Annotated in this window: 48 protein-coding genes and 2 pseudogenes (2 of these 50 cut by a window edge); 26 read left to right on the plus strand and 24 right to left on the minus strand. The window is 66.8% G+C overall.

The genetic code is table 11. The features are described 5' to 3' along the window. Positions 1-277: the 5' end (the start) of an FAD-dependent monooxygenase gene (locus J7024_RS07995; RefSeq protein ID WP_124830190.1), read on the minus strand. It extends 950 nt beyond the left edge of the window; the window shows 277 of its 1,227 coding nt (coding positions 1-277); it begins with the start codon at positions 275-277; its stop codon lies beyond the left edge, outside the window. A 139-nt stretch (positions 278-416) separates the two neighbouring features. Between J7024_RS07995 and J7024_RS08000 the strand changes: the two genes are divergently transcribed. After that, complete coding sequence (locus J7024_RS08000; protein WP_124830191.1) at positions 417-1,358, plus strand: LysR family transcriptional regulator; 942 nt, start codon at positions 417-419, stop codon at positions 1,356-1,358. 219 nt (positions 1,359-1,577) lie between these two features. On the opposite strand, the gene opcM is transcribed toward J7024_RS08000, so the two are convergent. Genes opcM through J7024_RS08020 form a run of 4 tightly spaced genes read right to left on the minus strand, consistent with a single transcriptional unit; the run spans position 1,578 to position 8,480 of the window. Beyond that, on the minus strand, positions 1,578-3,113 hold the full coding sequence (opcM, locus tag J7024_RS08005) for a multidrug efflux transporter outer membrane subunit OpcM (RefSeq protein ID WP_124830192.1): 1,536 nt from the start codon (positions 3,111-3,113) through the stop codon (positions 1,578-1,580). A 10-nt stretch (positions 3,114-3,123) separates the two neighbouring features. Beyond that, positions 3,124-6,324 (minus strand): multidrug efflux RND transporter permease subunit CeoB, encoded by a 3,201-nt coding sequence (gene ceoB / locus J7024_RS08010; protein ID WP_124830193.1) that lies wholly within the window; start codon positions 6,322-6,324, stop codon positions 3,124-3,126. Between the two features lie 46 nt (positions 6,325-6,370). After that, positions 6,371-7,588, minus strand: coding sequence for a multidrug efflux RND transporter periplasmic adaptor subunit CeoA (ceoA, locus tag J7024_RS08015; protein WP_124830194.1), 1,218 nt, complete (start codon positions 7,586-7,588; stop codon positions 6,371-6,373). Positions 7,589-7,619: 31 nt separating this feature from the next. Continuing rightward, entirely contained in the window at positions 7,620-8,480 is an 861-nt protein-coding gene (locus J7024_RS08020; RefSeq protein ID WP_234744966.1) for an alpha/beta hydrolase, read from the minus strand. 172 nt (positions 8,481-8,652) lie between these two features. Here J7024_RS08020 and ceoR point away from each other — a divergent pair, with 172 nt between their 5' ends. After that, positions 8,653-9,657 (plus strand): putative multidrug efflux transcriptional regulator CeoR, encoded by a 1,005-nt coding sequence (gene ceoR, locus J7024_RS08025; RefSeq protein WP_096506600.1) that lies wholly within the window; start codon positions 8,653-8,655, stop codon positions 9,655-9,657. 435 nt (positions 9,658-10,092) lie between these two features. Next, positions 10,093-10,389 (plus strand): DUF4148 domain-containing protein, encoded by a 297-nt coding sequence (locus J7024_RS08030; protein ID WP_124830196.1) that lies wholly within the window; start codon positions 10,093-10,095, stop codon positions 10,387-10,389. 222 nt (positions 10,390-10,611) lie between these two features. Here J7024_RS08030 and J7024_RS08035 read toward each other — a convergent pair whose 3' ends face one another. The 3 genes from J7024_RS08035 to selD form a co-directional block, all read right to left on the minus strand. Beyond that, positions 10,612-11,700 (minus strand): purine-nucleoside phosphorylase, encoded by a 1,089-nt coding sequence (locus tag J7024_RS08035; RefSeq protein WP_234744967.1) that lies wholly within the window; start codon positions 11,698-11,700, stop codon positions 10,612-10,614. A gap of 237 nt (positions 11,701-11,937) precedes the next feature. Beyond that, on the minus strand, positions 11,938-12,528 hold the full coding sequence (locus J7024_RS08040) for a LysE family translocator (protein WP_175750649.1): 591 nt from the start codon (positions 12,526-12,528) through the stop codon (positions 11,938-11,940). A gap of 73 nt (positions 12,529-12,601) precedes the next feature. Beyond that, on the minus strand, positions 12,602-13,666 hold the full coding sequence (gene selD, locus J7024_RS08045; RefSeq protein ID WP_124830198.1) for a selenide, water dikinase SelD: 1,065 nt from the start codon (positions 13,664-13,666) through the stop codon (positions 12,602-12,604). Between the two features lie 114 nt (positions 13,667-13,780). Between selD and J7024_RS08050 the strand changes: the two are divergent. After that, a pseudogene (locus J7024_RS08050) lies at positions 13,781-14,527 on the plus strand (EamA family transporter); the annotation flags it as partial. On the opposite strand, the gene pdxR reads toward J7024_RS08050, so the two are convergent. Continuing rightward, entirely contained in the window at positions 14,437-15,960 is a 1,524-nt protein-coding gene (pdxR, locus tag J7024_RS08055) for a MocR-like pyridoxine biosynthesis transcription factor PdxR (protein WP_234744968.1), read from the minus strand. The pseudogene J7024_RS08050 and the gene pdxR sit on opposite strands and share 91 nt — an antisense overlap. A 126-nt stretch (positions 15,961-16,086) precedes the next feature. On the opposite strand from pdxR, the gene J7024_RS08060 reads away from it, so the two are divergent. Further along, the gene (locus J7024_RS08060) at positions 16,087-17,370 is read left to right on the plus strand and encodes a 4-aminobutyrate--2-oxoglutarate transaminase (protein ID WP_175770471.1); all 1,284 of its coding nucleotides are present in this window, start codon (positions 16,087-16,089) and stop codon (positions 17,368-17,370) included. A gap of 78 nt (positions 17,371-17,448) precedes the next feature. Further along, a complete protein-coding gene (gene gabD, locus J7024_RS08065; RefSeq protein ID WP_124830202.1) occupies positions 17,449-18,918 on the plus strand; it encodes an NADP-dependent succinate-semialdehyde dehydrogenase in 1,470 nt (489 codons plus the stop codon). Between the two features lie 114 nt (positions 18,919-19,032). Here the strand turns inward: gabD and J7024_RS08070 are convergent, their stop codons facing one another. Together J7024_RS08070 and J7024_RS08075 are read right to left on the minus strand one after the other, a co-directional pair. Continuing rightward, a complete protein-coding gene (locus J7024_RS08070) occupies positions 19,033-20,577 on the minus strand; it encodes a methyl-accepting chemotaxis protein (protein WP_175750636.1) in 1,545 nt (514 codons plus the stop codon). Positions 20,578-20,944: 367 nt separating this feature from the next. Further along, a complete protein-coding gene (locus J7024_RS08075) occupies positions 20,945-22,489 on the minus strand; it encodes a methyl-accepting chemotaxis protein (RefSeq protein ID WP_124826605.1) in 1,545 nt (514 codons plus the stop codon). A 417-nt stretch (positions 22,490-22,906) separates the two neighbouring features. Here J7024_RS08075 and J7024_RS08080 point away from each other — a divergent pair, with 417 nt between their 5' ends. Next, entirely contained in the window at positions 22,907-23,467 is a 561-nt protein-coding gene (locus J7024_RS08080) for a GNAT family N-acetyltransferase (RefSeq protein WP_124826809.1), read from the plus strand. A 76-nt stretch (positions 23,468-23,543) separates the two neighbouring features. After that, the gene (locus tag J7024_RS08085) at positions 23,544-24,068 is read left to right on the plus strand and encodes a DUF523 domain-containing protein (protein ID WP_175760755.1); all 525 of its coding nucleotides are present in this window, start codon (positions 23,544-23,546) and stop codon (positions 24,066-24,068) included. Positions 24,069-24,176: 108 nt separating this feature from the next. Here the strand turns inward: J7024_RS08085 and pcaF are convergent, their stop codons facing one another. Continuing rightward, positions 24,177-25,379 carry a 3-oxoadipyl-CoA thiolase gene (gene pcaF, locus J7024_RS08090; protein WP_124826607.1) on the minus strand — a complete coding sequence of 401 codons (1,203 nt, stop codon included), beginning with the start codon at positions 25,377-25,379 and terminating at the stop codon, positions 24,177-24,179. A gap of 227 nt (positions 25,380-25,606) precedes the next feature. Here pcaF and J7024_RS08095 point away from each other — a divergent pair, with 227 nt between their 5' ends. Then, on the plus strand, positions 25,607-26,392 hold the full coding sequence (locus tag J7024_RS08095) for an IclR family transcriptional regulator (RefSeq protein WP_175750635.1): 786 nt from the start codon (positions 25,607-25,609) through the stop codon (positions 26,390-26,392). Between the two features lie 228 nt (positions 26,393-26,620). Here J7024_RS08095 and J7024_RS08100 read toward each other — a convergent pair whose 3' ends face one another. Both J7024_RS08100 and J7024_RS08105 read right to left on the minus strand, forming a co-directional pair. Then, on the minus strand, positions 26,621-27,736 hold the full coding sequence (locus J7024_RS08100) for a succinylglutamate desuccinylase/aspartoacylase family protein (protein ID WP_124826609.1): 1,116 nt from the start codon (positions 27,734-27,736) through the stop codon (positions 26,621-26,623). 48 nt (positions 27,737-27,784) lie between these two features. Continuing rightward, the gene (locus J7024_RS08105) at positions 27,785-28,567 is read right to left on the minus strand and encodes a transporter substrate-binding domain-containing protein (RefSeq protein WP_175760757.1); all 783 of its coding nucleotides are present in this window, start codon (positions 28,565-28,567) and stop codon (positions 27,785-27,787) included. Positions 28,568-28,712: 145 nt separating this feature from the next. Between J7024_RS08105 and J7024_RS08110 the strand changes: the two genes are divergently transcribed. After that, positions 28,713-29,633, plus strand: coding sequence for a LysR family transcriptional regulator (locus tag J7024_RS08110; protein ID WP_124826611.1), 921 nt, complete (start codon positions 28,713-28,715; stop codon positions 29,631-29,633). 39 nt (positions 29,634-29,672) lie between these two features. On the opposite strand, the gene J7024_RS08115 is transcribed toward J7024_RS08110, so the two are convergent. Further along, positions 29,673-31,004 carry an MFS transporter gene (locus tag J7024_RS08115; RefSeq protein ID WP_175750634.1) on the minus strand — a complete coding sequence of 444 codons (1,332 nt, stop codon included), beginning with the start codon at positions 31,002-31,004 and terminating at the stop codon, positions 29,673-29,675. A gap of 60 nt (positions 31,005-31,064) precedes the next feature. Then, positions 31,065-32,255, minus strand: coding sequence for a M20 aminoacylase family protein (locus J7024_RS08120; RefSeq protein ID WP_175750633.1), 1,191 nt, complete (start codon positions 32,253-32,255; stop codon positions 31,065-31,067). A 240-nt stretch (positions 32,256-32,495) separates the two neighbouring features. Here J7024_RS08120 and acuR point away from each other — a divergent pair, with 240 nt between their 5' ends. From acuR to J7024_RS08135, 3 genes are all read left to right on the plus strand, one after another. Continuing rightward, complete coding sequence (acuR, locus tag J7024_RS08125) at positions 32,496-33,134, plus strand: acrylate utilization transcriptional regulator AcuR (RefSeq protein WP_124826614.1); 639 nt, start codon at positions 32,496-32,498, stop codon at positions 33,132-33,134. Positions 33,135-33,179: 45 nt separating this feature from the next. Then, positions 33,180-34,163, plus strand: coding sequence for an acrylyl-CoA reductase (NADPH) (gene acuI / locus J7024_RS08130; RefSeq protein ID WP_175750632.1), 984 nt, complete (start codon positions 33,180-33,182; stop codon positions 34,161-34,163). An 85-nt stretch (positions 34,164-34,248) separates the two neighbouring features. Next, positions 34,249-34,827 (plus strand): peroxidase-related enzyme, encoded by a 579-nt coding sequence (locus tag J7024_RS08135; RefSeq protein WP_124826616.1) that lies wholly within the window; start codon positions 34,249-34,251, stop codon positions 34,825-34,827. A 58-nt stretch (positions 34,828-34,885) separates the two neighbouring features. Here the strand turns inward: J7024_RS08135 and J7024_RS08140 are convergent, their stop codons facing one another. Both J7024_RS08140 and J7024_RS08145 read right to left on the minus strand, forming a co-directional pair. Then, positions 34,886-35,224 carry a BON domain-containing protein gene (locus tag J7024_RS08140; protein WP_175750631.1) on the minus strand — a complete coding sequence of 113 codons (339 nt, stop codon included), beginning with the start codon at positions 35,222-35,224 and terminating at the stop codon, positions 34,886-34,888. Between the two features lie 120 nt (positions 35,225-35,344). Beyond that, positions 35,345-36,373 carry a porin gene (locus J7024_RS08145; RefSeq protein ID WP_234744969.1) on the minus strand — a complete coding sequence of 343 codons (1,029 nt, stop codon included), beginning with the start codon at positions 36,371-36,373 and terminating at the stop codon, positions 35,345-35,347. 403 nt (positions 36,374-36,776) lie between these two features. Between J7024_RS08145 and J7024_RS08150 the strand changes: the two genes are divergently transcribed. Next, positions 36,777-37,397: a TetR/AcrR family transcriptional regulator gene (locus tag J7024_RS08150; protein ID WP_175795804.1), complete on the plus strand. Its 621-nt coding sequence runs from the start codon at positions 36,777-36,779 to the stop codon at positions 37,395-37,397. Positions 37,398-37,461: 64 nt separating this feature from the next. Here J7024_RS08150 and J7024_RS08155 read toward each other — a convergent pair whose 3' ends face one another. The 3 genes from J7024_RS08155 to J7024_RS08165 all read right to left on the minus strand — a co-directional run bounded on the left by J7024_RS08155 (position 37,462) and on the right by J7024_RS08165 (position 42,787). Next, positions 37,462-38,982: a sulfatase gene (locus J7024_RS08155; RefSeq protein WP_175750629.1), complete on the minus strand. Its 1,521-nt coding sequence runs from the start codon at positions 38,980-38,982 to the stop codon at positions 37,462-37,464. Between the two features lie 123 nt (positions 38,983-39,105). Further along, a complete protein-coding gene (locus J7024_RS08160) occupies positions 39,106-41,253 on the minus strand; it encodes a beta-glucosidase family protein (RefSeq protein ID WP_175750628.1) in 2,148 nt (715 codons plus the stop codon). A 109-nt stretch (positions 41,254-41,362) separates the two neighbouring features. After that, entirely contained in the window at positions 41,363-42,787 is a 1,425-nt protein-coding gene (locus J7024_RS08165) for an MFS transporter (RefSeq protein ID WP_175750627.1), read from the minus strand. Between the two features lie 145 nt (positions 42,788-42,932). On the opposite strand from J7024_RS08165, the gene zwf reads away from it, so the two are divergent. Next, on the plus strand, positions 42,933-44,408 hold the full coding sequence (zwf, locus tag J7024_RS08170; protein WP_124826621.1) for a glucose-6-phosphate dehydrogenase: 1,476 nt from the start codon (positions 42,933-42,935) through the stop codon (positions 44,406-44,408). Positions 44,409-44,505: 97 nt separating this feature from the next. Here the strand turns inward: zwf and J7024_RS08175 are convergent, their stop codons facing one another. Beyond that, positions 44,506-45,450, minus strand: a complete 945-nt coding sequence (locus J7024_RS08175; protein ID WP_124826622.1) for a LysR family transcriptional regulator — start codon at positions 45,448-45,450, stop codon at positions 44,506-44,508. 157 nt (positions 45,451-45,607) lie between these two features. Between J7024_RS08175 and dkgB the strand changes: the two genes are divergently transcribed. The 4 genes and pseudogenes from dkgB (at position 45,608) to J7024_RS08195 (ending at position 48,462) form a co-directional block, all read left to right on the plus strand. Continuing rightward, the gene (dkgB, locus tag J7024_RS08180) at positions 45,608-46,414 is read left to right on the plus strand and encodes a 2,5-didehydrogluconate reductase DkgB (RefSeq protein WP_124826623.1); all 807 of its coding nucleotides are present in this window, start codon (positions 45,608-45,610) and stop codon (positions 46,412-46,414) included. A 61-nt stretch (positions 46,415-46,475) separates the two neighbouring features. Then, positions 46,476-47,591: an alkene reductase gene (locus J7024_RS08185; protein ID WP_124826624.1), complete on the plus strand. Its 1,116-nt coding sequence runs from the start codon at positions 46,476-46,478 to the stop codon at positions 47,589-47,591. Continuing rightward, positions 47,579-47,707, plus strand: a pseudogene (locus J7024_RS37455) (aldo/keto reductase); the annotation flags it as partial. The gene J7024_RS08185 and the pseudogene J7024_RS37455, both read left to right, overlap by 13 nt. A gap of 218 nt (positions 47,708-47,925) precedes the next feature. Beyond that, on the plus strand, positions 47,926-48,462 hold the full coding sequence (locus J7024_RS08195; protein WP_124826625.1) for a DUF3455 domain-containing protein: 537 nt from the start codon (positions 47,926-47,928) through the stop codon (positions 48,460-48,462). Positions 48,463-48,568: 106 nt separating this feature from the next. Here J7024_RS08195 and J7024_RS08200 read toward each other — a convergent pair whose 3' ends face one another. Then, the gene (locus J7024_RS08200) at positions 48,569-49,234 is read right to left on the minus strand and encodes an O-methyltransferase (RefSeq protein ID WP_234744970.1); all 666 of its coding nucleotides are present in this window, start codon (positions 49,232-49,234) and stop codon (positions 48,569-48,571) included. A 48-nt stretch (positions 49,235-49,282) separates the two neighbouring features. Here J7024_RS08200 and J7024_RS08205 point away from each other — a divergent pair, with 48 nt between their 5' ends. From J7024_RS08205 to J7024_RS08230, 6 genes are all read left to right on the plus strand, one after another. Then, positions 49,283-49,969 carry a TetR family transcriptional regulator gene (locus tag J7024_RS08205; protein WP_234744971.1) on the plus strand — a complete coding sequence of 229 codons (687 nt, stop codon included), beginning with the start codon at positions 49,283-49,285 and terminating at the stop codon, positions 49,967-49,969. A 538-nt stretch (positions 49,970-50,507) separates the two neighbouring features. Next, positions 50,508-51,896: an NCS2 family permease gene (locus tag J7024_RS08210; protein ID WP_096506545.1), complete on the plus strand. Its 1,389-nt coding sequence runs from the start codon at positions 50,508-50,510 to the stop codon at positions 51,894-51,896. Positions 51,897-52,109: 213 nt separating this feature from the next. Further along, positions 52,110-52,706 carry a hypothetical protein gene (locus J7024_RS08215; RefSeq protein WP_124826628.1) on the plus strand — a complete coding sequence of 199 codons (597 nt, stop codon included), beginning with the start codon at positions 52,110-52,112 and terminating at the stop codon, positions 52,704-52,706. 217 nt (positions 52,707-52,923) lie between these two features. After that, positions 52,924-53,844, plus strand: coding sequence for a LysR substrate-binding domain-containing protein (locus J7024_RS08220; protein WP_174928709.1), 921 nt, complete (start codon positions 52,924-52,926; stop codon positions 53,842-53,844). Between the two features lie 225 nt (positions 53,845-54,069). Then, complete coding sequence (locus J7024_RS08225; RefSeq protein ID WP_124826629.1) at positions 54,070-54,852, plus strand: ABC transporter substrate-binding protein; 783 nt, start codon at positions 54,070-54,072, stop codon at positions 54,850-54,852. A 259-nt stretch (positions 54,853-55,111) separates the two neighbouring features. Further along, a complete protein-coding gene (locus J7024_RS08230) occupies positions 55,112-56,227 on the plus strand; it encodes a succinylglutamate desuccinylase/aspartoacylase family protein (protein WP_124826630.1) in 1,116 nt (371 codons plus the stop codon). A 131-nt stretch (positions 56,228-56,358) separates the two neighbouring features. Here J7024_RS08230 and J7024_RS08235 read toward each other — a convergent pair whose 3' ends face one another. Next, the gene (locus J7024_RS08235; RefSeq protein ID WP_124826631.1) at positions 56,359-57,165 is read right to left on the minus strand and encodes a MetQ/NlpA family ABC transporter substrate-binding protein; all 807 of its coding nucleotides are present in this window, start codon (positions 57,163-57,165) and stop codon (positions 56,359-56,361) included. Positions 57,166-57,472: 307 nt separating this feature from the next. Between J7024_RS08235 and J7024_RS08240 the strand changes: the two genes are divergently transcribed. Further along, positions 57,473-57,671, plus strand: partial view of a porin gene (locus J7024_RS08240; protein ID WP_124826632.1) — the beginning only. It continues 962 nt past the right edge of the window; 199 of the gene's 1,161 nt are visible here — the first part of the coding sequence; the start codon lies at positions 57,473-57,475; the stop codon falls past the right edge of the window.

Here is a 57,671-nt window from a genome sequence, read left to right on the forward strand (position 1 = left end):
TCGTCCGGTCCAGCAAACCAATATCGAGGCCCCCCAGTGCATTTCCCGCATCATCCTGGCGACGCATTGTCAGCGGGCGGCCGCCAATGGCCTCAATGTCTTGCAGCAGTCCCAGTGCCTCCAGCACAAAGCTGGCATTGGGCCAAAGCGTCACGCCGGCCCCCATGGTTGCCGGCACGGCACGGCGCTCATAAACCCGAGGGTTATAACCCTGCTTGCGCAAGGCCAGTGCCACGCTCAGGCCCGCAATGCCGCCGCCAAGTATTCCAATTTCCACGCTGAATCTCTCCTGTTCATACGGTGCCCGATGCACGGTCCGCCGTGTCGCAGCGGGCAAATGGGCATCTTAGATTTCGCCATCAAAGAGAACTAGCATGTGAAAATTGGAAGCTTTCATACCTTAAACGGGATAATAAATGCGCGATGCTCTCGATCTGAATACTGTCCGTGTCTATACGGCAGTTGTTGATGAGCAGAGCTTCGCAGGCGCGTCGCGTCTATTGGCCATGCCTTCCTCCAACGTCAGCCGCCACGTCGCCGCGCTGGAGCGCAGACTCGGCGTGCGCCTGCTGGAGCGAAGCACCCGCCACCTGCGTATGACGGAAGCCGGCCGGCTGCTCTACGAACGCGCAAAGCCCTTGCTCGACACCCTGCTTTCCACGGAGGAGGAACTTGGCGCGGGGCAGCGTGAACTGCGCGGTCCTCTGAAGATGTGCATGCCTGGCGAGGCACCAAAGCTGCTGGCTCCCATCCTGGCCGAATTCTGTAGCCTCCATCCAGGCATCGAGCTCGAATGCGATACCCGGATGACCGGGCTGGAGGTACTTCGAGAGGACGTCGACCTTTCCATCGTCTTCCACCGGGGTCATCAAGAGGACAGTGCTTTCATCACCCGCGAACTCGCCACACTGCCCAGCATCGTGGTTGCCGCCCCCTCGTTGCTGGCCAGGACCGGCATACCACGCCATGTGCGCGAGCTGAAATCGCTACCCTGCATCACCACCCTCAGTGCGCTGAAGGGGCAGCCTTGGCAGTTTCAGGACGCTGCGGGTGAAATCGTCAAGGTGCCGGTCCGCAGCCGCTACCGCGTCAACAGCGGAGAACTGGCCGTGGCAGGCGCACGGCAAGGCATCGGCTTCGCGATTGTGGCGGCCTATCCCTGTCAGGAGGACCTTGCGGCGGGGCGGTTGCAGGAAGTGCCGCTGGACCTTTGTCCTGCCCCTCTGCAATTGCTCGGGGCATACAGCCACCGACATTCCGTGACTGCGCGTGTTCGGGCGATGCTGGAATTGATACAGGCACGGTTGGCTGGATTGGGGAGCCCTGCCATGAAACCGAAACCTCGTCGGACTGCCTAGGATCGACGTGGCGCACCGGGTGCAAAGTGGCGTCTTCCGGAGCGAAAACAGTCGCTCGGCATGACTTTTTCAATGTCGGCTTCTCGCCGCGTCGCCGACGTTCCTCCCCCCGCAAATTCGCGATAACCCATAAAAAACCCCGGCATGCAGACCTGAGCCTGCATGCCGGGGTTCTTCGCTTCACGGCCGGCGAACGGCGCATCGCCCGCCGTTCGCGCCTCACCGCGCAGCCACTTCCGCCTTGACTGACGCCGCATCGCCGACCACCGACGGCGCCGCGCCCCACCCGCCGCCCAGCGCGCGGATCAGATTGACGGTCGACACCGCCTGCGCACCGGTCAGCTGATTCGCCTGCAATTGCGACTGCAGCACCGACCGCTCGCTGTCGATCACGTCGAGATACGCGACCTCGCCTTCCTGATACTGCGTCCGCGACAGCGTCGCCGCACGGCGCGACGCATTGACGGCCGCATCCTGCGCGCGGATCTGGTCGTCGAGCAGACGCAGATCGGCGAGATTGTCCTCGACCTCGCGGAACGCGACGAGCACCTGCTGCCGGTAGTTCGCGACCTGCTCGTCGTACTGCGCACGCGCCTGCTGCACGCCCGCCGCCCGCCGCCCGCCGTCGAACAGCGGCAGCGTCAGCGCGGTGCCGGCGAACGGCCCGAGCAGGAACGTGCGGCTCGACCACAGGAACAGGTTGCCCAGCGTCGACGCCTCATAGCCGAACGCCCCCGTGATATCGAGCTTCGGGAAGTACGCCGACTTCGCGAGACCGATCCGCGCGTTCGCCGCCGCCATCGCGCGTTCGGCCGCCGACACGTCCGGCCGGCGTTCGAGCAGCGCCGACGGCAGGCCCGGCGGAATCTTCACCGCGACCGGCACGATCGGCGTTTCCTTGAACGCGAAGTCCGCCGGCGCCTTGCCGAGCAGGATCGCGAGCGCATGCTCGGACGCCGCGCGCCGGCGCGCGACGCCGACCGCATCGGCCTGCGCGCTCGCCAATTCGTTCTTCGCGCGCGACACGTCGAGCTCGCTGATGTCGCCTTCGTTGAAGCGCCGCTGCACGAGCTTCAGCGCCTGATCGCGCAGTTCGACGGTACGGCGGTACAGGTCCTGGTCCGAGTCGAGCTGGCGCAGTTCGAAGTAGTTCTGCGCGACGTCCGCCTGCAGCGCGAGCTGCACCGACCGGAACAGCGCTTCGCTCTGCGCCTGGTCGGCACGCGATGCCTCGACGTTGCGGCCCACGCGACCGAACAGGTCGGCCTCGTAGGACACCGTGCCCTGCGCACGCCACAGCGTCGCATTGGTCGGGCCGGTGCCCTGCGGCTGGAACTGCGACGCCGACGACAACCCTTCGCGCGTCGGCCCGAAACCGGCGCCGATCTGCGGGAACCATTGCGAACGCGCGGTGCGGGTCGCCGCGCGCGCTTCCTCGACGCGCGCCGCCGCGGCCTTCAGGTTCTGGTTCGCGGCGAGCGCCTGCGACTCGAGCGAGTCGAGCACCGGATCGCCGAACACCTTCCACCATTCGCCGCGATGCTCGCCGTCCGCCGGTTCGGCGGTCTTCCACGTGCCGGCCTGTTCGCCGGCCGTGAGCGTCGGCGCTTCCTTGAACGCCGCGGGCGTCGACACATCCGGGCGCTTGTAGTCGGGCCCTACCGCGCATGCGGCGAGCAGTGTCGCGAGCAGGGTGCTCGCGGCCGCCACCTTCGCGAAACGCATCAGGCCATTCGAGTTGTGCATGTTGTCCATCTTCCTATCCTCAAGCATCCGAAGCCGACGCGCCCGACGGCGGCACGCCGTAGCCTGCCGAGTCCTTGCCCGCGACGTGAATCTTGCCGCCCGCGAGCGTGCGCAGCACGACATAGAACACCGGCGTCAGCATCAGCCCGAACAGCGTCACGCCAAGCATCCCGAAGAACACCGCGACCCCCATCGCGTGCCGCATCTCCGAGCCCGCGCCCGTCGACGTGACGAGCGGCACGACGCCCATGATGAAAGCGATTGACGTCATCAGGATCGGACGCAGCCGCAGCCGGCTCGCCTCGATCGCGGCCTCGAGCGGCGTCCTGCCGTCGTGCTCGAGTTCGCGCGCGAATTCGACGATCAGGATCGCGTTCTTCGCCGACAGCCCCACCAGCACCATCAACCCGATCTGCGTGAAGATGTTGTTGTCGCCCTGCGTGAGCCACACGCCCGTCAGCGCCGACAGAATGCTCATCGGCACGATCAGGATCACCGCGAGCGGCAGCGTCAGGCTTTCGTACAGCGCCGCGAGCACGAGAAACACGAGCAGCACGCTGATCGGGAACACATACATCGCGGAATCGCCTGCAAGAATCTGCTGGTACGTGAGGTCGGTCCATTCGAACCGCACGCCGCGCGGCAGCGTTTCATGCGCGATGCGCTCGATCGCGGCCTGCGCCTGCCCCGACGAGAAGCCCGGCGCGGGGCCGCCGTTGATGTCGGCCGCCGTGTAGCCGTTGTAGCGCACGACCATTTCCGGGCCGAACGTCGGCGTCACCGTGACGAGCGACGACAGCGGCACCATCTCGCCCTTGTCGTTGCGGGTCTTCAACTGCAGGATGTCGTCCGGACGTTGACGGAACTGCGCATCGGCCTGCACGCGCACCTGGTACACGCGCCCGAAGCGGTTGAAGTCGTTCACGTACAGCGAGCCGAGATACACCTGCATCGTGTTGAACACGTCGGTGACCGGCACGCCGAGCTGCTTCGCCTTCACGCGGTCGAGATCGACATTGAGCTGCGGCACGTTGATCTGGTAGCTCGTGAACAACGGGCCGAGTTCAGGCGCCTGCTGCGCACGCTTGATGAAATCGTTGGTCGCATCCGCGAGCCGCGCATAACCGACCGCGCCGCGATCCTCGATCTGCATCTTGAACCCGCCGAGCGTACCGAGGCCCAGCACCGGAGGCGGCGGGAACACCGCGACGAACGAGTCCTTGATCGCACCGTACTGCTGGTTCAGCGCACCCGCGATCGCACCGGCCGACATCGCCTTGCCGTGCCGTTCCGAGAACGGCTTCAGCGTGACGAACACGATGCCCGCGCTCGAGCTGTTCGTGAAGCCGTTCACCGACAGCCCCGGGAACGCCACCGCGCTCTCGACGCCCGGCTGCTTCAGCGCGATCGAGCCCATGTCGCGAATCACCTTCTCGGTGCGGTCGAGCGATGCGCCGTTCGGCAGTTGCGCGAACGCGATCAGGTATTCCTTGTCCTGCGCGGGCACGAAGCCGCCCGGCACGACCTTCGACACGAGCACGGTCGCGCCCACCAGCACGAGGTACACGCCGAGCATCAGCGTCTTGCGCGACAGCACGCCGCGCACGCCGCGGCCGTAGTTCTCCGCGCCGCGATGGAACACCTTGTTGAACCCGCGAAAGAAGCCGCCGAGCACGCGGTTCATCACGCGCGTGAGCCAGTCTTCCTTGTCGCCATGGCCCTTCAGCAGGATCGCGGACAGCGCCGGCGACAGCGTCAGCGAATTGAACGCCGAAATCACCGTCGAGATCGCGATGGTCATCGCGAACTGCTTGTAGAACTGGCCGGTCAGGCCCGACATGAACGCGAGCGGCACGAACACGGCGACGAGCGTCAGCGCGATCGCGATGATCGGCCCGCTCACTTCCTGCATCGCCTTGTAGGTCGCCTGCCGCGCGTTCATCCCGCTTTCGATGTTGCGCTCGACGTTCTCGACCACCACGATCGCATCGTCGACCACGATCCCGATCGCGAGCACCATCCCGAACAACGACAACGCGTTGATCGAATACCCGAACGCCAGCAGCAGCGAGAACGTGCCGATGATCGACACCGGCACCGCGATCAGTGGAATCAGCGACGCGCGCCAGGTCTGCAGGAACACGATCACGACGATCACGACCAGCGCGATCGCTTCGAGCAGCGTGTGCACGACGGCCTTGATCGACGAACGCACGAACTGCGTCGGGTCATAGACGATCTTGTAGTCGACGCCGGCCGGCATGTCCTGCTTCAGCTCGGCCATCGTCTTGCGCACTTCGTCCGAAATCTGCAGCGAGTTCGCGCCCGGAGACTGGTTGATCGCCATTGCGACGGCCGGCTTGTTGTCGAGCAGCGAGCGCAGGCCATACTCGGACGCGTCGAGCTGGATCCGCGCGATGTCGCGCAGGCGCGTAACGCCGCCGTCCGGCGTCGTCTTCACGACGATGTCGCCGAATTCGTCCTCCGTCTGCAGACGGCCGCGCGCGTTGACCGACAACTGCAGCGGCGTGCCGGGCAGCGACGGCGACGCGCCGATCACACCGGCCGCGACCTGCACGTTCTGCTCGCGGATCGCCTGCACGACGTCCTCGGCGGACAGCCCGCGCTGCGCGACCTTCTGCGGATCGAGCCACACGCGCATCGCGTAGTCGCCCGAACCCCACAGCTGCACCTGGCCGACGCCCTGGATCCGCGACAGGCGATCCTTCACGTTGATCAGCGCGTAGTTGCGCAGGTAGGTCATGTCGTAGCGGTTGTCCGGCGAGATCAGGTGGACCACCATCGTCAGCGTCGGCGAGCTCTTCACCGTCGTGATGCCGAGCCGCTGCACGTCTTCCGGCAAGCGCGGCAGCGCCTGGTTCACGCGGTTCTGCACGAGCTGCGTGGCCTTGTCCGGATCGGTGCCGAGCTTGAACGTGACGGTGATCGTCATGTTGCCGTCGCTGTTCGCCTGCGACTGCATGTACAGCATGTCCTCGACGCCGTTGATCTGCTCTTCGAGCGGCGACGCGACCGTCTCGGCAATCACTTTCGGGTTCGCGCCCGGGTACTGCGCCTTCACGATCACGGAAGGCGGCACGACTTCCGGATATTCCGAAATCGGCAGCAGGAACATCGCGATCACCCCGCCGAGCAGGATGATGACCGATAGGACTCCTGCAAAGATCGGCCGGTCGATAAAGAATTTTGAGATGTTCATGGGTTGCTCTGTCTGGTTGAACGCGGAGAACGTAGCGGCGTGCCGCTTACGACTCCGCCTTCGCCGGTGCGGCCGGCTTCGCGTTGTTCGCGAGCGGCGCGGACGGTGCGTCGCCGTCCGTCATCGGGACCATGTGCGGCTTCACCTGCTCGCCCGGCCGTACGCGCTGCGTGCCGTTCACGATCACGCGATCGCCGGCCGACAACCCGCTCACGATCACGCGCCGGTTGCCGTGCTGGTTGCCCTGCTGCACTTCGCGGTACGACACGCGGCCCTGCTGATCGACGACGAACACGAACTTCTTGTCCTGGTCGGTGTTGATCGCCGCATCGTCGACAAGCAGCGCCTGGTGCGGCGCGCTGCCGCCGACCTTCACGCGCGCGTAGAGGCCCGGGACGAGTTCGCCGTCCGCGTTGTCGAAGCGCGCGCGCACGCGGATCGTGCCCGACGACGTGTCGAGCCGGTTGTCGACCGAATCGATCACGCCGCTGCGCGAGTAGCCCGTCTCGTTCGCCAGGCCGAGCTCGACCGGCACCTTGCGGCCGTCGCGTGCGCCGTTGATGTATTGCAGGTAGGTCTGCTCGTCCGCATCGAACGACGCGTAGATCGGCGACACCGACACCAGCGTCGTCAGCGGCGCGGCCGATGCACCGGCCGACACGACGTTGCCGACCGTGATCTCCGCGCGCGACACGCGACCCGATACCGGCGCCGTGATCCGCGTATAGCCGAGATTGATGCGCGCCGTTTCCAGCGAGGCTTCGGCGGCCTTCAGGTTCGCGTGCGCTTCGCGCGCGGCGTTCTGCTTCTCGTCGTAGTCGCGCTTGGCGATCGCGTTGTCGCCGATCAGCCGCTGCGCGCGCTGCCAGTCGCTCTGCGCGTAGCCGTCACGCGCCTGCGCGGCCGCGAGCTGAGCGGCCGCACGGTCGGTTTCCGCCTGGTACGGGCGCGGATCGATCACGAACAGCACATCGCCTTTCTTCACGAGCGCGCCGTCCTTGAAGTTCACCGCGACGATCGTGCCCGACACCTGCGGGCGCACGTCGACTTTCTCGACGGCTTCGAGGCGGCCCGAATAGCTTTGCCAGTCGGTGACGGTCTGCGGCACGACGGTCGCGACGTCGACTTCGGGCAGCGGCGCCGCCGCTTTCTCGGGCGCGTTCGCGTTCACGCGCATCGCGCCGAACGTTCCGAGGCCGACGACGGCGAGCGTCACGATCGCCGCGGTCGCGATTCGGGAACGAGAGGTACGTAGGATGGCCATGTGGATCTCCAGTAAGCGTGGATTGGTCTGGTTATTCGGAACGGTTCGGCTGGCGCGCCTGGAAGCGGCACTGGAAGAAGCGCACGGCTTCCTCCAGCGCGGCTTCGTGCGTCGCGAGCGCCGCGTGCGTGACGTCCGGGTAGCGGATCACCTGCGTGAGCACGCCCGACGAAATCAGGCAGCCCGCATATTTCTCCGCTTCGACGTGCAGCACGTCGTTCTGCGCGGTGACGACGAGCGTCGGCGGCAGGCCCGCGAGTCGCACCGATTCGAGCGGCGCCGCGTACGGGTGCATGCGCTGCGCCGCCTGCGGCAGATACGCGCGATAACAGGCCGCGCATTCGCGCGCGGTAATGTCCGACGACAGGCGCTCGGCGTCGCCGATGCGCGTCATGCTCGGATCGAGCATCGGCCCGAACAGCGCCTGCGCGGCGATCGACACTTCACCGCGATCGCGCGCGATGAACGCGAGGCAGTTCGCGAGCTGGCCGCCCGCGTCGTGGCCCGCGACGCCGATCTTCTTCGGGTTGCCGCCGAACGCGCGGGCGCGCGTCGCGGCCCACACGGCGGCGCGATACGCATCCTCCGGCGCGGCCGGAAAAGGAAAGGCCGGCGCGAGCGAATAATCGACCGACACTACGAGAGCTGGTAAGCGTTCTGCTAAAAAACGCGCGGCGAAATCCGCGTCCTCGAGCGTGCCGCGCACGAAGCCGCCGCCGTGGAAATAAAGCACTACCGGCAATCCGGTCTTGTCCGCACGCCGATAGAGGCGCAGCGCGATGTCCTGCGCGTAGCCGGGGATTTCCACCTCCGCGACCGTCAATGCCACGCCGGCCGTGGCTGCGGCGGGCAATGCGGCTTTCAGGAATTTGCTGAATTCAGAAGCGTCCATGACGATGCGGCATCCATTTCGAGATGGAACGCATTCTGGGTCCGGCAGACATCCGGATAAATGCCTATAATCCGGCAACACAATTCAACGCCTCCGAACAATCCCGGGCTGCGTCGCCTACAAAGCGACGCAGCCTCTTTGTTCCTGGGCTCATTAGATTGCGGAGGTTGTGATGGACCGGCTTCAGGCCATGCAGGTGTTTACTCGCGTCGTCGATACAAGCAGCTTCACCAAGGCAGCAGAAACGCTCAGCCTGCCGCGAGCGTCCGTCACGACGATCATCCAGAATCTCGAAGCCTTCCTCGGCGTGCGCCTGATGCACCGGACCACGCGCCGGCTGTCGCTCACGCCCGACGGCGCCGCGTACTACGAACGATGCGTGCGGATCCTCGCCGATGTCGAGGAAACCGAAGCAAGCTTCCAGAACAACAACCGGAAGCCGCACGGAAAGTTGCGTATCGACATGCCGGGCTCGATCGGGCGGCTGCTCGTGATTCCGTCGCTGTGCGAATTTCATACGCGCTATCCGGACATCGACCTGCAACTCGGGCTGTCGGATCGCCCGGTCGATCTGCTGCAGGAAGGCGTCGATTGCGTGATCCGCGTCGGTGCGCTGCAGGACTCGTCGCTCGTCGCGCGCCGCGTCGGTCTGTTCGAAGGCGTGACAGTGGCCTCGCCCGACTATCTCGAGCGCCACGGCGAGCCGCAGACGATCGAGGACCTGAACGACCACAAGGCCGTCAACTATTTCTCGAGCCGCACCGGCCGCACGATCGACTGGTCGTTCCTGATCGACGGCAAGGAAACCGAGATCAAGATGAACGGCATCGTGTCGGTCAACGATGCGGATGCGTACGTGACCTGCGGCATCGAGGGTTTCGGGCTGATCCAGCCGCCGCTGTTCATGGTGCTGCCGCACCTGCGCGAAGGCCGGCTCAAGGAAGTGCTGCCCGGCATCAAGCCGCTGCCGATGCCGATCTCGGTCGTGTATCCGCACAGCCGGCACCTGTCGCCGAAGGTGCGCGTGTTCGTCGACTGGATCGCCGAAGTGTTCGACCGCTGCCCGCTGCTGAGCGGCAAGGGCAGCCTCGATGCGACGTGCAGCAAGCGCACGTTCGAGGAAGCCGAGCGCGCACCGGCACTCGACACGCCGGTCATCAACGAGTGGGTCGCGTAAGCGTCTGAATCGCGGCGCACGGATGCGGCCCGTGCGCCGCGCCGCATCCGTGCGGCTTTGGCACCGCCTGGGTGCCGCTACGGCGTCGCGTTCGTGCCGCCCTCCCCACCGCATCCGTCATCTTTCCCGAATCCGCATCACACCTTTGCGCCGTGCGCCGCAATCGCCCGCGCGGGTCGCCGCGCGGGCGGCGTCGCATCGCTGCGAGGCCCGTTGCACGCGGCTGTGCGCGATTTTCGAATGACCCTGCCGACATTGCGTATTGCGATTGTTCCTCCATCACGACAATTCAATTCGCGTCAGCCGCATTTATCGCGCCGGAACAGATACCTAGAGTAAACCCTGTCGCGCACCCGTTGCGCATCGAACAGCCCCGCTGGACGGGACCGGAGCAAGCGCTCGAGCGCCAACTCCGACCAACACAGGAGTTACGTCATGAACCGCCGCCATCTTCTCTCCGCCGTCGCCCTCGCACTCGCCGTGTCCGCACCGGCCTTCGCCGATACGAACACCCCGCATGCCGGCGACTACGGCAACACGTCGTGGTACTCGCAGCACAGCAATGGCCCGCGCACCCGCGCCGAAGTCAGCGCGGAAGTCGCGCAGGCCCGCCGCGACGGCACGCTCGCCTGGCTGCGCAAGGCGAATTCGTATCCGCAAGGCCTCGAAGTCGCGCAAGGCCCGTATCGCCCGGTGCCGGAAGGCAACCAGCTCGCCGGCGGGGGCCGCTAAACGCCGGTAAACATGCAACGCCGCGCAGCGGATGATCCGGTGCGCGGCGTCGCGATACCGCCTACTCGATTAGTCAGTTAGTTGCAGGAGTCTGTGATGAACGATCAACTTCCTTCGCCGCTCGATCATTGGGACGACACCACGCCCGTCTGGACGCCGTTCCGTTCCGCACCGCGATCGCACTGACCGGTGCGTTGCCCCGTCGACGGGATCGTCCGGCCATCAACGGCGCGGCACCCCGTCGCGCCACTCGCTCCAGTGCGTGACGATGTCCTGCACCAGCGGGTTGCCCGCGCGGTACAGGTTTTCGGTTGCCGGGGCGAAGCCGCCCTGGTCCGCGTAGTTCAGCAGGTTGTCGGCACTCGTCTGCCCCGCATACGGCCGGTCGAAATCGGAACCCGTGCGCAACACCGCCACGCGCGACAGGTCGACGCGCTTCACGCTTGCCGCGCGCTTGAGCGCTTCGAACGTCGCGTTGTCTTCCTGCGCGGTCATGCAGTAGGTGCCCTTGCCGTCGGTCAGGATCTTGGTCCACTGACGCGCACGCTCGCCGATCAGCGTGCCCGAGAACCACGTGTTGCCCGACGACGTGTCGCACTGGATCACCGTCGGCGGCCGGTTCGCCGGTGCATACGTGAACTTCGCGCGTGCCGCCTGTGCCTGCGCGCTGTCGGCGAGCACGACGTTGCGCGACAGCGCATACGCGGCATCGGTCAGCTTCGGGTTGAGCTGGAACACTTCGGTGCGGTAATCGAGCGGCGGCTTGTCGCTCGGACTCTTCGTATTGATGCCGAGATAGCCCGTGTTCCAGCCGGCCGGAATCTCGCGTGCATCGAGTTCCCACTGCAAGCTGAAATCGACCAGGTATTTCGACCACGCGGCCGAACCGACCGTGCCTTGCGCGGGGTCGACGCCCGCGATGCCGGAAACCAGGAAGTACGTGTAACGCAGATCGAAGCGCTGCGAGAACGTGAGCGCCATGATCGACGCGGTGGCGTTCGCGTAGCCCATGCCGGTCGTCACGACGCACACGTCCTGCTTGTTGCAGTGAACGGCCGGGTAGTCGGGCGACAGTCCGGGTACGGCGATGTCGCGCCACGGCCCGATCCGGTCGAGCCATGCCTGGCCCTCCGGACCGAACATCGTGATGATCATCACCTTGACCGGGCGGCCCTGTGCACCGCTCTCTGCGAATGCGGCGTTGCCCGCATCGTTGCCTTGGTTGCCCTGGTTGTCCTGCGCGATCGACGGCGCGGTCGCACAGGCCGCAAGCGAGAATGCAGCGGCGGAAAGAATGGAGCGAGTCAGCATCGGCGTTCCTTGTTTCAATGATGTTGGGTGAGAACGGCTCTCGGAGACTGCGCGAGGGAGTATAGAACGCGCTTGCGCGACGCGGAACCCGACTACGAAACGGCCCGTGGCAATTGCCGACGTGATGTGCATGGATTGTGTCGCATATCGGTCAGTGCGACAAAAAATCAGGAATGCTATCCGGTTGGCATGCACATCGATGAGACGTCACTCCCCGAAGTTCACTGCCGCAAACCGCTATATGCGCACGATTCCCGCCACGCCATACCCGAGCACGACGAGCGCAGCAACCACATGGCTCGCCGCAAGCCATCGCGGCGACTTTACGATACGCCCGGTCATGCTGCCGCCGGAGGCGAACACGAGTTGCCCGACGAGGCTGCCGGCAAACAGGCATGCGGCACCGGCGAGCCAGTGCCGATGCGCACCGGCGGCAGCGGTGGCGTAGCCGTAGAACAGCAGGATGGTCAGCGGATTCGCGAGCGTGACGAAGAACATCGACGTGAACGGGCGCGTGCCCGGCGGCGGCGCAGCGCCGTCCAGCGTGCGGCGCCGATCCCTCAGCGCCTGCCACATCATGCGTGCGCCCATTGCGAGCAGCACGCATGCGCCGACGAAGCGAAACAGCGACAGGTGCGACGCGAGCGTGCCCGCGAGCATCGCGCCGATCGTGAATGCGAGAACGGCATAGCAGCCGTCCGCCGACGCAACGCCCACCGCCGCGCGCACGCCGCTCGCGGTGCCGGCGCGCATGCCGTAATGCGCGATCATCAGCGCGACGGGCCCGACCGACAGCGCGATCATCAGCCCGAACAGGAAATCGCTCATCGGTTCGTCGATGCCGTCGAGAGAAGGCATCGATTCTACCGGCCGTCGGCGAACCGCCCTGACTAAAGACGCGTCAGGCGACGTCGACGCGCGACGGCCCGTCCACCATCTCGCCGATCACGGCCGCGCGGTCAAAACCGTCGGCGCGGAAGCAGGCGAGCACGTCGTCGACCGCTTCCGGCGCGCACGCGACCAGCAGGCCGCCGGACGTCTGCGGATCGGTCAGCAGTGCCTGCGCGACCGGCGGCAGCCCGTCGGCAAGCCGCACGTCGCTGCCGTACGCCGCCCAGTTACGGCCCGATGCGCCGGTCAACACGCCGTCGGCGACGAAGGCCTCGACGCCCGCCAGCCACGGCAGCGACGCGTAGTGCACGCGCGCGGTGAGGTTCGCGCCACGTGCGAGCTCGAGCGTGTGGCCGAGCAGCCCGAAGCCCGTGACGTCGGTCAGCGCATGCACGCCCGGCAGCGCGGCGAGCTCCGCGCCGGGACGGTTCAGCTTGGTGGTCGTCGCGACCATCTGCGCATAGCCGGCAGCGTCGAGCTGGTTCTTCTTCAGCGCGGCCGACAGCACGCCGACGCCGAGCGGCTTGCCGAGCACGAGCACGTCGCCCGCACGCGCGGCCGCGTTGCGCTTCACGCGCGACGGATGCACGACGCCGATCGCCGCAAGCCCGTAGATCGGTTCGACCGAATCGATCGAGTGGCCGCCCGCGACCGGAATGCCGGCCTCCGCGCACACCGATTCGCCGCCGCGCAGCACGGCGGCGATCGTCTCATGCGGCAGCACGTTGATCGGCATGCCGACCAGCGCGAGCGCGAGAATCGGCTTGCCGCCCATCGCGTAGACGTCCGACAGTGCGTTGGTCGCCGCGATGCGGCCGAAATCGAACGGATCGTCGACGATCGGCATGAAGAAGTCGGTCGTCGCGACGATGGCCTGCTCGTCGTTCAGCCGGTAGACGGCCGCGTCGTCGGACGTCTCCGTGCCGACCAGCAGATCGGGGAACAGCGCCGGCGGAGTCGCCCGCTTCAGCAGTTCGGACAGCACGCCCGGCGCGATCTTGCAGCCGCAGCCGCCCCCGTGCGACAGGCTTGTGAGGCGCGGAACGGCGGGCGGAGTGAGGGTGGCTTCGGTCATCGTCGGCATCCGGTGAATAACAACGTTCCATTATCGGCAATTCCGCGCGAATGTGCCCGATACCCACATAATCGACCGTTCGCCCCGCTACGTTGCGCGTCCGCGCCCTCTTTCATGGATCACTTGTTCATCGGCCTCGTGCTGTGCTCCGCCCTGCTGCACGCGATCTGGAACGCGTTCCTGCATGTCAGCGAGGACCGGCTCGTCCAGCTCGGCACGATGTCGCTGCCGTATCTCGCGTTCGGCATCGCCGGCGTCGTGCTGCTGCCCGCGCCGGCGCGCGCCGCGTGGCCGTATGTCGCGGCGTCCGCGGCGCTCGAGGTCGCGTACTGCTTCACGCTCGTGCGCGCCTACCGCAGCGGCGAATTCGGCCAGATCTACCCGATCGCGCGCGGGATGTCGCCGCTGCTCGTGTCGGTGCTCGCGTTCGCGGTGCTGCACGAACGGCCGACGCCGTTCGGCTTCGCCGGCATCGCGCTCGTGTCGTTCGGGATCATGTCGCTGGCGCTGCGGCGCGGCTTCCGGTTCTCAGGGGAAGGCGTGCCGTATGCGCTGCTCACCGGCGTGTTCATCGCGTCGTATTCGATTTGCGACGGGATCGGCTCGCGCGTATCGGGCAGCGCGCTCGGCTACATCGCGTGGGTGTATTTGCTGTGGAGCGTGCCGCAGCTCGTGCTCGTCTGCGCGGTGCGCGGCGGCCCGCGCGCGGTGCTCGGCTCGCGCACCGCGCTCACGCAGGGCGCGATTGCCGGCACGATCTCGCTCGCCGCCTACGGGATCGTGATCCTCGCGTATCGGCATCTGCCGGTCGCGACCGTGTCGGCGCTGCGCGAAACGAGCTCGATCTTCGCGGTCGCGATCTCGTCCTCCGGCACGCACGCATAACCGAGCAGCAGACCCGACGCCGCACGCTCGCGCTCCGCGTAATAGCCGGACAGCGGCCGCACGACGATGTTGCGCTCGAGCGCGGCCTGCGCGACCGCGCGATCGTCAACGCCGTCCGGCAACCGCGTGACGAGATGCAGCCCCGCATCGCTGCCGAGCGCGTGCAGCGTGTTGCCGTAGCGGCGCGCGACCGCATCGAGCAGCACCTCGCGTCGCTGCCCGTACAGCGTGCGCATCTTGCGGATATGGGACACGAAGTGCCCTTCCGCGATGAACTCGGCCAGCACGGCCTGCTGCAGCAACTGCCCCTCTCGGTACAACTCGGCGCTCGCGGTCGCGAAGCTCTCCGCGAGCGGCTCCGGCGCGACGAGATAGCCGACCCGCAGCCCCGGAAACAGCGTCTTGCCGAAACTGCCGACGTAGATCACCTGCCCGGCCGTGTCGAGCCCCTGCAGCGACGCGAGCGGCCGGCTGCCATAGCGGAACTCGCTGTCGTAATCGTCCTCGATGATCCAGCAGCCGTGCTGGCGCGCGTATTCGAGCAGCATCCTGCGCCGCGCGAGGCTCATCACCATCCCGAGCGGATACTGGTGCGACGGCGTGACGAGCATCAGCTTCGGCGGCTCGGCGAGATCGGCTGCGGACGGCGCGATCCCTTCCTCGTCGACCGGAATCGGCCGCGTGGTGAGCCCCGACACGTTCAGCACGCTGCGCACGCCCCAGTAGCACGGATCCTCGGTCCAGATCGCGTCGCCCGGATCGGTCAGCAGCCGCACCGCGAGGTCGATCGACTGGTGGATGCCGGTGGTGATCACGATCTGCTCGGGCGTGCAGCGCACCGAACGCGACGTGCGCAGGTAATCGGCCAGCGCCTCGCGCAGCAGCGCGAGCCCGCCGCCCGGCGCGTAGGTCAGCAGGTCCGGACGCAGGCGCCGCCAGTACTTGTTGTGCAGCCGCGTCCACACGCGCGCCGGAAATCGCGACACATCGGGCACGCCCGGCATGAACGCGCCGCCCTGGCGCTTCGACACACCCGCGCCATCGACGAGCCGCGTGCCGCGCGCGGACAGCCGCCGCGCGGACGGCACCACCACCGCCGGGCCGGCGGCCGGATCGGGCGCCGCACCGACGATCTCGTCTGGCGCGCTGTCGGCGACGAACGTGCCGCGGCCGGTCGCCGAGTTCACATAGCCTTCGAGCGAAAGCTGTTCGTAAACCTGCGTGACCGTGTTGCGGGCGATCCCGAGCTCGGCCGCGAGCAGCCGCGACGACGGCACGCGTGTGCCGGCCGGCAGTTCGCGCGACAGGATCGCCTGCTGCAGCAGCCGGTGCAACTGCCGGTAGATCGGCTGTTCGCCGCCGCGCACGAGACGCTGCGCCAGCCAGTCCGACAACACGCTTGCGCGCATGATTGGCTCCTGAATATTTATTGAAATGGCTCTGATTGTCAGAGCCAAATGTGATTATAGTCGCCTCCATGGGCTGCCAACGCGGCCGATTTTTATCCCACCGGACAGAACATCAAGGAGATGACCGTGAAGAATGCCGACCTGCAGGCCCGCAAGAACGCCGCCACCCCGCGCGGCGTCGGCGTGATGTGCGATTTCTACGCAGCCCGCGCCGAGAACGCGGAGCTGTGGGATGTCGAAGGCCGCCGCTTCATCGATTTCGCCGCCGGCATCGCGGTGCTGAACACGGGCCACCGCCATCCGAAGATCGTCAAGGCGATCGCGGACCAGCTGAACAGCTTCACGCACACCGCTTACCAGATCGTCCCGTACGCGTCGTACGTCGAGCTGGCGGAAAAGATCAACGAACGTGCGCCGGGCGACTTCCCGAAGAAGACGGCGCTCTTCACGACCGGCGCCGAAGCCGTCGAAAACGCGATCAAGATCGCGCGCGCGGCAACCGGCCGTCCGGGCGTCATCGCGTTCTCGGGCGGCTTCCACGGCCGCACGATGATGGGCATGGCGCTGACCGGCAAGGTCGCCCCGTACAAGCTGAACTTCGGCCCGTTCCCGGGCGACGTGTTCCACGCGCCGTACCCGAACGCCGTGCACGGCGTGACGACGGCCGACTCGATCAAGGCGATCGAGATGCTGTTCAAGGCCGACATCGATCCGAAGCGCGTCGCCGCGATCATCTTCGAGCCGGTCCAGGGCGAAGGCGGCTTCAACCCGGCGCCGGCGGAATTCGTGCGCGCGCTGCGCAAGATCTGTAACGAGCACGGCATCCTGCTGATCGCCGACGAAGTGCAGACGGGCTTCGCACGTACCGGCAAGCTGTTCGCGATGCAGCACTACGACGTGCTGGCCGACCTGATCACGATGGCGAAGAGCCTCGCGGGCGGCATGCCGCTGTCGGGCGTCGTCGGCCGTGCGGACGTGATGGATGCGGCAGCGCCCGGCGGCCTCGGCGGCACGTACGCGGGCAACCCGCTGGCCGTCGCATCGGCGCACGCGGTGCTCGAGATCATCGACGAAGAGAAGCTGTGCGAACGCGCGACGCAACTGGGCGACGTGCTGAAGGCGAAGCTGAACGCGCTGCAGGCCGACGTGCCGCAGATCGCCGACGTCCGCGGTCCGGGCGCGATGATCGCCGTCGAATTCATGAAGCCGGGCACGGGCGAGCCGGACGCCGACTTCACGAAGCGCGTGCAGGCGCGTGCGCTCGAGCGCGGGCTGCTGCTGCTCGTGTGCGGCGTGTACTCGAACGTCGTGCGCTTCCTGTTCCCGCTGACGATTCCCGAGGCCGTGTTCGACGAAGCGCTCGTGATCCTCGAGGAAGTGCTGAAGGAAACGGTCGGCGTCCCGGCCTGAGGTCCCGTCAACTGAAAGCGCCGCTGCCGTCGTGACGACGGCAGCGGCCGTTTCACATCTTCATAGCAGGCGATTCATATGAGCACTGTTCAGGAAACCCTGGCACTGAAAGATCCGACGCTGTTCCGCCAGCAGGCATACGTCAACGGCGAATGGCAAGGCGCGGCGAACGGCGAGTCGTTCGAAGTCCGCAACCCGGCCACCGGCGGCCTGCTCGGCACGGTGCCGGCAATGGGCGCAGCCGAGACGCGTCACGCGATCGAAGCCGCGAACGCCGCATGGCCTGCGTGGCGCAAGAAGACCGCGAAGGAGCGCGCGGTCATCCTGCGCAAGTGGCACGACCTGATGATGGAGAACGCCGACGACCTCGCGCTGATCCTGACAACCGAGCAAGGCAAGTCGCTGGCCGAAGCAAAGGGCGAGATCGGCTACGCGGCCTCGTTCCTCGAGTGGTTCGCGGAAGAAGGCAAGCGCGTGTACGGCGACACGATCCCGACGCCGGCGAGCGACAAGCGCATCGTCGTCACGAAGGAAGCGATCGGCGTGTGCGCGGCGATCACGCCGTGGAACTTCCCGGCGGCGATGATCACCCGCAAGGTCGGCCCGGCGCTCGCGGCAGGCTGCCCGATCGTCGTGAAGCCGGCGGAAGCGACGCCGTTCTCCGCGCTCGCGATGGCCGTGCTGGCCGAGCGCGCGGGCGTGCCGGCCGGCGTGTTCAGCGTCGTCACGGGCGACCCGAAGGCGATCGGCGGCGAACTGACGTCGAACCCGATCGTGCGCAAGCTGTCGTTCACCGGCTCGACGCCGATCGGCCGCCTGCTGATGTCGCAATGCGCGGCGACGGTCAAGAAGGTGTCGCTGGAACTCGGCGGCAACGCGCCGTTCATCGTGTTCGACGACGCCGATCTCGATGCGGCCGTGCAGGGCGCGATCGCGTCGAAGTACCGCAACAGCGGGCAGACGTGCGTGTGCACGAACCGCTTCTACGTGCACGAAGCCGTGTACGACCAGTTCGCGCAGAAGCTCGCGGCGGCGGTCGGCCAGCTGAAGGTTGGCCGCGGCACGGAGCCGGGCGTCACGCAAGGCCCGCTGATCAACGAAGCGGCCGTGCTGAAGGTGGAAGCGCATATCGAGGACGCGCTCGCGAAGGGCGCGACCGTCGTGACGGGCGGCAAGCGCCACGCGCTCGGCCACGGCTTCTTCGAGCCGACCGTGCTGACGGGCGTGACGCCGGCGATGAAGGTCGCGAAGGAAGAGACGTTCGGGCCGCTCGCGCCGCTGTTCAAGTTCGGCAGCGACGACGAAGTGATCCGCCTCGCGAACGACACCGAGTTCGGTCTGGCTGCGTATTTCTACAGCCGCGACATCGGTCGCGTGTGGAAGGTTGCCGAAGCGCTCGAATACGGGATGGTCGGCGTGAACACCGGCCTGATCTCGAACGAAGTCGCGCCGTTCGGTGGCGTCAAGCAATCGGGCCTCGGCCGCGAAGGCTCGCACTACGGCATCGACGACTACGTCGTGATCAAGTACCTCTGCCTGGCCGTCTGACGGTTCGGGGCCTGTCGCATCCGTGGCAGGCCCTGACCGCCCGGCCGGAACCGGGCGGTCACGACGCGGGCCGGTGTCCCTCTCCGCCGTGCCCGCGTCATCTTCCTGCTCCGATCAACGAAACACGTTCACCGCATCCACCAACCGCGTCGCCTGCTGCTTCAGGCTCTCCGACGCCGCCGCACTCTGCTCGACCAGCGCCGCGTTCTGCTGCGTGATGTTGTCCAGATGCACGACCGCCTGATCGACCTGCGCAACCCCCGTGCTCTGCTCGGCGGTCGACGAGCTGATCTCCGCGATCAGGTCCGACACGCGCTTCACCTGCGTGACGATGTCCTCCATCGTCTTGCCCGCTCCATCGACGATCCGTGCACCCGACTCGACCCGTTCGACGCTCGCGCCGATCAGCGTCTTGATCTCCTTCGCCGCATTCGCGCTGCGCTGCGCGAGCGCCCGCACTTCGCCCGCGACCACCGCGAAGCCGCGTCCCTGATCGCCCGCGCGCGCCGCTTCGACCGCCGCGTTCAGCGCGAGGATGTTGGTCTGGAATGCGATCCCGTCGATCACGCCGATGATGTCGGCGATCTTGCGCGAGCTGCCGGTGATGTCGTTCATCGTCGTGACGACTTCGCTCACCGCCTGCCCGCCCCGCTCGGCCGCTTCGCTCGCGGACACCGACAACTGGTTCGCCTGCTGCGCCGTCTCCGCATTGCTCGACACCGTGGCCGTCATCTCGGCCATCGACGCGGCGGTTTGCTGCACGCTGGTCGATGCCTGTTCGGTGCGTGCGCTCAGGTCGTTGTTGCCCTGCGCGATCTCGTTGCTCGCACGCTGCACGTTGAGCACTTGTTCGCTGACGTCGTCGACGAGCCAGCGGAACATCAGCCCGAGCTGGTTGATCGTGCGCAGCGTCATGCCGATTTCGTCGACGCGATTCATCGCGACGCCGCTACGGCTTTCACCGGTCGCGACACGCAATGCCTGATCGCGCAACTGCATCAGCGGACGCGCGATCTGCGCGTCGAGCCATAGCCCGGCGGCAATCGACGCCCCGGCCGTCGCGGCGGCAAATGCCGCGAACCCGGCACCGGCCAGCCCGCATGCCCACCCCGCGCCGACGACGGCCGGCGCCAGCACGCACAGCGTCGAATGCAGCCGCGCACGCACCGACATCGTCTGGAACAGCGACGCGACGCGCATCAGCCCGCCTCGAACAATCAGACCCTTGTGGAAACGGCGGTTGCCGGCCTTGCCTTCGCGGAACGCGCGGTACAGCTCGTCGGCCGCCGCGATCTCGTCGCGCGATGCCTTCGTGCGCACTGACATGTAGCCGGTCGGCTGCCCGTTGCGCATCACCGGCACCGTATTCGAACGCACCCAGTAGTGGTCGCCGTTCTTGCGGCGGTTCTTCACGAGCGCGGTCCACGGCTCGCCGTTCCTCAGCGTCGCCCACATGTCGGCGAACGCCTCCTTCGGCATGTCCGGGTGACGCACGACGTTGTGCGGCTGACCTTCGATCTCCTCGGGGGAAAATCCGCTGACCTGAATGAATGCGGCGTTCGCGTACTTGATGTAACTGTCAGCATCGGTAGTCGACATCAGCGTCGCATCATCCGGAAAATCGAATTCGCGTTGCGTGACAGGCTGGTTATTGCGCATGGTGTGGAGTCCCGGGTTGCGGATTTTGCGTCCGCCTGTGGATGAATTCGAGACCGTACGCATCGCGGACAGCCCGCATGCGTTCGATCAGACTCCTGCGCTTTCGGCAAATCTGGCGAAAACATTATGCCAACCACGGGTAAATATGCATTAATCGTTCATCGCCTTGATTTAGCCGAATACTTTGTTTATACGTAAATCAAAAACTCCGCTTTATCAAATAGTTGCGCGCCAATCGTCTGATCATTCAGGACAATTCCTTCGACCGGATTGGCGCATAAATCCGGTTTGATGCATTCGAATCCGATCAAACCGGAAAGAGATTTCGCCGCCTCGTCGCGACGGGATACGCAAGCACGCGCGGCGATTACCGAAACACGTTCACCGCATCCACGAGCCGCGTCGCCTGCTGCTTCAGGCTCTCCGACGCCGCCGCACTCTGCTCGACCAGCGCCGCGTTCTGCTGCGTGATGTTGTCCAGGTGCACGACCGCCTGATCGACCTGCGCAACCCCCGTGCTCTGCTCGGCGGTCGACGAGCTGATCTCCGCGATCAGGTCCGACACGCGCTTCACCTGCGTGACGATGTCCTCCATCGTCCTGCCCGCGTCGTCGACCCGCCGCGCGCCTGATTCGACCCGCTCGACGCTCGCGCCGATCAGCGTCTTGATCTCCTTCGCCGCATTCGCGCTACGCTGCGCGAGCGCCCGCACCTCGCCCGCGACCACCGCGAAACCGCGCCCCTGCTCACCCGCACGCGCGGCTTCGACCGCCGCGTTCAACGCGAGGATGTTGGTCTGGAACGCGATCCCGTCGATCACGCCGATGATGTCGGCGATCTTGCGCGAGCTGTCGGTGATGTCGCTCATCGTCGCGACGACTTCGCTCACCGCCTGCCCGCCCCGCTCGGCCGCTTCGCTCGCGGACACCGACAACTGGTTCGCCTGCAACGCCGTCTCCGCATTGCTCGACACCGTGGCCGTCATCTCGGCCATCGACGCGGCCGTCTGCTGCACGCTGGACGCGGCCTGCTCGGTACGCGCGCTCAAATCGTTGTTGCCCTGCGCGATCTCGTTGCTCGCGCGCTGCACGTTGTGCACCTGTTCGCTGACGTCGTCGACGAGCCAGCGGAACATCAGCCCGAGCTGGTTGATCGTACGCAGCGTCATGCCGATTTCGTCGACGCGGTTCATCCGCACGCCGCGGCGGCTTTCGCCGGTCGCGACGTTCAGCGCCTGGTCGTGCAGCAGCTTCAGCGGACGCACGATCTGCGCGTCGAGCCACAGCCCGGCCGCAACCGACACCCCGCCCGTCGCGGCGGCAAACGCCGCGAGCCCTGCACCGGCCAGCCCGCATGCCCACCCCGCGCCGACGATGGCCGGCGCCAGCATGCACAGAGCCGAATGCACGCGCGCGCGCACCGACATCGTCTGCGGCAGCGACGCGATGCGCAGCAGCCCGGTGCGGACGATCAGTCCTTTGTGGAACTTGCGTTGCCCGGCCTTGCCGTCGCGAAACGCACGGTACAACGCGCCGGCGGCCTCGATCTCGTCGCGCGGCGCCTTGGTACGCACCGACATGTAGCCATGCGGCGCGCCGTTGCGCATCACCGGCACCGCGTTCGCGCGCACCCAGTAATGGTCGCCGTTCTTGCGGCGGTTCTTCACGAGCGCGGTCCACGGCTCGCCGTTCTTCAGCGTCGCCCACATGTCGGCGAACGCCTCTTGCGGCATGTCCGGGTGACGCACGACGTTGTGCGGCTGGCCGACGAGCTCATCGTTCGAGAAGCCGCTCACATGGGCGAACGTCGTGTTCGCGTACGTGATGTAGCTGTCGGCATCGGTGGTCGACATCAACGTGACGTCGTCGGGAAATTCGAATTCTTGTTGGGTGACAGGCTGGTTGTTGCGCATGCAGGGCTCCGAAAGGCGGATCGGAAGACAGGATCCGCGCGGCGCGAAAATCACGCTCAGTAGCCGAAAAACGGTTTATCGCTTTACGACGGTCTCGTTCTTGCTGTCGGCAATTTCAGCTAAAACCTTACCCCTCGAATACAAAAAACACCGAATTCGCTTATCAAAATGACTTGGATCAAATAATCTCGCGATAATCGATGCCCGCACTGTTCCACCGCGGCTCGATGCGTTATGGGAGAACGCCGGGCGGCAAGCCAATGCCGGCAACGGCGACGCTCAGCGAAACGATTCGCCCCCTTTCGCCCAATTCAACCGCCATTCGAAAAATTCGATGAAAAAGATCCGGCACGAACTGAATCGGCCACGCAGGCATACGCCATGCCGCTCGCAACGCGCCACCGGCCAGGCGACCGGATGACGCGCCGCACCGCTACCGAACGCGACGCGCTGTCGGGCCGCCTGCTCGCGCGCGACGAACTGCCGCTGGTGTGGAGCATCGACCGACGCGAGATCATCCACCATCTGTACGCGCTGCGCGACGGCGAGCTGCATCTGGTCCCGGACTTCTACGACGTGCAGGGCTGGCCCGACGGCGAAGCCGAACACTACACGCCGATCCTGCTCGACTGTCACGATCGCGGCGGCTGGTGCCTCGGGATGTTCGACGGCACGCGGCTCGTCGCGGCGGTCATCGTCGACGCCGATCCGCTCGGCGCGCAGCGCGACATGCTGCAACTGAAGTTCCTGCACGTGAGCCACGACTGGCGCGGCTGCGGGCTCGGCGCACGGCTCTATCGCGCGGCCCGCACGCAGGCGCGCGCGATGGGCGCGAAACGTCTGTACGTCTCCGCCACGCCGTCGCAGCACACGATCGACTTCTACCTGCGGCTCGGCTTCACCGTCAGCGCGTCGCCCGACCCGGTGCTGCATGCGCTCGAGCCGGAAGACATCCATATGGAAGCACCGACCGCCTGACGCGAACGTGCGAGCGCGACCGCGAGCCGCGCATAGCACTTCCGCTCGACCCACGCCGCCAACACGGAGAACGACCATGCAGAACGCGCCGCCGCAGCCGGTCCCGCCGAAAATCCTCGTCAGCATGTGCGTGCTCGGTCACCCGGTCCGCTACAACGGCTCGGCCAGGACCGCCGCTCACGCGGCGCTCGAACGGTGGCAGCGCGAAGGGCGCCTGGTGCCGGTCTGCCCGGAACTGGCAGGCGGATTCAGCGTGCCGCGCCCGCCCGCCGAGATCGCGGGCGGGGCATCCGGGCAACGCGTGCTGTCGGGTGCCGCGCGCATCGTCGACGTGCATGGCACGGACGTCACGGCAGCGTTCGTCGACGGCGCGCAAACCGCGCTGGCGCTCGCTCGCGCACACGACTGCCATTTCGCGATCCTCGCGGACGGCAGTCCGTCGTGCGGAAGCCGCTTCATTCATGACGGAAGTTTCACGGGCCGGCGGCATGCCGGTGCCGGCGTCACGGCGGCGTTGCTGCGCGAGCATGGCGTCGAGGTGTTCGCGGACACCGAGATCGACGCGCTCGTCGCCCGCCTTGCGCAACACACGGAGGGCTGAATGACGAAGTGGCCGTCACGACGATCTCGTGACGGCCACTTCGTTGGCGTTGAAGCAGCGGCGAAGCGGCGCGGATCCTGATCCTGCCGCTTCTTCCGGGTGACGCGCTCAGACGCGTTCGATCGCGATCGCGATGCCCTGGCCGACGCCGATGCACATCGTGCACAGCGCGAAACGGCCGTGGGTGCGATGCAGCTGGTACATCGCGGTCGTCACGAGACGCGCGCCCGATGCGCCGAGCGGATGGCCGAGTGCGATCGCGCCGCCGTTCGGGTTCACGCGAGGATCGTCGTCGGCAACGCCGAGCATGCGCAGCACCGCGAGACCCTGCGACGCGAACGCTTCGTTCAGCTCGATCACGTCGAACTGGTCGATCGTCATTCCGAGTCGCGCGAGCAGCTTCTGCGTGGCGGGCGCCGGGCCGATGCCCATCACGCGCGGCGCGACGCCGGCCGTCGCGATGCCGAGCACGCGGGCGCGCGGCGTCAGGCCGAAACGCTTCGCGGTGGCTTCGTTCGCGAGCAGCAGCGCGGCGGCGCCGTCGTTGACGCCCGACGCATTGCCCGCCGTCACCGAGCCGTCCGGGCGCACGACGCCCTTCAGCTTCGCGAGCGTCTCCAGCGACGTTTCGCGCGGATGCTCGTCACGCGAAAAGACGACGGGATCGCCTTTCTTCTGCGGAATCGTGACCGACACGATTTCCTCGGCAAGCGTGCCGTCCTGCTGCGCACGTGCGGCCTTCTGCTGGCTGCGCAGTGCGAACAGGTCCTGGTCGGCGCGGCTGATGTTGTAGTCGACCGCGACGTTCTCGGCCGTTTCGGGCATCGAATCGACGCCATGCAGCTTTTTCATCAGCGGATTGACGAAGCGCCAGCCGATCGTCGTGTCGTGGATGTCGGCCTGGCGCGCGAATGCGCTGGCAGCCTTGCCCATCACGAACGGCGCGCGCGTCATGCTTTCGACGCCACCGGCCACCATCAGCGCGGCCTCGCCCGACTTGATCGCGCGCGCGGCCACGCCGACCGCGTCCATCCCGGAACCGCACAGGCGGTTGATCGTCGAACCCGGCACACCCTCCGGCAGGCCCGCGAGCAGCGCGGACATGCGCGCGACGTTGCGGTTGTCCTCGCCGGCCTGGTTCGCGCAACCGTAGATCACGTCGTCGATCGCGGTCCAGTCGACGTCGCGGTTGCGCTCGACGAGCGCCTTGAGCGGCACCGCGCCGAGGTCGTCGGCACGCACGCCGGACAGCGCACCGCCGTAACGGCCGATCGGCGTACGAATCGCATCACACAGAAAAGCTTCAGTCATCAGTGTCTCCGGTCTCATGCAAGGCTGGGAAGTGAATGAAACGCGCCCCTTGCATTGCCCGCCGGGATGCGCTTAAATGTTCTATATACGAACATAAGATCGTGTATCGAACGTTCAACGCATCATAGGGAGTGCGGGGACGACCTGTCAAGCGCCTGGTCCGCCGTGCGGTTGGCGTGTCAGGCCCCATGCGCTATCTTCTCGGCTGCACGACAATTCGACCGTTCATGACAACCGAAGACATCCAGAAACCCGGCGACTCCTATGTGCAGTCGTTCGCGCGCGGCCTCGCGGTGATCCGCGCGTTCGACGCCCGGCGCCCGGAGCAGACGCTCACCGAAGTCGCGTCGGCCACCGGACTCACGCGCGCGGGCGCGCGCCGGATCCTGCTCACGCTGCAGACGCTCGGCTACGTCGAGGCCGACGGCCGGCTGTTCCGGCTCACGCCGAAGATCCTCGAGCTCGGCTTTGCGTATCTCACGTCGATGCCCTTCTGGAATCTCGCCGATCCGGTGATGGAGCAACTGTCCGCGCAGATCCACGAAAGCTGCTCGGCGGCCGTGCTCGACCGCACCGAAATCGTCTACGTGCTGCGCGTGCCGACCCACAAGATCATGACGATCAACCTGTCGATCGGCAGCCGCCTGCCCGCGTACTGCACGTCGATGGGCCGCGTGCTGCTGTCCGCGCTCGACGATGCGGCGCTCGACGAGACGCTCGCGCAAAGCGGCATCCGCGCCCACACGCAGCGCACGATCACGGATCTCGGCGAACTGAAGGCGACGATCGCGCAGGTGCGCCAGCAGGGCTGGGCCGTGGTCGACCAGGAACTCGAAGTGGGACTGATGTCGATTTCCGCGCCGATCCGCAACCGGCGCGGGCAGGTGATCGCCGCGATGAACATCAGCGGCAACGCGCAGCGGCACACTGCGAAACAGATGGTGAAGGAATTTCTCGGGCCGCTGCAGCAGGCCGCGCAGACGGTGTCGGATCTGGTGGCACGACGCGGCTGAGCGGCAGGCTCGCATGCCGGCTCGGCGATACGGCATCTCGCGGACAAAAAAAGACGGGCGGCATGCGCCGCCCGTTCAACTCTCTGACTCTGCTGCAACTCCTTCTCACGGAACACGGAGCATGCTCCGCACCGCCCAATTTAGTGACGCGGCGCAAGGCGGTCAATTTGACGAGAACGAAATTGCCCGGCACCTTTCGGACGCCGGGGTGCCTCAGCGCCCCGCCGCTCACGCGCCGAGCAACATCCCCTTGCGCACCGGCACCGTGCCCGTCACGCGGCCGAGCGGCGCGCCGGCCGTCACGAAGCGGATCGCGCGACGCATGTAGAACACGCCGTCGGTGCTGCTCGACACGGTCGTGATCGCATCGGTCAGCGGATCGACGATGTCGAACAGCGGATCGCCGGCGCGGATCGTCGCGCCGATCGCCGCGCGATGCACGAGAATCCCGCTCACCGGCGCGTAGAACTGCTCGCTGCCGGCGAGCGGCGTGGCCGGCGCGAGAAGCGGCGGCAGCGGCGTGCGCTCGCCGCGCACGGCGCCGCACCACACCAGATAGGCGACGAGCGCATCGGCGTCGCGCTCCGCGTATTCGTACGTCACGTCGCGCTGGCCGCGGCATTCGACCGTCACGGCCACCGTGCCCGCCGCCATCGGCGTATGCGCCGGCAAATGCTGCCGCAACTGCGACCACAGCAGGTGATGCGCATCGTCGAACGCGTGGCCGCCCGAATCCTCGGCGAGCAACGACACCTCGGCACCGAGATAGCGCGCAAGCGGCTCGACCTGCGGCCACGCGGTGTCGCTCGTGTACACATGCATCGCCGCTTCGAGCGAACAATGCAGGTCGATCACGACATCGGCATCGTGCGACAGCTTCAGCAGCGCGAGCTGCAACGCGTCGAATTCGGTGCGCGGCGCGATGTCGTCGAGCGCCGCGCCGACGCAATCGCGCACGATCGCGCGATTGCGCGCCGGGTCCGCGCCGAGCCGCTCGCGTGCCCGTGCGGCGATCTCCGCGAGCGGCAGGAAGCCGCGATTGAAGTTGCGCCCGCTCGCGAGATCGAAGCGGCCGATGAATTGCCCGAGCAGATGATGATTGAGGCCGACCGGGTTCGCGACCGGCACGAGCACGATTCCGGCCGCGAGCCGGCCTTCGGCGTCGAGTTGCGCGAGACGCTGCTTGAGCACGACCGCGGCGAGCATCGCCGGGGTCTCGTCCGCATGCAGCGCGGCCTGCAGGTAGATCTTGCGGCCGGCGTCGGCCGGCCCGAAATGGAAGCTCGTCAGCGTGCGCTGCGTGCCGATCGACGGCGACAGGAGCGGCGTGGTGCGAATCTGCATCGATGATCTCGAATGAGGAAGAACGGGAGAATGGGAGATTGGCGCGGCTCAATCGCCGTACGGGTTGAAATCGAAGTACTTCTTCGCGATCCGGTCGTACGTGCCGTCCTTCAGCATCGACGCGATGGCGCCGTCGATCGACGCCTTGAGCGCCGTGTCCGACTGGCGCATCCCGATCCCGACGCCGCGATCGCCCATGTCGAGCGGCGCGCCGACGAACGCGAAGCCCTTGCCCTTCGGCTGGCGCAGGAATCCGTAGTCGGCTTCCACCGCGCCGAGCAGCGCCGCGTCGAGCCGGCCGTTGACGAGATCGGCAAACACGTCGTCCTGGCTCTTGTACGGCACGATGCCGACGCCGGCCGGCGCCCAGTGCGCGAGCGCCCACGATTCGAACTGCGTGCCCGACTGCACGCCGACGCGCTTGCCGGCGAGCGACGCGGTCGTACTGCCGAGCCCGAGCGCGGGCCGCGCGACGAGGCGCGACTTGAAGCGGAACAGCTTCGACGAGAACAGGATCTGCTTCTCGCGCTTCTCGGTGATCGCCATCGACGACAGGATCGCGTCGATCTTGCGCGCCTGCAGTGCCGGGATCATCCCGGAGAATTCCAGCTCGACCCACTGGCAGCGCAGTTGCGCGCGGCGGCAGATCTCGTTGCCGAGATCGACGTCGAAGCCCTTCAGGCTGCCGTCGGGCGCCTTCGCGTCCATCGGCGGATAGGTAGGATCGATGCCGAAACGCACCACGTGCGCGTCGAGCGCATGCGCGGGCGCGGCCGCGAATCCGATGCACAGGGAAACCAGCGGAAGGAGGAAGCGACGGAAGCGTTGCATGCGTTTCATGGTCGACGGAGGGCAGGAAGAGGAACAAGCGGCACGAGCCGGACTGCCTGCGATCGTAGTGCGTGCACGTCGCCGCCGGAACGCGCGGCTGTCTTATCATGATCACTCTTTCCGATCACCGGCACCGCGCTCGACCATGGCGTTCACGCTGTCCCAGCTTCGCATCTTCCAGGCCGTCGTCGAGCATGGCAGCCTGCGCGCCGCCGCACGCGCGCTCGATCTCGCGCAAAGCGGAGTCACCCAGCAGTTGCAGAGTCTCGAAGCAACGCTCGGCGCAACGCTGTTCACGCGCACCAATCGCGGGATCGTGCCGACTGCCGTCGGCCAGCGGCTGCTCGCCCGTTCGGGCGCGATCCTCGGCGAATGCGAACAGGTCGAGCACGAGATCCGGCAACTGAGCGGCACCTATGAGGGCACGGTCACGCTCGGCCTGGTGGCCGAACCGCTGATCGACGCGTTCGCGCCGGTGCTGACGGCATTCCGCGAGCGCTTCGCGAAGGTCGACGTGCACCTGCGCACCGGCACGTCGCGGATGATGATCGGCTGGCTGCGCGAGAACGCGGTGGATTTCGCGATCGCGCTCGTCGCGAAGCAGACCGACACGACCGATCTCGCGGTCACGCCGCTGCATGCGTCGGCGCCGGTGGTCGTCTGCCGCAGCGGCCATCCTGAGCGGCACGCGCAATCGCTTGCCGAGCTGGCCGATTACGCGTGGGTGTCGACGCGTTCGCCGAACCTGAGCGCCGATCCGGTCGTCAACCGGCTGCTCGCGTACTTCGATGTGCACGGCCAGCCGCCACCGAAGATCATCGCGACCGTCGAAGGGATGTTCGAGACGCTGCAGCTCGTCACGCAGACCGATTGCCTCGCGCTCGAAACCGAAGCCGTCACGCGGCACGGGCCGTTCGCCGGCGCGCTCGCGAAAGTGCCGGTGCGCGAGCAGGCGGAATCGCAGGAGATCTGCCTGCTGCAGCGCGCGGCCGTGCCGTTGACGCCGGCCGCACAGGAACTGGCGACGATGCTTGCGTCATACCTGAGGGCCGTGCGTGGGCGGTAAGCGCGGCGCGCCGCCCGCGGCACGGTCAGTCACGTCGTGTCAGTCCATCGACTCGCGCGCCGTCTCGCGCAGCATCGCCACCGCGATCAGCGACAGCACCACGCACGCCGCCACATAGCCGGCCGGCGCGAGCTTGCTGCCTGTCGTCTTCACGAGCCACGTCGCGATCAGCTGCGCGGTGCCGCCGAAAATCGTCACCGCGAGCGCATACGCGATCGAGATGCCCGTCGCGCGCACGTGGCGCGGCAGCGACTCGCACATCAGCGCCATTTCCGATGCCGACCCGAGCGAATAGAACAGCAGCATCAGCGCGGTCAGCGGCAGGATCACCGACAGCGTCGGATGATGGTTCATCAGCCAGAACGCGGGGAACAGCAGCAGCACCAGCACGCCGCGCCCGACGAAGATCGGCATGCGCCGGCTGCCCAGGCGATCCGACAGCCAGCCGAACATCGGACACGTGACCAGCATCACGCACCCCGACGCAACGCCGACGAACATCGACAGCTTCATCGGCAGGCCGAGCGTATGGATCGCATAGGTCGGCATGTAGAACGTCAGGATGTAGGTCGACACCGTGCCGCCCATCACCGTCAGCATCAGCAGCACGACCGTGCGCGTATGCTGCGAGAACAGCTCGCGCAGCACGCCGCGTTCGATGCCGTGATGGCTGTCGCCGGGCGCATCGTCGGCGAGCCGGCGGCGCAGGTACATGCCGACCGGCGCGATCAGCACGCCCACGAAGAACGGCAGGCGCCAGCCCCAGCCTTCGAGCGCCTCCTTCGTCAGCGTGTTCGACAGCAGCGCCGCGAAGCCCGAGCCCATCAATGCCGCGCCGCCTTGCGTCGCGAGCTGCCAGCTCGCGCGAAACGCGCGGCGCGAGGTACCGCCCTGCTCGATCAGCGTCGACGTCGCCGCGCCAAACTCGCCGCCCTGCGAAAAACCCTGCATCAGCCGCGCGCAGACGACCAGCAGCGGTGCGGCCACGCCGACCTGCGCATAGGTCGGCGCGATCGCGATCAGGCCGGTGCCGAGCGCCATCAGCATGATCGTCAGGTTCAGCGCGGCCTTGCGGCCCTTGCGGTCCGCATAGACGCCGAGCACGACGCTGCCGAGCGGCCGCGTGAAGAAGCCGGCGGCGAACGTCGCGACCGACAGCAGCAGCGACGTGGTCGGATCGCTCGACGGGAAGAACAGCTTGCCGATCAGCACCGCGAAGAACCCGTACACGGTGAAATCGAAGAACTCCAGCCAGTTGCCGATCACGGCCGCCGCGATCGCGCCGCGCCGCGTGACGGCGGGTGCGCCGTGCGTCTCGGTTCCGGCTGCCCCCGTTGACGCGGGGTGCAGCGCGAGATGGTCTTTCTGCATGCTTCGTGCCTCCTCTCGATGCGGCCGGAAGCGCCGGCCGCCCGCCGTCTCCTGCCACGCTCACTGCCCCAGGTAGCGCTCCACGAGACGCGCCCAGAACGCCGCGCCGATCGGCAGGTTGCGGTCGTTGAAGTCGTATTTCGGGTTGTGCACCATGCAGCCGTCCTCGCCTTCGCCGTTGCCGAGCCGCACGAACGAACCCGGCCGCTGCTGCAGCATGAACGCGAAATCCTCGCTGCCCATCAGCAGGTCGGCCTGCTCGACCACGTGCGCATCGCCCACGAGCTCGCGTGCGACCTGCGCGGCGAAATCCGTTTCGGCATCCGTATTGACGACGACCGGATAGCCTTCGATGTACTCGACATTCGCCGTCGCGCCATAGCTCGCGGCCTGCGACTCGGCGAGCTCGACGATGCGGCGCTTGAGCAGCGCGCGCACTTCCGGGCTGAACGAACGCACGCTCAGTTCGAGGCGCGCGCCGTTCGGGATCACGTTGTTCGCGGTGCCCGCATGCATCGAGCCGACCGTGACGACCGCCGGCTGCGACGGGTCGACGTTGCGCGCGACGATCGTCTGCAGCGCCATCACGATGCTCGCCGCGACCACCACCGGGTCGACCGTCAGGTGCGGGCGCGCCGCGTGGCCGCCGACGCCTTCGATCGAGATGATCGCCTTGTCGCCGGCCGACATGAACGGGCCGCGCCGCGTGAGGAACACGCCCGGCGCCGCGCCCGGATGGTTATGCATGCCGTACACGGCATCGCACGGAAAGCGCTCGAACAGGCCGTCGTCGATCATCTTCTTCGCGCCGCTATCGACGCCGTGCTCTTCGGCCGGCTGGAAATACAGGTGCACGGTGCCGGAGAAGTTGCGCGTCTTCGCGAGATGCTGCGCGGCGCCGAGCAGCATCGTAGTATGGCCGTCGTGGCCGCACGCGTGCATCTTGCCGAGCGTGCCGCTCGCGTACGGCAGGCCGGTCGCTTCGAGGATCGGCAGCGCGTCCATGTCCGCGCGGATGCCAATGCTGCGCTTGCCGTCGCCCACGCGCAGCGTGCCGACCACGCCCGTCCTGCCGACCCCGCGCGTCACCTGCCAGCCCCATTGCTCGAGCTTGTCCGCGACGAGCGCGGCCGTTTCGTGCTCCTCGTACGCGAGCTCGGGGTGATGGTGGATGTGGTGGCGAATCTCGCGCAGCCCGTCGGCGGCGGGCATCAGGTCTTCGATTTCGGTGAATCGGACGTCGGTGGTCATCAAGCGGCTCCTGCTGTTTGTCAGCGTATCTGCGCACGCGGGCGATTGCGTGCGGTAAAGCGAGCCACTATATCGAGCCGATACCGGTTCAATAAGATGCTGAATTTTTCACCGCGATAAGCTTTATTAATCAGGGTTAATACTGGCAAGCGCTGCCCGAGCGACGTCGCCCGACAGGCCATTCGCCCCGATTGCCGCCTCGGTCATTGATTTTTGAGACGAACGGTCTATTATTCGCGGATGGACGTTCGAACCGACCCGCCTCGCCGCCGCGGCAGGCCACCCAAACGACACGAGGACCTCGTCGCCACGCGTGACATGCTGTTGCGCACCGGGCTGGAGGTGCTCACCGAAAAGGGCTTTTCGGCCACCGGGCTCGACGAGATCCTCGGCCGCGCCGGCGTGCCGAAGGGCTCGTTCTATCACTACTTCGACAGCAAGGAGGCGTTCGGCCTCGAGTTGATCGACCGCTACGCCGAATTCTTCGCCCGCAAGCTGGACCGCCATTTCAGCCAGCTCGACCGTACGCCGCTGCAGCGCGTGCGCGCGTTCGTCGACGACGCGTGCGAAGGGATGGCCCGCTACGCATACCGCCGCGGCTGCCTGATCGGCAACCTCGGCCAGGAAATGGGCGCGCTGCCCGAGCCTTTCCGCGCGCGGCTGCGTGCCACGTTCGAGGACTGGCAGCGCCGTCTGGCCGACTGCCTGGCCGCCGCGCAACAGGCAGGCGAGCTGGCGGCCTCGGCCGACGTCGCCGAGCTGGCCGCGTTTTTCTGGATCGGCTGGGAAGGCGCCGTGCTGCGCGCGAAGCTCGAACGCAGCGACGTGCCGCTCAAGCTGTTCGCGCAGTTTTTCTTCAACGGCCTGCCGCGCCACTGAGTTTTTTTGCCATTGACTAGACGATCGGTCTAAAAAGGAGAACGCATGTTCCAGGGCATCGTGATCGACAAGGACGAAACCGGCCAGCACGCGCGGCTGCAAACGCTGGACGACGCGCAGCTGCCCGCGGGCAACGTGACGATCCGCGTCGGCTATTCGACACTCAACTACAAGGACGGGCTCGCGATCACCGGCAAGAGTCCGGTGGTCCGCAAGTTCCCGATGGTGCCGGGCATCGATCTGGTCGGTGAAGTCGAGCACAGCACGCATCCGGATTACCGCGCGGGCGACCGGGTCGTGCTCAACGGCTGGGGCGTCGGCGAAACGCACTGGGGCGGCCTCGCGCAGAGGGCGCGCGTCGACGGCGACTGGCTCGTGCCGCTGCCGGCCGCGTTTTCTCCAGAACAGGCGATGGCCATCGGCACGGCCGGCTACACCGCGATGCTGTGCGTGATGGCGCTGGAGCGGCACGGCGTGCGTCCGGACGACGGCGAGATCGTCGTGACCGGCGCGGCAGGCGGGGTAGGCAGCGTCGCCACCGCGATTCTCGCCCGGCTCGGCTATCGCGTCGTTACCGTGACCGGCCGCCCCGACGATGCCGACTACCTGCGGCAACTCGGTGCGGCGGAGATCCTCGACCGGTCGCAGTTCAGCACACCCGGCAAGCCGCTCGGCAAGGAACGATGGGCCGGCGCGGTCGACGTTGCCGGCAGCCATGTGCTCGCCAACGTGTGCGCGACCACGCGCTATCGCGGCGTGGTGACCGCCTGCGGCCTCGCCGCCGGGATGGACTTCCCCGCGAGCGTCGCGCCTTTCATCCTGCGCGGCGTGACGCTCGTCGGCATCGACAGCGTGATGTGCCCGCGCGCCGAGCGGCTGGAAGCATGGCGCCGTCTCTCGTCCGATCTGGATGTGGAGAAGCTCGGCACGATCAGCCACCAGGTCGGCCTCGGCGATGTCATCCCGCTCGCCGGCGAACTGATCGGCGGCAAGGTGCGCGGCCGCATCGTCGTGGACGTCAACGCGTAACACGCGCCATGGCAACCCGTCGTTTCTTTTCAGGCGCGCGGCTCGAGCATCGGGCCTGGCCGCGCCGCTTCCTCCAGGAGACTCCATGACCGCTGCAGACAACGCCCCCATCAGCCGCTTCCCGGTGCCGGCACTGGAAGACCTGCCCGACGACATTCGCGAACGCATCGCGGCCGTCCAGGAAAAGTCGGGCTTCATCCCGAACGTGTTCCTGACGCTCGCGCATCGCCCGGACGAGTTCCGCGCGTTCATGGCGTACCACGACGCGCTGATGGACAAGCCGGGCAATCTCACGAAGGCCGAACGCGAAATGATCGTCGTGGCGACCAGCAGCGTGAACCAGTGCCAGTACTGCGTAATCGCCCACGGTGCGATCCTGCGCATTCGCGCGAAGGATCCGCTGATCGCCGATCAGGTCGCGACCAACTACCGCAAGGCCGACATCACCGTGCGTCAGAAGGCGATGCTCGACTTCGCGATGAAGGTGTCGCAGACCGCGCACCAGGTCGGCGAGGCGGACTTCGACACGCTGAAGTCGCATGGTTTCACCGAGGAAGACGTGTGGGACATCGCGGCAATATCGGCGTTCTTCGGGATGTCGAACCGCATCGCGAACGTGACCAACATGCGGCCCAACGCGGAGTTCTACGCGCTGGGGCGCTGAGGGGGCAGGCCGCTTGGCGTCGCGGCGATGCGGCGCCGCCCGCCACGTCGCTGGCCCCTTACCAGTCCTGACCGCGAATCCGCAACCGGTCGCGTACCTCGGCCACGCCCGGCACCGACTGCGCCACCGCAACGGCGATCGCAGCCTGCTGCGCATCCTTCACGTCACCCGACAACGTCACGATGGCGCCGCGCGCAAAGATCAGCATCCGGCTTGCATCCAGGGTCCTCGCCCTGCCGAGCGCGCGTGCAACACGCCGACGCAATGCCCGATCGGCCGCCTTGTTCGCCGCCTTGCTCTCCCCGGCGGGCGCAGATGCCTGCACCGCGGCCGCCGGGGAGGACGCCTCCGTGCGCGGCTCCTGCGCCGTCGCGGCCGCCGCGATCGTCATCATCATCGCGGCAACCACATACCGCCGTTTCGTTGTTCGACCCTGCATGTCCTTTTCTCCTCTGTTTCATACGATCCGGATATCGGCGCGACTCGCGCACCGTCGACCGATTGGCACGCGGCCCGGCTAGAACTGGGTGATGACGCCCATCGAAATGCCGGTGACGGTCCTGCCGTCCGGCCGCAGGCCCAACCCCGCCACGTTCGCCGGGTCCTTCTTGTACGCGCCGGAAAACCCGTTCCGGTCGAACTCCAGATAGAGCTCGGATCGCTTCGACAGGAAATATTCGAGCATCGCGTATGTGGACGTCTTCTTGCCGTCCGCGTTGGTGCGATTGCCGAGATTGCTGGCGATGTCGTAATACGCGGCACCGGTGAACCGTAACGCCGGCGTGATCTGATAGATGATCCCCGCCGACGGAATGCGATCGTGCCGCTCCGCGCCCGACACGCTCGCCGCGCTGACGTCCAGCGCGCTGTAGCCGAGATAGAGCCGCGTCGGTCCGAGTTGCCACGTCGCGCCGCCAATCACGGTTCTCGCCCATTGAGCCGCGGTGGCGTTGTAGGTTTGCTGATACGCGCCGGCGACGAGCACGTCCCGATACTGATAGCTCGCGCCGAGCGCCAGGTTCGTCCCGGCCCGGAAGTTCCCTGCCGCGCCGCCCGGAGAGTAGCTCGCGCGCAGCGCGAAGCCGCCGACGCGTCCGACGTACTTGATCGTGTTGTTGAAGCGTGAATCGAGCGTAAAGAAACTGCCGGCCCAGACGACGCCGGGCGTCGTCGCGAGCGCGGGTCCGTTCGCCTGATTCGGATCGAGCTGCACCCCGATATCCTCGGCGGCGTTGAGCTGGCGCCCGAGTGTCAGTCGGCCGAAGCCGCCTTCCAGCCCGACATACGCACGCTTCGAAAAGAGGCTGCTCGACGAGGCCAGGCTACCGGTCCCGCTGATGAATCCGCTTTGCAGCAGAAAGGTGGCCTTCCATCCGCCGCCGAGATCCTCTTCGCCGCGCATGCCGAACGTGTTGCCCGATACCGAATTGCTGTCGAAACCGACCTGTTGCCCGCCCTTCGCGCCGTCGGTCCACCGTACCCCGCCGCCGATCGTTCCGAACAGCGCGACGCTCGACTGCGCCGCTGCGCACGATGTGAACGTCATGACGCTCATAGCCAGTATTGCTCTCCTCACGATGTCTCCATATTTATTAGTTTTACTGAACGACAACACAAACAAACCTCTACGGCTGCGACGCACGTGCGTGACGAAATCGACCGTTGCGTCGGGTTCGCTCCGCTCTATTGCAGCCGGCGCATCGGCTCCCGGCTCGTCGCCCGGCTGATAATTATCCGATCGGATAATTTAAAGACAAGCCGGACTCCATGTCAAACAACGTGTCGGAATTAGAATAGGTCGACGGTACGGATTTCGATTCGATCCCTGACGAACAGGCGGGCGCTGCACGCGGCCACATTGGAACGGTTTGCCGGCGTCTGCCGCCTGACCATTGCGACGCGCCGCGCGCGGCGGCAGAATTGCACATTTCGATCGGCGGAATACGACGATGCAGATAGCCCGGCAAGCGCAACAGGAACGCAGCGAGCAAACGCGTGCCGACATACTGGACATCGCGCTTGAGCAGTTCTCGACGCGCGGCTTCGACGCGGTGAGCCTGCGGGACATTGCGGACGCGGCCGGGGTCAATCACGCGATGATCCGCTATTACTTCGGCAACAAGGAGAATCTCTGGCGCGCCGCCGTGACACAGCTTTTCGACCGGTTCATGGCCGGTGTCGAACTGCCGTCGCCATCGTCGGATACGTTCTCCATCAATGCGATCAAGCAGTACATCCGCAACTACGTGCGCTATTGCGCCGCGCATCCCGAGCATGCGCGGCTGATGATGCAGGAAGCGAACCGCGACTCCGAACGCCTGAAATGGATGGCCGAAACCTTCGTGCGGCCTCGCCACGACCGCACCGTCCCGCTGATCCGCTACGTCAGCGAGCAGATCGACGGGCTCGCCGGAATCGATCCGGTGAGATTGCTGTACATGATCACCGCGATCGCCCAGGTGCCTTATCTGCTCACTGCCGAGATGCGCTACGCGCACGGCATCGACGCGCTCGACGAGCAGGCGATCGACGCGCATTGCGACGCGGTCATCGCGCTGGTCTTTCGCTGACCGCCCCAGCATTTGCCGCCGTCGCGCGATGGCACGCGTCGCGCCCGCGCCGAGCCGAAGCCGCTCAGACGATTCGCAGGTTTCGGATCGGAAAAGGCGGCTTGACCGGCTCCGCCGGACGGCGCAGATCATCCGCATGCTTCAGCGCAAGCGCGTCGGCCAGCTCCGCGCGCCCCGTCGCCCGCAACCGTTCGAGATACGCGTGCAGCTTGCCGCGCACGTGATACGGGCCGCCCTCCTTCACGACGTTGACGAGCGGGTCGCGGCCGCGCGCCGCCGACGGCAACATGTCTGCTTCCCATGCATCCAGAAGGCCGATCCCCCGCGCCACGATGTCGGGCCGCTCGCCGGCCAGATTGTGCTGCTCGTGCGGGTCCGTATCGAGGTCGAACAGCAGGATGTCGTCGAACAGGTGATATCCGTCGTGCAACGTACGGATCATCATCCAGTTCTCGAACCGCACGCCGCGCTGGCAAGTCCACGCGCCCTGCGAAACGACCAGGTGATCGCGCCCCTCGTCCGCTCCGGCTTGCAAGCTGGCGGCGAACGACGCGCCGTCCCAGCCTTCCGGGACGGGCTGCCCCAACAGTTCCAGAAGCGTGGCCGTGATGTCGATCTGGTAATGGAACGCGCGATATTCCCGGCCGGCCTCGAGCCCCGGCCACTTCAGCAGCAACGGCACGTGCGTCGTGAACTGGTCCGCGGTCTGGTGATCGCCGTAGACGTTCAGTTCGCCCAGCGTCTCGCCATGGTCGGACGACAGCATGACGGCCGTTTCATCGCCCACGCCGAGCGCCGACAGTTGCGCGAGCAACTTGCCGACATACTCGTCGGCCACCCGCACGCCGGTGTCGTAGCCGTCGAACATCGCGCGAACCGCCGCCATGTCGGGAATGCTCTGCGGCTGGCGCGGATACCACGCGCGCGCGGCTTCGTTCGGCGCGAAACCCGTGCACTCCTGCGCGCCGTGCGGGCCGCAGCCTCCCCAGTGACGGGCCCGAACCGCTTCGGTCAGCCATGCCGGCAACGGCGCATCGGCGAAGGGCTCGCCGTATTCGGCCGCCGCGCGATACGGCGTATGCGGATCCCACATGTGAACGTGGAGAAACCAGTTGTCCTCGGCGCCATGGCGCGCGAGCCAGTCCGACGCCAGCGCGAAGACCTCGTCGGCCGTCTCCCGGCCGAACTTGCCGACGTTGTAGGTTTCGTCGAAACCGGCATACCAGTGAAACGCCGAATGGCGATGCGCGAACGAACTGACGCTCACGGTCTTCAGCCCTGCCTGCTGCATGCGAAACGGGAAGCTGTCGAAATGCAGTTGCGACCAGAACTTACGGTCGGGGCCGCCGATCACCGGATCGGCGTCTTCGCCGCCGTGATTGACGACACCGTTATGGATCCCGAAGCGTCCGGTCAGCAGCGCCGTGCGGCTCGGCAGGCAAGGCGTGTCGGATGCATGGACGTTGCGGAACAGGATGCTCTGTGCGGCGAGCCGGTCGATGTTCGGGCTGGTATTGCGATGGTAGCCGTAGCAGCCGAGATGATCTGGCCTCAGCGTGTCGATGTCGATATAGATGAGTCGCATCGTTGTTCGTCTCCGTATGTTGAATGGATGCGGGCAAAGACCCGCACGTAATCGGTTCGTGGCCGCACCGCATGGCAGGCTGCGTGGCGGCCCGGGAAAGCGACGCGCCGATTGAAGGCGCAGTCAACGTCCGAACGCCCGCGCCTCCAGCGTCGCTTCCGCCGACAGGGCGAAGTCCCCCGCGGACCGTCCGAGCGCCACGCGGTACCGCCCCGCATCGATACGCCAGCATTTCGACGGCGAGTGAAATCGCGCAAGCAGCCGAGGATCGGCACGCACGGTTACCCGGATCGATTCGCCGGGTTGAAGATGAACGCGCCGGAATCCGAGCAAGCGCATGCGGCAGTCGCCGGCCGCCTCCGTCAGATAGAGCTGCGGGACGTCGGCACCGGCGCGTGCGCCCGTATTGGCGACCGTAAAGGTCGCCGTGACCGTCTCGCCGGCGTCGATCCGGAGATCCTCGTAGGCAAAGCGCGTATAGCTCAACCCGTGCCCGAAGTGAAACAGCGGTTCGCGGCCCGTCTTCGCAAACCAGCGATAGCCGACCTCGGCGCCCTCGTGGTAGTGGACGACAATCGGCGACCCAAGTTCGACATCGGCACCGGGCAACGCCGGATGCGGCGTCTGCTCGACGCCGGTCGGAAACGTGACCGGCAGCCGGCCGGACGGATTGACGTCGCCCGTCAGCACGTCGACGAGCGCCTGCGCGCCCGCTTGACCCGGGAACCATGCCTGCACGATCGCACGAACCTTGTCGTGCCACGGCATCGCCACGGGATTGCCGGTCTGCAGCACGACGACGACATGATCGTGCACGCCCGCCAGCGCATCGATCAATGCATCCTGGCCGAACGGCAGCGTCATGTCGGGGCTGTCGAAGCGTTCCGCCTCGTGCCGGATCGCATGCACGATCACGATGTCGGCACGCTTCGCCACGGCCGCCGCATCGGCCACGTGCGCGCCGCTGTCGAACTCGACGACGGCCTCCGGCAAGCGCTTGCGCAGTTCCGCCAGCGGCGCCGGCCCGAACAGCCGCATCGTGGTGGGACCCAATAGCGGATGGCTGCGCAACGGCACCTGCGCGGCATAGCCGCCCGGCGGCATGACCTGGCTCGAGCCGTCTCCTGACAACACGCCCGCCTGCGCATAGCCGCCGATCACGGCAATCCGGCGTCGCCCGGGCGACAGCGGCAACGCATGCGCGTCGTTCTTCAGCAGCACGATTCCCTCGCGCGCCGCTTCCAGCGCCACCGCGTGATGTGCCGTGAAGTCGACCGGTTCGGCCGGGCCCCATCGGTCGATCCCGACCGCGTAGGAGGAGCGCAGCATGCGCCGCACCATCTCGCCGATCCGCGCCTTCGAAATCCTGCCGGCTTCATACGCTTGCCGCAGCGGCCCGTTGAACCACTCCTGCGCATCGAGCTGCGCACCGGACTGCTGGTCGAGCCCGTGCAGAGCGAATTCCCAGCCGTAGACCGCCCGCCAGTCGGACATCACCCAGCCCTTGAAACCCATCGCATCCTTGATCGTCTCCTGCAGCAGTTCGCGATTGCCGCACGCATACGCGCCGTTGACGAGGTTGTAGGCGCCCATCAGCGCGCCGGGCTCGCTCGCCTCGAGTGCGATCTGGAAGGCCAGTAGATCGCTTTCCCGATGCGCGGCCGGATCGATCACCGCGTCCAGGAAAAACTTGTTCGTTTCGGTCGCATTGAGCGACACGTGCTTGAGCACGGCGATCACGCCCTCCTGCTGCGTGCCGGACACCATGGCGGCGCCAACGAGACCCGACAGCAGCGGATCCTCGGAGATGTACTCGAAGTTCCTGCCATTGCGCACGTCGCGCACCAGATTGATGCCGCCGCCCAACGCAACGTTGAAGCCGCGCGCCCGCGCCTCCTTGCCGACCGCGCGGCCGATCGCGAGCGCCAGGTCAGGATTGAAGGTCGCCCCGAACGCAAGCCCCGACGGAAAAGCGGTCGCGCAGTCGTCCGGCCCATGCGTATGACGCAGCCCGAGGCTGGCGTCCGCCATCTTCAGCGCCGGAATGCCAAGACGCGGCACGCCCTGCGTGTAGCCGGCGATCACAGGCAACTCGGCCGGCACTCTCGGCTCGCGTCCGGGCCTGCCGAACACGCGTACCATGAGGCTGTAGAGCAGCGCAAACCGCTCGTCGTCGGTCATTTGCGCTTCGCATTCGCTGGCGCGCCGGTCGGGATCGACCTGCGCAGGTTGAATCAAATCGGGCCGGTCGAGAAATTTTTCGGATTCCATGACAATTTTTACAGGGTCGTTCATCGGGTATGTCGACGCCGGTGGCGATGGCCGCACGCGCACGACGCGGCGCACGACGTCACCGCGAAGCGCCCGCAACGGCGCTCGTTCAGGCAGATGGGTGGGTGCGGCCCGCGTGCAAGTCGCGCACGATTTTCCCGTGCAGATCGGGCGAGACCGGATAGCAATACGCAAATAGCGCCGCGATCCCGAGCAGCACCGCCGGCCCCTGCCACTGCAGGGCCCACATGCCGTCGATCGCGGCTTTCGACTGCGGCTGGTTCGCGACGAAACCGATCGCCCCGAACACATGGCCGATACCGGCCACCGCAATCGCAAGCGCCGCCTTGCGCACGAAAGCGACCACGCCGAAAAGCGTTCCTTCGCCCCTGACGCCGGTGCGCCATTGACCATATTCCACGGTGTCGGGAATCATTGCCCATAGCGAGAGCGACGTCGCGGCCGTGCCGAAACCGATCACGCCGAGCGCGACGAGGAACGACGGCACGCCGATACCCTGCAGCCCGAGCGCACCGAGCATCGCGTTGCCTGCGATCGTGAAGCCGCAACCCAACAGCGCAACGCGCCGCTTCGACGTACGGCGCATGATCCACGCCCAGAACGGAATGGCGACGAACGCCTGCAGCGCGACGACGCCGAGCGCCGTACCGATCAGGTCCTCTCGGTGCAACACGTACTTCAGCAGGTAGGGCAGCATCTTCGACATGACGGTGCTGGCGGCGAACAGTGCGATCGACATCCCGCAAATCAGCAGGAAGGCGCGATTGCGCGACACGGCGGCGAACGCTTCGCGCACCGAGATCGGGTGCGCGTCGGCGCCGATGCGCTCGGCGGTGCAACAGAACGTGAAGAGCAGGACCGGCAATGACGCAGCCGCATAGACGATCGCCACGACGAGGAAACCGTGCCGTTCGTCCGTCGGGCCGAACACGTGCACCAGCTTCAGCATGGACAGCGCCACTACGACGCCTGCCGTGCTCGCGCAGATCATCCGGTAGGCCGCGAGACTGCCACGCTCGCGACTGTCGTCCGTCAGGGTCGCCATCAGCGAATCGTAAGGCATCGACAGCACGGTATAGGCCGTCCGGAAGAGCACGTGCGTGCCGAGGACGAATGCGGTCAGGCCGATGCCACCCGCCATACCGGCGGGGACGAACATCGCGACGAAACTGACGGCGAGCGGCACGCAACCGTACAGCAGATAGGGCCGATAACGGCCCCAACGGGTGCGCGTGCGATTCGCGACGTAGCCGACCACCGGGTCGCACAACGCATCCCACAGCACCGCCCCGCTGAATATCCAGCCGGCCGTGACGGGCGACAGGCCTACGACGTCCGTGTAGTAGTACAGCAGGTACAGCGTGGTCGCCTGCCAGTACAGGTTGAGCCCGAAGTCGCCCATGCCGAAGGCGAGCCGGGTGCGCAGCGCAAGCCTCGCCTTCGATTCCGGCCGGGTTGCCGCAGGTGTCGTCGAATCGGGCAGCGCCACGGAATCGGAATGTGCAGCAGTCATCGAACTCGCCTCGCCAGAAAGGACCTTCCGCGCCCGCCGCGTCAACGCGGCCGGATCGAGCGGGAAAGGCCGACGGCCGTCGCGGGCTGCGCCCGGCGCTTCGACGTCCGCTCCACGCTCACCCGTTTCAGACCGCGAACCACTCATGACGAATCAGCCCAACCAGACCGAAGCCGACCGGCCCGTCGACATGATCATCTTCGGCGGCGGCGGCGACCTGGCCGCCCGCAAGCTGTTGCCCGCACTGTACATGGCGCACCTGCACCGCAACCTGCCGCCGGAGACGCGCATCATCGCGGTCGGCCGCCGCGACTGGGGCATCGACGGCTACCGCCAGTTCATGGACGAGCAGTCGCGCCCGTTCATCGACGACAAGGCCTTCGACGCCGACGCGTGGGCGCGCTTCCTCGACCTGTTCAAGTACGTGCTGATCGACGTGAACGCGCCGGAAGACTATGCGCGGCTCGCGGAAGCGGCGCGCGGCGACGCGATCCGCGTGTTCTACCTGTCGACGTCGCCGGAGCTGTTCACGACGATCTGCGACAACCTGTCGGCCGCGAACCTCGTCGATTCGCGTTCGCGCGTCGTGCTCGAAAAGCCGCTGGGCCACGATCTCGCGTCGGCGAAGGCGATCAACGATGCGGTCGGCAAGCACTTCGAGGAATCGCAGATCTATCGGATCGACCATTATCTCGGCAAGGAAACCGTGCAGAACCTGATGGTGCTGCGCTTCGGCAACCCGATCTTCGGGCCGCTGTGGCAGGCGCCGAGCATCCGCAGCGTGCAGATCACGGTCGCCGAGACGGTGGGCGTGGGCAGCCGCGCGGGCTTTTACGACCATACCGGCGCGCTGCGCGACATGGTGCAGAATCACCTGCTACAGCTGCTGTGCATCGTCGCGATGGAACCGCCGGTGTCGCTCGACCCGGACGCGGTGCGCGACGAGAAGCTGAAGGTGCTGCGCTCGCTGCGGCCGATGGCGCTGTCGGATGTCGCGCGCGACACGGTGCGCGGCCAGTACACGGCCGGCGCGGTCGACGGCCAGCCGGTGAAAGGCTATCTCGAGGAAGACAACGTGCCGGCGGACAGCCGCGCGGAAACCTTCGTCGCGCTGCGCGCGCACATCAACAACTGGCGCTGGGCCAACGTGCCGTTCTTCCTGCGCACCGGCAAGCGGCTGCAGCGCCGCCAGTCGGAAATCGTGATCGAGTTCGCGGACATGCCGTTCTCGATCATTCCGAGCGGCCCGCGCCACTACAGCAACCGTCTCGTGATCCAGCTCCAGCCGGAAGAATCGATCCAGCTGCAGATGCTCGCGAAGGAACCGGGCAGCGGGATGAACATGGTGCCCGTGAGCCTGAACCTCGACCTGCAGCAGGCGATTCCGGAACGGCGCGCGGAAGCGTACGAACGGCTGCTGATCGACGTGATCCGCGGGCGCCTCACGCACTTCATGCGTCGCGACGAGCTCGAAGCCGCATGGTCGTGGGTCGAGCCGATCCTCGACGGCTGGAAGCAGCTCGGCGATCGTCCGCGCCTCTACACGGCCGGCACCTTCGGGCCGGCGGCCTCGTCGGCGCTGCTCGCGCGCGACAACATGTCGTGGTCGGAAGAGGCATAAGGAGCACAACGCGCGACGGCGTGCCCGCGGCGCAAGCGCCGCACGGCACGCCGGTGCATGACGGCGGCTGCCCGTCTGCCCGTTCCGCCTGCCGCGCTTACAGCGGCCCCACCCACGCGGCCTTGCGCCGCGACGGCGCATCGCCCCCGCCACCGGTGCCGCCCAGCACCTCGATCATGTAATCGACGAACGACGCGATCCGCGACGAAATCGCCGTGTTGCGGTAATACACCGCGTTGATCGGCTGTTCGACGTCGAGCGTCTGCCGCGCGAGCACCTGCACGAGGCGCCCGGCCTCGCGATCCTGCGCGGTCATGAAATCCGACAGGCACACGACGCCCGCGCCCTCCAGCGCGAGCTGCCGCAGCGTCTCGCCGCTCGACGACCAGATGCCGGGCTCGATGCGCGACGGCTCGCCGTCCGCGCCGAGGATCGGCCACACGTTCAGCGATTCGGGCTGCGTGAAGCCGAGCAGCGTGTGCTTGTCGAGATCCTCGACCTTGCGCGGCTGGCCGTGCGCTTCGATATACGCGGGGCTCGCGAGAATGCGCAGCCGGCTGTTGCCGATCCGCCGGCTGTGCAGCGTCGAATCCTTGAGCCGGCCGATCCGGATCGCGACGTCGGTGCGCCGCTCGAGCAGGTCGATGATCCCCTCGTTGCTATTGAGCTCCAGATCGACCTTCGGGAAGCGCTCGCGGTAGCCGCGCACGAGCGGCACGATCACGTGCAGCATGAACGGCGTCGCGGCGTCGACGCGCAGCCGCCCCAACGGCATCTCGCGCCGCGCGAGCATCTGCTCCTCGGCATTCTCGACCGATTCGATGATCGCGCGCGCGTCCTGCAGGAACGCGCGCCCTTCTTCCGTCAGCTCCAGCCTGCGCGTGGTCCGGCGCAGCAGCGTGGTCTTCAGCTTCTCCTCGAGCCGCGCGAGCGTGCGGCTGGCGGCCGACACGGTGAGGTCGAGCTGCTGCGCGGCGGCGGTGATCGAACCGGAGTCGACCACGGCCGCAAAGGCCTGGAGTTCGTCGAGCGTGATTTTCATCGCTGCATTCTTGACTGGAAATCAAAACATTTTGGTTTATAGACGTGTTTTTCAGCAAAAGTAAAGTCGGCACACTGTCCATCGATCGCATCCGGACCGCCTTCGACACCGGCCCGACAACCGGCGCGAAGCCGTTTCACTTTCCCAGGAGCACATGATGAGCAGGATTCCCGCATTCGGCCTCGGCACCTTTCGCCTGAAAGACCAGGTTGTCATCGACTCGGTGCGCAACGGCCTCGACGTCGGCTACCGCGCGATCGACACCGCGCAGATCTACGGCAACGAAGCCGAAGTCGGCGCAGCGATCGCCGCCTCGGGCGTGCGCCGCGAAGACGTGTTCCTCACGACCAAGATTTGGGTCGACAACTACGCACCGGAAAAGCTGGCTGCCAGCCTCGAGGAAAGCCTGCGCAAGCTGCGCACCGACACCGTCGACCTGACGCTGATCCACTGGCCGGCCCCGGGCAACGGCGTGTCGATCCAGGCGTTCATGACCGCGCTGGCCGAAGCGAAGGCGAAGGGCCTCACGCGCCGGATCGGCATCTCGAACTTCAACATCGACCTGACGAAGGAAGCGATCGCGGCCGTCGGCAAGGATGCGATCGCGACGAACCAGATCGAACTGAGCCCGTATCTGCAGAACCGCAAGCTGGTCGAGTTCCTGAACGCCGAAGGCATCCACGTGACGTCGTACATGACGCTCGCGTACGGCAAGGTCCTCGGCGACCCGGTGATCGGCGCGATCGCGCGGCGTCACGACGCGACGCCGGCGCAAGTCGCGCTCGCATGGGCACTGCAGCTTGGCTACTCGGTGATTCCGTCGTCGACCAAGCGCGAGAACCTCGCGAGCAACCTGCTCGCGCAGACGCTGCGCCTGACCGACGAAGACATGGCGCAGATCGCCGCGCTCGAGCGCAACGGCCGCGAAGTCGACCCGGCCGGCCTCGCGCCGAAGTGGGACTGAGCCACACCCTCAATCGACCCGTCCGCGGCCAGCCGGCCTCGGCACCCGACAGGACACCATCATGACCCAGGACCCGCTTTTCCAATCGCTGCAGTTCGGCGCGCTGACGCTGCCGAACCGCATCGTGATGCCGCCGATGACGCGTTCGCGCGCCAGCCAGCCCGGCGACGAAGCCAACGAACTGATGGCCGCGTATTACGCGCAACGCGCGAGCGCGGGCCTGATCGTCAGCGAAGGCACCTATATCGCGCCGCTCGGCAAGGGCTACGCATGGACGCCCGGCATCCACACGCCGTCGCAGGTGGCCGGGTGGCGCAAGGTGACGGACGCCGTCCACGCCGCGCATGGCCGCATCTTCGCGCAGCTCTGGCACGTCGGCAGGCTGAGCCACACGAGCCTGCTCGGCGGGCGGCAACCCGTGTCGTCGTCGCCGCTCCAGGCGAAGGGCGTGAACGTGTTCGTCGCCGGTGCAGACGGCAGCACGCCGGGCTTCGTGCAAGCGTCCGAGCCGCGCGCGCTGTCCGTCGACGAAATCCGCGAGATCGTCGATCAGTACCGCGCCGCCGCCCGCAATGCGATCGAGGCCGGTTTCGACGGCGTCGAGCTGCACGGCGCGAACGGCTATCTCGTGAACCAGTTCATCGACTCGAACGCGAACACGCGCACCGACGCATACGGCGACTCGCTCGAAAACCGGCTGCGCTTCCTGCGCGAAGTCGCGCAGGCGCTGATCGAAGGCACGGGCGACGCATCGCGCGTCGGCATCCGCCTCGCGCCGCTGACCACGCTGAACGGCTGCGTCGACGACGATCCGCAAACCACCTACCTCGCCGCGGCGAAGCTGCTCGGCGAACTCGGTGTCGGCTACCTGCACATCGCGGAAGCCGACTGGGACGACGCGCCGCTGATGCCGGTCGAATTCAAGCAACGGCTGCGTGCCGCGTACCCCGGCGTGCTGATCTACGCCGGTGCCTACACCGCCGAGCGCGCACGTGAAGCGATCGCCGCCGGCTGGGCCGACCTCGTCGCGTTCGGCCGCCCGTTCGTCGCGAACCCGGACCTGCCCGAGCGCCTGCGTACCGGCGCCACGCTCGCGCAGCACGACCGCAACACGCTGTTCGGCGGCGGCGCACAGGGCCTGACCGACTATCCGACGCTCGCCCAGGCTGCGGCGTGAGCCGGATCGAGCCTTGCACGCTCGCGCTCGAACGCCCGGCCCCGGACGGCTTCCTGCTGGCCGCCGGCCGCTACACGCTGCTCGACCATGCGGGCGCGCTCGAGCAGTTGATGCCGTAAAGCGTCGCGTGGGACGCGCTGAAGGCCGAACGCCTGATCGCCAGGCATGCGCCGGCGCCGGCCGGCGCGCACCGAGATTGCCGGTTTGAATCGGCCAGGCGCAAATGACTATCGCCGCGATCGTCATTTGCGCATTGCGGCCGGCGCGATTGGCGTCTAGCGTTGACGGGTTCGCCGATAGTTGACCGTCACCCGACCTGAAAGGATGCCCTGCCATGCGAAGCCGTTCCCTGCAACGCGCCACGCTGCCGGCCACCGTGGCCTGCCTTGCGCTGGCCGTCTGTACCGTCTCCGCCCGCGCCGACGAAGCCACCGGTCTCGCGCCGCCCCAGCCGGCCACACCCGTGCTGTCGACGACGGCAGCCGGCGTGCAGGTCTACACGTGCGACTACGACGCCGGACACAAGCTCACGTGGGTGTTCCAGCACCCGGAGGCGATGCTGTTCGACAGCAGCGGCACGCTCGTCGTCCGGCACGGCACAGGGCCGTCGTGGGAGGCGACCGACGGCAGCCGGATCACCGGCAAGAAGCTCGCGCAAGCGCCAGGCGCGCGGCCGGACAGCATCCCGCAACTGCTGCTCGCCGCGACGCCTGCCGCAACGGACCCGAAGACCGCGACCGGCGCGCTTGCCGGCGTGCGCTTCGTCCAGCGGCTCGACACCGCGGGCGGCATGCCGCCGGAATCGGCGTGTTCGACCGAGCATGCGGTCGGCCGTTTTCCGTATTTCGCGCGTTATGTGTTCCTGAAGTAACGCACGACGACGGCTGCCCGAATCCGGGGCGTCGCCGCCGCATCCACTTGATCAGGTATCCTCCATTTTTTCGGCGCCGCTCCGGCTGCCGTGCAACGACCCGGCCTCAGCGAATCCGCATAGACAGCTCGACATCGCCGCCGAACGGCACCGACAGATAGCCGTTGCGCGGTGCGCGCACGTAGGCAAGATAGTCGAGACTGTATTCCGCGTTGTCGGCGACGACGAACGCGCCGGGCCGCAGCCGCGGCTCGACCCGCGCGAGGATCTCCGGATACAGCGCCTTCGCGCCGTCGAGCAGCAGCAGGTCGACGGTATCCGGCAGATCGACAGCCAGCGTGCGCAACGCATCGCCTTCACGGATCTCCACGAGATCGTCGAGCCCGGCCGCGGCCAGGTTCGCCCGCGCCCGTACAACCTTCGACGCTTCGAACTCGCTTGTGATCAACCGGCCGCCGCCGTTGTCGCGCAGCGCGGCCGCGAGGTGCAGCGTCGAAATGCCGAACGACGTGCCGAACTCGACGATCGAGCGCGCGCCGCCGCTGCGCGCGAGCATGTACAGCAGCGTGCCCGTCTCGCGCGACACCGCGAGCGGATAGTCCTTCAGGCGCGCATAGAAATCGGCGTAATCGGTCTTGCTGCGCATCAGCCGCGCGTGCTCGTCGTGCGTCAGGTCGGCGAAGTCCGGATGCGACGCGGGCGACGACGCATCGGCTTCGTCGAACAGGCGCGCGAGCAGCGACGCCAGCGGGGGGTGAATCAGGGTGGTCATGCGAATCTCCGGTGTCAGGTTGAGTGCGTCAGCGCACCCGACTAGAATATGACGAACCATTCACGTTTTACCATTCGCATTGGCAGACCCGTCATGACCGACCGCCGCAACGCCCCGATCGCCTCGCGCAGACAGCCTCGGCAGGCCCGCTCGACCCGGCTCGTCGACGACGTGCTCGAAGCCGCTGTTCAGGTTTTGGCGGCCGAAGGCGCGCAGCGCTTCACGATGGCGCGCGTCGCCGAGCGCGCCGGCGTGAGCGTCGGCTCGCTGTATCAGTACTTCCCGAACAAGGCGGCCGTGCTGTTCCGGCTCCAGCACGAGGAGTGGCGGCAGACGTCCGACATGCTGTGCGGAATGCTTCAAGACGAGCGGAAGACGCCGCCCGAGCGGCTGCGCACCGCCGTCCACGCGTTCATCCGTTCAGAATGCGACGAGGCGCCCATGCGCATCGCACTCGACGATGCGGCGCCCCTCTATCGCTATGCCCCCGAGGCGCAGGCAGTGCGGGCCGAGGGCAACCGGATCTTCAGCGCGTTCATGCGCGAGGCACTGCCCGACGTGTCCGACGCCACGCATGAGATCGCGTGCGAGCTGGTCATGACGACGCTCACGACGGGCGGCAAGGCGTTCTCGGAGACCGCGCGCACGCCGGCGGAAATCGACGCCTATGCGTCCGCGATGGCCGACATGTTCTGCGCGTACCTCGCGCATCTCACGCATCCCGTACAGGATTGACGAAACGAGGGGCCGGAACGAGCGTCAGCGCAGCCCGCGCGCGGCACCGGTATCATCCGGATGCAGGTTGCGCGCGGCCGCGTCTAGCGTAAAACACGGCCGGTTTCACGCGCTTGCGCAGCCTCGACGAAAGACATTCGTAAGATCAGATGCACCACCCGCTCCCGCCCTGCCCGCCGACCCCGCATTCAAATAATCGCCTTAACGGATTCGAACTAGGCGTATACACGCGTTCCGCGACGACGAAGCCCCGTTACACGCCGATATAAGCGCTGAGACATGCGCTGCATGCTTTTCGCCCAATGGGACGTGATGGGCCGTTCGCCTAACCTTCGCTACGGCAAAGCACACGTGACGGGGTCGACCACACCACGCGTCGTACGACGCGACACACTCGCGCCCGCCTCACGGCGCGTACGACGACACGAATCACGCGTCAGGCGTCCCCACGACGTTGCCGACCATTCCAACCAGATTCGAGACACCCTGACGACGGTCCGCTACGACCGTTTCAGCATGCTGATAAAGGAGCAAGCTCATGAGTGATACCCCGGTGCAGCCGACGGTCGGCGTCGGCGCGGAAGAAACGGACTTCGGCACCAAGGGAGTCATCGACCGGTACTTCGACATTTCGTCGCGCGGCAGTACGCAGCGCCGCGAAATCGTCGCGGGCGTGACCACATTCCTCGCGATGGTCTATTCCGTGTTCGTCGTTCCCGGCATGTTCGGCAAGGCCGGCTTCGACACGAGCGCCGTGTTCGTCGCGGTCTGCCTGACTACCGCATTCGGTTCCCTGCTGATGGGCCTGTGGGCGAAGCTGCCGATCGCGATCGGCTGCGCGATTTCGCTGACCGCGTTCACCGCGTTCGGCCTCGTGCTCGGCAAGGGGCTGCATCCGACCGTCGCGCTCGGCGCGGTGTTCCTGATGGGCCTCGTGTTCACGGGCATTTCAGTCACCGGCGTGCGGTCGTGGATCCTGCGCAACCTGCCCGCGGGCGTCGCGCACGGCACCGGGATCGGCATCGGCCTGTTCCTGCTGCTGATCGCGTCGAACGACGTCGGGCTCGTGATCAAGAACCCGGGCGCCGGCCTGCCGGTGTCGCTCGGCCAGATCACCGCGTTCCCGGTCATCATGTCGGTCGTCGGCCTCGCCGCGATCTTCGGGCTCGAGAAGCGTCGCGTGCCGGGCGGCATCCTGCTCGTCGTGATCGCGATCTCGCTGATCGGCCTCGTGTTCGATCCGGCCGTGAAATACCACGGCATCTTCGCGCTGCCGTCGCTGAGCGCACCGGGCCATGCGTCGCTGATCGGCGCGATGGACATCAAGGGTGCGCTGTCGATGTCCGTGCTGCCGAGCGTGCTGGCGCTCGTGATGACCGCCGTGTTCGACGCGACCGGCACGATCCGCGCGGTGGCTGGCCAGGCCGGCCAGCTCGACGAGAACGGCCGCATCATCAACGGCGGCCGCGCGCTGACCGCCGATTCGGTCAGCTCGATCTTCTCCGGCTTCCTCGGCGGCGCACCCGCCGCGGCCTACATCGAATCGAGCGTCGGCGTGGCCGCCGGCGCGAAGACGGGCCTCGCGGCAGCCGTGGTCGGCCTGCTGTTCCTGGTCGTGATGTTCCTGTCGCCGCTCGCGGGCCTCGTGCCGTCGTACGCCACGGCCCCCGCGCTGATGTACGTCGGCCTGCTGATGCTCGGCAGCGTGAGCAAGCTGCACATGGACGACATGGTCGACGCGATGTCGGGGCTCGTATGCGCGGTGTTCATCGTGCTGACCGCGAACATCGTGACGGGCATCATGCTCGGCTTCTCGACGCTCGTGATCGGCCGCATCGCCAGCGGCGAATTCCGCAAGCTGAACGTCGGCACCGTGCTCATCGCCGCCGTGCTTGTCACGTTCTATCTCGGCGGCTGGGCGATCTGACCGCGGAACATGCGCGACGCTGCCGGCAGAAGGGCGGCGCGCATCGGGACGATCTCGTCTCCTCCACCATCCTCGTCGATGGCCTCCAGGCCTGGAAACGCATGTTTCCAGGCTTTTTTTGTCGGTACGGCGCATGGCGGCGCACAGCGCCCAAACGGCGCGACGCGAATTCCCGCCCGGTGCTACGATCGCGCTTTGCCTTCGGGAGCCGCCATGAAAGCGCTCGGCATCGTCTCCGAATCGAGCACCAGGGAGTCGGCGCACAAGCCGCCGTTCATTCCGTCGTTCGGCTTTCACGAGGTGCATGAGTCGCAGCCGATCGGTGCGGCAGCCGCGCGCATCATCGACGCCGTTGCGTCGCTCGACATGCGCACCGATCCGGTCGTCGACGCACTGCTTACGGTGCGCGAGTTGCCCACGGCACTCGTCCGCACGCTGCGCGACGGGCCGGCCCGAGGCGGCGAACGCGCGCGCTTCGGTTTCGATACGTTCACGCTGCTTCACCGCGACGACACGTCGCTGTCGCTCGGCCTCGTCGGACGCTTCTGGCGCCCGGCGCTCGACGTGCGGACGATCGCCGACGCAACGGCCTTCGTGCGGCACGACGACCCGCGCGACGCCAAGCTGGTGCTGCGATTCGAGGTCGTCGGGCTCGCAGCCGGCGCGCACGTGCTGCGCACGGAAACCTTCGTGCACTGCCCGAGTGCGCGCACGCGGTGGCTATTCACGCCGTACTGGCTCGCGATCCGGCTGGCGAGCGGCTGGATCCGGCGCCGCACGCTGACAGCGGTCGAAGCGGCGCTCGCCTGACGCACGCGGCCAGGCTCGAACGCATGCGCGATCCGCCGCATCCGCAAACACGCGTGCTGCGTCATCTGCAATCCTGACCGGCGCGCCGCGGACAGCGGCTCAAAAAGGCCGTCCGCCGCCCGGCGATCCTCGCTGCGCCCGGCGTCCGCCCCGCGACGCGCTACCCTATCGCTCTTCGCGCCGGCGCCCGGCCCGACGCGAGATCCGAATCCGATCGATGACCCGCATCCGAAACCAACTGAACATCGCGCAGCTCCAGGCGTTCGTCTCCGCCGCGCATCACAAGAGCCTGCGCGCCGCCGCGCGCGAGCTCGGCGTCACGCAGCCCGCGATCACGCATACGATCCGCGAACTCGAAACCGCGCTGAACGCGGAACTGCTCGTCCGAAGCGTGCGCGGCGTCGAATTGACCGCGTGCGGCCACGCGCTGCTGCCGCGCGCCGAGCAACTGCTCGGCGACATGCGCCGCACGGTCGAGGCCGTCGAGCAGGTGAAGGGGGAAATGTCGGGCCGCGTCGCGGTCGGCACGATGCCGTCGATCGCGCTGACCGCGCTGCCGCATGCGGTGACGGCATTCCGCCGCTCGATGCCGAACGTGAGCCTGCATCTCGAGGAAGTGACGGTGCCCGACGCGCTCGCGCAACTGCGCAACGGCACGCTCGACATCGCTGCGATGCACCATGTGCCCGCGCTCGACCGCGATTTCACGCAGGTGCCGCTGCTGTCGACCGAATTCACCGTCGTGATGCGCGAAGGGCATCCGCTCGCGCACGCGCGCCGGTTAGAGGAATTACTCGACGCCGAATGGATCGTCACGGTCGGCGCCGAGCAGTTTCCGCACAGCGTGATGATCGCGATGTTCGAGGCCCGCGGGCTGCCGCTGCCGAAGCGCCTGCTGCGCTCGCCGATGTCGTTCGCGGTGACGCTCGGCCTGGTCGCGCACTCCGACGTGATCGGCTGCTTCACGCGTCCGCTGGCCGCGATGGTGGCGCCGCTCGGCATCCGCACGGCCGAACTCGACGAAAGCATGCCGCGCTTCGACCTGTCGATCATCGCCCGGCGCGACCTGCTGCCGACGCCCGCCGTCTCGCAATTCGTCACGTGCCTGCAGCGCGCGGTCAACGAAACGCTCGGTTGAATCGTTCATTCGTCTGAAACGGTCGCGCATGTTCGCACTGCCGTCGGGTCCGGTATCGGGGCATGTCCTAGGCGCCCCGCCGGCATTTTGTCTTGATAATCTTGCGCACGTCGCGCGCCCGAATCGGGCAAGCGAAACGGACAGTCCGACGCGAAACCGCGCCGGGCCGAAGGCTTACGGCGCGGCACAACCGCGCACCCATCGAACAAAACGAGGAGTCACCGAGTGAAAAAGATTCTTGCGGCTGTGACCGTTGCCGTGCTCGCCGTATCGGCCGGCAGCGCCTATGCGAAGGAATGGACGACCGTGCGCTTCGGCGTCGACGCAAGCTACCCGCCTTTCGAATCGAAAGACGCTAGCGGCAAGGTGGTTGGCTTCGACGTCGATCTCGGCAACGAAATCTGCCGTCGCATGCACGCGAAGTGCGTGTGGATCGAAAACGACTTCGACGGGATGATCCCGGCACTGAAGGCCCGCAAGTTCGACGGCGTGCTGTCGTCGATGTCGATGACGCCGGCGCGCCAGGAACAGATCGCGTTCTCGGCGAAGCTGTTCAACACGCCGACGCGCCTCGTCACGAAGAAGGGCGCGGGCCTGCTGCCGACGGCCGAATCGCTGAAGGGCAAGTCGGTCGGCGTCGAGCAGGGCACGATTCAGGAAACCTACGCGAAGACCTACTGGGCGCCGAAGGGCGTAAACGTCGTGCCTTACCAGAACCAGGACCAGGTCTACGCCGACCTGATCTCGGGCCGTCTGGACGGCGCGCTGCAGGACGCGGTGCAGGCTGAAATCGGCTTCCTGAAGACGCCGCGCGGCGCGAGCTTCGACTTCGCCGGCAAGGATATCGACGATCCGAAGACGCTCGGCAACGGCGCCGGCATCGGCCTGCGCAAGGAAGACACCGACCTGAAGACGCAGATCGACGGCGCGATCGCCGGCATGCGCAAGGACGGCACGTACGACAAGATCGCGAAGAAGTACTTCGATTTCGACGTCTACGGCAAGTAATCGCACGTAAAAGCGCGCTTCGCATCCGCGCAGACGGGCCCCGCCAGGGGCCCGTTTTTTTTGTCCGCACGCGGCCGAACACGACGAGAAGCGCATGGCCGAGGCGCTGCCGCGAGGTTATTTTTTACGCGCCAACCTGATGATTCGCAAAGGAAAATAGCGTGCTCGGGGAGCGGTTTGATAGGTTCGACGAAGGCAACGTACAATCGACCTTCCACGCATACCGGATCACTCGCGGCTGCGCCGCACTCTCCCCATCATGCAAACGCAGACCCATCCGCTGATTTCCCCCGCCATCGGCACCGAACGCCAGATCACGAGCTTCCACTACGGCCCGCGCGGCGGCAAGAAGGTCTACATCCAGTCGTCGCTGCACGCGGACGAACTGCCCGGCATGCTGGTCGCCGCGCTGCTGCGTCGCAAGATCGCCGCGCTCGAGACCGCCGGCAAGCTGCGCGGCGAAGTCGTCATCGTGCCCGTGCCGAACCCGATCGGCCTGTCGCAGCACGTGTTCGGCGACCACCTCGGCCGCTTCGATCTCGGCTCGATGCAGAACTTCAACCGCAATTTCTACGATCTCGCGGCGCTCGTGCTGCCGCGCATCGAAAGCCGCCTGACGAACGACGCGCAGCGCAACGTCGCCGCGGTACGCGCCGCGATGCGCGAAGCACTCCACGAGCAGATGCCGCGCACCGAGCTCGACTCGCAGCGTCTCGCGCTGCAGAAGCTGTCGTTCGATGCGGACATCGTGCTCGATCTGCATTGCGACAGCGACGCGGTGCTGCACCTCTATACGAACCCCGACCTGTGGGAAGACGTCGAGCCGCTGGCGCGCTATCTCGACGCGCAGGCCTCGCTGCTCGCGCTGAATTCGGTCGGCAATCCGTTCGACGAGATCCACAGCTTCTGCTGGTCGGACCTGCGCAACCGCTTCGGCGACCGCTTCCCGATCCCGAACGGCGCGATTTCCGTCACGGTGGAGTTGCGCAGCGAGCGCGACGTGTCATACGAGTTCGCGGAGAAGGATGCGCAAGGGATCGTCGAATACCTGACCGAGCGCGGCATCATCGACGGCACGCCCGCGCCGCTGCCGCCGCTCGCGTATCCGGCCACGCCGCTCGCGGGCACCGATCCGCTCGTCGCGCCGGTGTCCGGCGTGATCGTGTTCCGCACGCCGGTCGGCGCGTGGATCGAGGCCGGCCAGGAAGTGGCCGACATCGTCGATCCGCTGACCGACCGCGTGATCACGCTGAAGAGCAGCGTGTCCGGCGTGCTGTACGCGCGCCAGATCGTGCGCTTCGCGACGGCCGGCATGGAAGTCGCTCGCATCGCGGGCGCCACGCCGATCCGCACCGGGTCGCTGCTGTCGGCCTGAGCGGCCCGAACGCCGGCTCGCACGCCGCGCAGCGGCGCGCAGCAACGAAATCGCCCGCTTGCGCGGGCGATTTTCTTTTCGGCTTGACGGCATGCCCGGCCGCGGTGCCGGGCGGCGGCGTGCGTCGACGCTCAGAACGCCGGCACGATCGCGCCGCCGAACTTCTGGTCGATGAACTTGCGCACGTCGTCCGATTCATAGGCCGCGACGAGCTTCTTCACCCACGGCTTGTCCTTGTCCTGCGCGCGCACCGCGATCAGGTTCGCGTACGGCCCGCGCAGGTCCTCGATCGCGATCGCATCCTTCACCGGCGTGAGCCCCGCCTTCACCGCGTAGTCGGTGTTGATCGACGCGGCGTCGAGGTCGGGCAGCGCGCGCGGCAGCAGCGCGGCGTCGAGCTCGACGATCTTGATCTTCTTCGGGTTCTCGGCGACGTCGAGCGGCGTCGCGTTCACGCCGTTCGTGCCGGCGCCCGCCTTCAGCTTGATCACCCCGTATTTCTGCAGCAGCAGCAGCGCGCGGTTGCCGTTCGACGGATCGTTCTGGATCCCGACCTTCGCGCCAACCGGCAAGTCCTTCAGCGATTTGAGCTTCTTCGAATAAAAGCCCATCGGCGCCGTGTAGGTCAGCCCGACGTTGACGATCTTGTAGCCGCGCTGCTTGATCTGGCTGTCGAGGAACGGCTGGTGCTGGAAACCGTTCGCATCGAGGTCGCCCGAATCGAGCGCCGCGTTCGGCTGCACGTAGTCGTTGAACTCGATGACCTTGATCGCGAGGCCTTCGCGCGCGGCGACCTTCGTCACCTCGGTCCAGATCTGCGCGTCGGGGCCGCTCATCGTGCCGATCTTCAGCGTCTGCGGGTCGGCGTGCGCGCCGGGCGCCGCAAAGGCCAGCGCCGCGGCGAGCGCGCCGAGGCCGGTCAGGATCGAACGTCGCATGGTGTTCCTCTTGTCCCGTGTCGTTGTTGAACGCGCATCGTGGCACGGGGCCGGAACGGCACCAACCAAGCTTATTTCATGTGCATATTCCGGCGCCGAATCGACGCTCAGGCGGAATCGGTATAACTCCCCGCTGTACAAGCAGGCAGAATCCAGTGTCGCATCGGCACCACACATTCGTCATATGACAAACGCTGTCACATTCATTACGTGGCCCGCCGATAAAGTTGCGACCGGTCCGTGAAAGCGCCCACAGAGAGCGCCGGAACCGCAACTGGACACGCCATTTATTCGCTCGGAGAATCCTTTGAACAAGAAACTGTTGACCCTCGCCGCCCTCGCAGCAACGACTGGCGCGGCGCACGCGCAAAGCAGCGTCACCCTGTACGGCGTGATCGATGCCGGTATCAGCTACGTGAACCACAGCAAGACCGCCAACGGCGGTAGCGGCAAGCTGTTCAAGTACGACGACGGCGTGGCCCAAGGCAGCCGTTGGGGCCTGCGCG

The sequence above is a fragment of the Burkholderia sp. WTPI3 genome (assembly GCF_021483755.1).
Classification (GTDB): domain Bacteria; phylum Pseudomonadota; class Gammaproteobacteria; order Burkholderiales; family Burkholderiaceae; genus Burkholderia.

Excerpts from the sequence above, each read along its gene's own strand:
- J7024_RS08120 (WP_175750633.1), bottom strand. The coding sequence starts at position 32,255 with ATGACCACCGACGTCCGATTCACCGAAATCGAAGACCTGATGCCCGCC.
- J7024_RS08200 (WP_234744970.1), bottom strand. The coding sequence starts at position 49,234 with ATGACCACCCTGATTCACCCCCCGCTGGCGTCGCTGCTCGCGCGCCTG.
- J7024_RS08210 (WP_096506545.1), top strand. The coding sequence starts at position 50,508 with ATGAGTGATACCCCGGTGCAGCCGACGGTCGGCGTCGGCGCGGAAGAA.
- ceoB (WP_124830193.1), bottom strand. The coding sequence starts at position 6,324 with ATGAACATCTCAAAATTCTTTATCGACCGGCCGATCTTTGCAGGAGTC.
- zwf (WP_124826621.1), top strand. The coding sequence starts at position 42,933 with ATGACGAATCAGCCCAACCAGACCGAAGCCGACCGGCCCGTCGACATG.
- pcaF (WP_124826607.1), bottom strand. The coding sequence starts at position 25,379 with ATGACTGAAGCTTTTCTGTGTGATGCGATTCGTACGCCGATCGGCCGT.
- J7024_RS08020 (WP_234744966.1), bottom strand. The coding sequence starts at position 8,480 with ATGGACGCTTCTGAATTCAGCAAATTCCTGAAAGCCGCATTGCCCGCC.
- J7024_RS08135 (WP_124826616.1), top strand. The coding sequence starts at position 34,249 with ATGACCGCTGCAGACAACGCCCCCATCAGCCGCTTCCCGGTGCCGGCA.
- J7024_RS08070 (WP_175750636.1), bottom strand. The coding sequence starts at position 20,577 with ATGCGCAATAACCAGCCTGTCACGCAACGCGAATTCGATTTTCCGGAT.
- J7024_RS08175 (WP_124826622.1), bottom strand. The coding sequence starts at position 45,450 with ATGAAAATCACGCTCGACGAACTCCAGGCCTTTGCGGCCGTGGTCGAC.
- J7024_RS08000 (WP_124830191.1), top strand. The coding sequence starts at position 417 with ATGCGCGATGCTCTCGATCTGAATACTGTCCGTGTCTATACGGCAGTT.
- J7024_RS08110 (WP_124826611.1), top strand. The coding sequence starts at position 28,713 with ATGGCGTTCACGCTGTCCCAGCTTCGCATCTTCCAGGCCGTCGTCGAG.
- ceoR (WP_096506600.1), top strand. The coding sequence starts at position 8,653 with ATGGACCGGCTTCAGGCCATGCAGGTGTTTACTCGCGTCGTCGATACA.
- pdxR (WP_234744968.1), bottom strand. The coding sequence starts at position 15,960 with ATGCGCGCAAGCGTGTTGTCGGACTGGCTGGCGCAGCGTCTCGTGCGC.
- gabD (WP_124830202.1), top strand. The coding sequence starts at position 17,449 with ATGAGCACTGTTCAGGAAACCCTGGCACTGAAAGATCCGACGCTGTTC.
- acuI (WP_175750632.1), top strand. The coding sequence starts at position 33,180 with ATGTTCCAGGGCATCGTGATCGACAAGGACGAAACCGGCCAGCACGCG.
- J7024_RS08075 (WP_124826605.1), bottom strand. The coding sequence starts at position 22,489 with ATGCGCAACAACCAGCCTGTCACCCAACAAGAATTCGAATTTCCCGAC.
- dkgB (WP_124826623.1), top strand. The coding sequence starts at position 45,608 with ATGAGCAGGATTCCCGCATTCGGCCTCGGCACCTTTCGCCTGAAAGAC.
- J7024_RS08105 (WP_175760757.1), bottom strand. The coding sequence starts at position 28,567 with ATGCAACGCTTCCGTCGCTTCCTCCTTCCGCTGGTTTCCCTGTGCATC.
- J7024_RS08195 (WP_124826625.1), top strand. The coding sequence starts at position 47,926 with ATGCGAAGCCGTTCCCTGCAACGCGCCACGCTGCCGGCCACCGTGGCC.
- J7024_RS08035 (WP_234744967.1), bottom strand. The coding sequence starts at position 11,700 with ATGCTGACTCGCTCCATTCTTTCCGCCGCTGCATTCTCGCTTGCGGCC.
- J7024_RS08080 (WP_124826809.1), top strand. The coding sequence starts at position 22,907 with ATGACGCGCCGCACCGCTACCGAACGCGACGCGCTGTCGGGCCGCCTG.
- opcM (WP_124830192.1), bottom strand. The coding sequence starts at position 3,113 with ATGGACAACATGCACAACTCGAATGGCCTGATGCGTTTCGCGAAGGTG.
- J7024_RS08185 (WP_124826624.1), top strand. The coding sequence starts at position 46,476 with ATGACCCAGGACCCGCTTTTCCAATCGCTGCAGTTCGGCGCGCTGACG.
- J7024_RS08100 (WP_124826609.1), bottom strand. The coding sequence starts at position 27,736 with ATGCAGATTCGCACCACGCCGCTCCTGTCGCCGTCGATCGGCACGCAG.
- J7024_RS08220 (WP_174928709.1), top strand. The coding sequence starts at position 52,924 with ATGACCCGCATCCGAAACCAACTGAACATCGCGCAGCTCCAGGCGTTC.
- ceoA (WP_124830194.1), bottom strand. The coding sequence starts at position 7,588 with ATGGCCATCCTACGTACCTCTCGTTCCCGAATCGCGACCGCGGCGATC.
- J7024_RS08165 (WP_175750627.1), bottom strand. The coding sequence starts at position 42,787 with ATGACTGCTGCACATTCCGATTCCGTGGCGCTGCCCGATTCGACGACA.
- J7024_RS08140 (WP_175750631.1), bottom strand. The coding sequence starts at position 35,224 with ATGATGATGACGATCGCGGCGGCCGCGACGGCGCAGGAGCCGCGCACG.
- J7024_RS08085 (WP_175760755.1), top strand. The coding sequence starts at position 23,544 with ATGCAGAACGCGCCGCCGCAGCCGGTCCCGCCGAAAATCCTCGTCAGC.
- J7024_RS08030 (WP_124830196.1), top strand. The coding sequence starts at position 10,093 with ATGAACCGCCGCCATCTTCTCTCCGCCGTCGCCCTCGCACTCGCCGTG.
- J7024_RS08155 (WP_175750629.1), bottom strand. The coding sequence starts at position 38,982 with ATGCGACTCATCTATATCGACATCGACACGCTGAGGCCAGATCATCTC.
- J7024_RS08095 (WP_175750635.1), top strand. The coding sequence starts at position 25,607 with ATGACAACCGAAGACATCCAGAAACCCGGCGACTCCTATGTGCAGTCG.
- J7024_RS08150 (WP_175795804.1), top strand. The coding sequence starts at position 36,777 with ATGCAGATAGCCCGGCAAGCGCAACAGGAACGCAGCGAGCAAACGCGT.
- J7024_RS08230 (WP_124826630.1), top strand. The coding sequence starts at position 55,112 with ATGCAAACGCAGACCCATCCGCTGATTTCCCCCGCCATCGGCACCGAA.
- J7024_RS08160 (WP_175750628.1), bottom strand. The coding sequence starts at position 41,253 with ATGGAATCCGAAAAATTTCTCGACCGGCCCGATTTGATTCAACCTGCG.
- selD (WP_124830198.1), bottom strand. The coding sequence starts at position 13,666 with ATGACCGAAGCCACCCTCACTCCGCCCGCCGTTCCGCGCCTCACAAGC.
- J7024_RS08215 (WP_124826628.1), top strand. The coding sequence starts at position 52,110 with ATGAAAGCGCTCGGCATCGTCTCCGAATCGAGCACCAGGGAGTCGGCG.
- J7024_RS08235 (WP_124826631.1), bottom strand. The coding sequence starts at position 57,165 with ATGCGACGTTCGATCCTGACCGGCCTCGGCGCGCTCGCCGCGGCGCTG.
- acuR (WP_124826614.1), top strand. The coding sequence starts at position 32,496 with ATGGACGTTCGAACCGACCCGCCTCGCCGCCGCGGCAGGCCACCCAAA.
- J7024_RS08205 (WP_234744971.1), top strand. The coding sequence starts at position 49,283 with ATGACGAACCATTCACGTTTTACCATTCGCATTGGCAGACCCGTCATG.
- J7024_RS08115 (WP_175750634.1), bottom strand. The coding sequence starts at position 31,004 with ATGCAGAAAGACCATCTCGCGCTGCACCCCGCGTCAACGGGGGCAGCC.
- J7024_RS08040 (WP_175750649.1), bottom strand. The coding sequence starts at position 12,528 with ATGAGCGATTTCCTGTTCGGGCTGATGATCGCGCTGTCGGTCGGGCCC.
- J7024_RS08145 (WP_234744969.1), bottom strand. The coding sequence starts at position 36,373 with ATGACGTTCACATCGTGCGCAGCGGCGCAGTCGAGCGTCGCGCTGTTC.